The organism is Mycobacterium numidiamassiliense, from assembly GCF_900157365.1.
Taxonomy (GTDB): Bacteria; Actinomycetota; Actinomycetes; order Mycobacteriales; family Mycobacteriaceae; genus Mycobacterium; species Mycobacterium numidiamassiliense.
This window is the reverse complement of sequence record NZ_FUEZ01000004.1, coordinates 1,471,869-1,528,562: the sequence shown is the minus strand read 5'-3', so window position 1 is coordinate 1,528,562 and position 56,694 is coordinate 1,471,869. Positions and strand designations below refer to the sequence as shown.

The window sequence follows — 56,694 nt, the reverse complement described above, 5'->3', positions numbered from 1 at the left end:
TGACCGCGGCGGCCATGGTTACCAGGAGGCTCAAGCTGAGCATGTATGTGCTCAACGCCGCCTTTTACAAGCCGGCTCTGCTAAGCCGCGACCTCGGTGACCTGGACAAGCTCAGCGATGGCCGTCTCGAGATCGGCCTGGGCACCGGGTACGTCAAGGAGGAATTCGACGCGGCCGAGCTGCCCTATCCCAGCGCCGGCGCCCGGGTCGACTACCTCAAGCACATGACGACCTACCTCGAAGAGCATCACCCGAAGACGCCCATCCTCATCGCGGGCAACGGTGACCGGGTCCTCACCATCGCCGCCCAGCATGCCCACATCATCGGGCTGACCGGCTCGCGCGTGAAGGACGTCGACGACCCGCTGACCGAACGGGTGGAGTTCGTCCGCAAGGCCGCCGGCGATCGATTCGATTCGCTGGAGCTGAACCTGGCGATCACGGCCCTCCCGGCCGAAGGCGAGACCCTGCCCGACCTGAAGATGACTCGCAGCTACGCGCCGGGGCTCTCCGATGAGGAGCTGCTGGAGCAGACCTCGGTGCTGAGCGGAACGCCGCGCGAGATGGCCGACAGGTTGACCTTCTACCGCGAAAAGTACGGCGTCACCTCGGTCACCGTGCAGGACAACCACATCAAGAACTTCGCGAACGTCATCGCCGAGCTGAGCTGACCGCGGGCCGCCGGTGACCTGAGGCCGGGCGGTTTGCCGGTAAGCTCAGCGCGTCCGCCCTCGTAGCTCAGGGGATAGAGCACGGCTCTCCTAAAGCCGGTGTCGCAGGTTCGAATCCTGCCGGGGGCACCCATGTTTTAGCAGGTAGACGAGGTTCTCCGGGTGTTCGCTTACTAACCTTGACTTCTCCTGGTCGGTGCTCGGTCGGTGACTGTGTGGCATCAGATGACTCACGCTGGCCGGCGATGGTCAATTGCGCGGCGACGTTAAGTCGCGAAGCGATGTCGTCCAAATCTGTCGGAAACAGACCCGCGTAGTGGTTTAGCGTCGTCGCCGCTGATTCGTGACCGAGGAGGCGCGCGACAGCGACGACTGACGCACCTTCCTGGATGGCCAGCGACGCGGCGGTGTCGCGCAAGTTATGCGGAGTGATTTTTAGTCGCAGCGCCGCGACCGCGGAATCGAAAACGTCACGTCGCCAGTTGCGGTTGCGCAGAGGCGTGCCTGTAACGGAAGGAAAGACCAATCCATCGGGCTTGCACTGGGTTTTGTAGTCCGCGAGCTCTTCCGACACGATTGCGGGGATCGGAACGGTGCGCGCTTGATGGTTCTTGACCGGCGACAACTCGCCTCGGGGCGCCTCCTCGGAATACGCCCGCGAGACACGCAGCACCCTGCTTTGCAGGTCAACATCGGACCATCGCAGAGCCGCTAGCTCCCCCCACCGCAGCCCGCAGTAACCGGCGACCAGCACTAGCAGCCGATCTCTGGCTGCGTCGAAATGTCCTGCAAGCCGCCAGAGTTGGGTATGTGTCAGCGGTCGCGGCTCGTTGCCCTGCACCTTCGACAACCGGATGCCCGCGGCCGGATTGCGTTGTATCACGCCGTCTCGGACGGCGTAATCAAACACCCGCCGCAGAACGCCGAGTGAGTGACGGGCGGTCGCAACTGATTGCGTTCGTGACAATTCAGCAGCCCAGGCCTGCACCTCAGACGGCCTCACCGACATGAGTGGCCGACGTCCGAAGGTCTCGGCGATCTGCTTCGCGACCACACCACGGATCTTGCGCTCGGTGGCAGGTTGTCGAGCTGGCTGCGCATTTAGCCAGATCTCACACCACTCTCTGACTGACCTATCACCCGCTGCAGGGTCAGACCAGACGCCCGAACGCAGGCTATCCACCTGGCGCCGTTCCCACTCTTGCGCGTCACGTTTTCGCGGAAACGTCCGCGATGCCACATAGCGGCCCCGGTAATAGACACGCGCCCGATAGACCCACGTACCCCCGGGACCTTCACGTCGCTCAATCACCCTGCCCGCCAACGTGATTCGCGTCGAGAGTTGAGCCACTCATCGACCTCGCCAGGATCCCACCGCAGCGCGGTGCCAACGCGGATCGCGGGTGGACCATCGCCACGCAGGCGCCACGCACGTATACAACCCACGCTCACCGTCAGCCGCTCCGCCAACTCCTGGATCGTCAGGAGCTCGCCGGGCGAATGTTTACCATCTAGCAGCAGCTTCGAACGTCCCGAAACCCTGGCCACCTTTTCTGGTATCTGTGACGCAGCCATCGTGCTTCCTTTGCGGCGGTGGTGTCTACTTAGCTGGGATCATCGGACACCACCTGGGCGTTTCGCTACCACTAATGCCAAGTTTGCCGTAAATCGGCCTAGTTCGTCATGGTCGGACCATCGCGGTCAGCACCGGGAAGCTAAAGCTGCTGTTGGCGCCCGGCAGGGCGATAACGATGGCCAGTGCCTACTAACCTCCCTTGCCGGTGGGCCGCCGTCGCAACCTCCGGGCTTTGGGGCCACCGGCGTCAGAGTAATAGGTACCGGGCGCAACTGCCCCGCCGGGCGGTAGGTAGCCAGCGGCCGAGTTCCGCAGCTGCCATATCAGGGCAGGGCATAGCAAGTTGACCGCGTATGAGACAAGGTAATTAGCCGCGAACTCGTCGCTGGGGGTGACGTCACTCTTGACGTCACCCATGACTTGCCCGTAGGCCTCGCCCCGACCGACCTTGTCGCAGATCCCGTGGCCATAAGTAAGTGCATCGTTGTTTGGGAAGCCGTAATGGCGCCGCACCACCACGTCGTAGACATATTCGACCTCAGGCGCCGGGGCGGCATGCGCCCGCGGTGGCGGCGTCAGCACGAGCAAGCCGAAGGCAGCTGCGCCGACGATCAAAGTGACCGGCGAGGCACGGCCCTTCGTGGCTGGGGGCTCGAATGACCGAGCCACGTCGCCGCACTCCGACCGCCGAAAAGTATGAGTCGGTCGACCTGCTGATATGACCGTGCTTCGCACGGCTATCGGCATAGATCCAGACGTTAAACTATATAACGGATAAGGTCTCGGCCAGTCGCCAGAAGTCCAGCCAGATCACTGACCGGCCGGTCTGTCTGGGATTCTCACGACGAGATGGGCCAACGGATAGAGCGCCGACAGCTGTGCCTTCGTCAGATCCTCCGGAACGTCTCGCCCGGCATCCTGGGCCAGCGTGTGCAGATAATTTAAGTTGACTCACTGTGCTGGCGCTCCAGATGTGACGAACGAAGTGTGGCGCGAATGACCTTGCCTGCGCTGTTCAGTGGCAGCTCGGCGACCGCATACCAATAGTGCGGAATCTTGAAGCCGGCGAGCGTGACCCGAGCGAAGGAACCGAGCTCCTCGGGCCGTGGCGGATGAGCCGGGTCTGTCGGAACAACGAACGCGGCCAAGGTTTCTCCGAGTCGCGTATCCGGCACGCCCACAACGCCCACCGCAGCGACCGCGGGGTGGGCACTGAGCACATTCTCGACTTCCAACGGATAGACGTTCTCCCCGCCGCGAACCACCATATCGTGCCGACGACCGCAAAGACGGAGATAACCGTCGGCATCCAGCACACCCAGATCACCGGTGTGCAGCCACCCGTCGGCGGCCTGAGCGGACAGGTGCTCCGCGGCGGCGAGCACTTCGCCGATTCCCGCCCGGTCCGGCTTGTCGATCTGCAGACGAAGACCGCTCACCGGCCGACCGACGGTGCATAGAACGTCGGGGTTCTTGACCGCGGCCAATCGATGGTCGTTCGGACCTAAACTGGTGATCGGGCTGCCCTCGGTTTGTCCGTAGAGGCTGACCACCGCGACGTCGGGCAGGACGTCGAGAACGCGTTGCAACGTCTCGACGGTGCAGATGCAGATGCAGATGCAGATGCAGATAGACGTTAGATCCGGACGAACACATTCTTGGTTCGCAGGAACTCGAAGAGTCCTTCCCGGCCGCCTTCGCGGCCGTACCCACTCTGGTTGTAGCCGCCGAACGGCGCCCCCGGGGGGAGCCCGGATGTCCCGTTGACCGATATCGTTCCAGCCTGCAGTAGCGGTGCAATCCGGTGGACGCGGGCGACGTCGCGCGTCTGTACGAAAGCGCCCAGGCCATAAGGGGTTGCGTTGGCGATTTCGACGGCTTGGTCCTCGGTGTCAAACGGCGTGATGGCCAGCACCGGGCCGAACACTTCCTCTTGCGCGACAGAGCTATGGGGATCGACGTCTATGAGCAGGGTCGGTTCGATGTAGTAGCCACCGGCAATGTCGGGGGCAAGCTCATCCGACGGTGCGGCGTGTCCCCCGCTGATCAGCCGAGCGGCGGTGCCGGTTTGTGCGCGTTGAATTGCTGTGAGCACTCGCGCGAAGGCCGCCTCGTTCACCACGGGGCCCAGGGTCGTTTCGGATGCGAACGGGTCGCCCAGGCGCAGACCGGTTATCGCTTTCGCGGTTGCGGTGACCACCTCGTCGTAAACAGATCGGTGCACCAACATGCGGGTTGCCAGGACGCAGCCCTGCCCAGCCATCGTGAAACAGGAGTGCACGGACAGCGCAGCGGCCGCATCGAGGTCGGCGTCGGGGAAAACGAGGTTGGCCGACTTGCCGCCGAGTTCGAGGACGACGGGTTTCACGGTGTGCCTGGCGGCGTCGAGGATCTTCTTGGCGGTGGCGATTCCGCCGGTGAATGAGATCTTTCCAACGTCGGGATGCCGGACCAAGGCTTCGCCGGCCTCGGCACCTCCGGGCAACACGTGCAGCACCCCCGGTGGCACACCGGCTTCCAGGGCAAGTTCGGCGAACCGTGCCACGGTATAGGGCGCGATATCAGGTGTTTTCAACACCACGCAGTTGCCCGCCGCCAGGGCGGGGGCGACCTTCATGCCCACCGACACCATCGGCCCGTTCCAGGTCAGAATGATTCCGACGACACCGTAGGGTTCGGCGAGAGTGTAGTCGAAGCCGGCGTTGAACGCTGGGGTCAGTGGAATGGTGGCGCCCTCGATTTTGTCTGACCAGCCGGCGTAATACCCGAACCAGGCGGCGCACATGTAAGACAACGACGTCGAGGTGCTTAGCGGATGGCCCAATTCGGCGGTAGCGCGTCTGCCGAGCTCCGGCAGATCTGCCTCCACCAACTCCTCGATGCGCTGCAGGATGCGCCGGCGTTTGTCCGCAGACAATGCCCGCCACGCCGGATACGCTCCTTTGGCTGCGGCAACGGCGGCCTCGACTTCCTCGGGGCCGCACAACGCGATAGTGCCGTTGACCCGTCCGGTCGCGGGATCGATGTGATCGACCTCGCCGAGGGACGTCTGGTCAAGCCACGCCCCGTCGATGAGGGGCCGGGCGATGCCGAGTTGGCGCTGCTTGGCCCGCGGGTCATCGATGACCGTGCTCATGGCTGATCCTGCTTCGCCGTGAACCAACCGGTGACCGCCGCGCTCATCGCCACTGGGTCATGGAGGTTCCGCTGAGAAGATCGTGCCAGGTGGCGGTCTTGAGGCTGTTCGAGTTCGCTGAGAGCGATGGACACGGCGGGTCTCCTTTGATCCGTTGATAGGTTGGGTGCGGTCGAGGTCACACGCAAAGGTCGTGTCCCATCGCCGCCAGCATCCGGTGGGCGACGGTCAGCAAATGGTCACCGGCGTTGGCGTTTTCTGCGAGGTCTCGGGCGATGGCGACGTCTTTGCCGAGCAAGCCCGCGATGGTGCGCACGCGAGCCGACGGTGGCCGAAGGCCCCCGAGTAGCCCGGCGTACATCTGCACCGCGAAGCTGCGTCCGCTGGCGTGCTGCAGGATGCTCATCAGGGCGGTCGCATCCACGCCCAACTCGGCCGCGAGCTCGGCAGTCTCATGTGCTAGACCCAGCGTTGCCGTAAACAGTAGGTTGTTGAGGAGTTTGGCCAGCTGGCCAGAGCCTAGGGCTCCGACGTGCACGACAGGGTCGCCGAAAGCGGACAGCACAGGCGCGACCGCCGTGTAAATTTCGTGATCTCCGCCCACCATCACGAGCAGCCGCCGAGCACGGGCTGCTTCGCCGCCGCCGCTGACCGGCGCGTCCAGCACGTGGGCGCGGCGTTCGCTGAAGCGGTCGCCCAGTTGCCGGCAGGTGGTCGGGTGCACGGTGCTGTGGATCAGCACCGTCGTTCCCGGGGTGATCCCGGCCAACAATCCGTTCGGGCGCAGCGCCACCTCGACCACATCGTCGTCGTTGAGCACACAGATGCCGACCACATCGGCCAATTCAGCGAGTTCGGCGGGGTTGGATGCGACGCGCGCGGTGTCGGCGAACGGCTCAAGGGCCTCGGGCCGGCGGGCCCACAGCACGGTGTCATGACCAGCATCGATGAGCGCCTGGGCCATCGGCGCCCCCTGGCTCCCGAGGCCGATGAATCCGACGATCGGCTTGGCTGCGGTCATGGGGTGGCCAACGCGGCGATCTGGGCGCTCAGGAAGGCGTCGATGTCGTCGGCACGCTTGCGCACGATGTCGGGAACTTCGCGGCGGGTGGTGAGGAAAAAAGTGTCGTCCTTGATGGCGTCGACGACGAGACGCCCCACCTCGGTGGCCTCAATGAGCGCCAGGGCGGGCGCCTTGCTCGCCACGCAGGGAAGGCGGTCGTAGCCGAAGGGCCACAACGCCGACGTCGACGCGGTGTTGATGATGTGCGCTCGGCCCTGGGCCAGCAGTCCAAGCAGGAAAGTCCGCAGACTCCGAGCGATCGACAGCACACTAGTGTCAAACGCCTTCGCCCATGCCGACAGCGGCAGATCCTCGGGCACGCTGATAGCGATGACACCGGATGGATGTGTCATCGGATGGTGACGCCGGCGTCGACTTTGAACTGCAGGCCGGTGACGTATCGTGCTTCGTCGGACACCAGGTACAGCACCGCATTACTAACATCAATGGCCTCGATCAGCGGTACGGGGAGCGCATTCCCGAAAATAGGACCGAGGTCCGATCGGTCTTCGAGGATTAGCTTGTGCATGGTTGGTGGCGCCATCCCGGTCAACACCCCCGTCGGATGGACGGTGTTGACTCGGATGCTTTGAGCGGCAAGCTCGTTCGCTAGAGCGACGCTCATGCCGACGATGCCTTGCTTGGCCGCTGTGTAAGGGATGTGCAGCGGGCTGCCTTTGATTCCGGCCGCTGAGCTGATGTTGATCAAGCTGCCACCGCCTTGCTCAAGCAGGTGCGGTATTGCTGCCGCGCACGTATTCCATGCCCCAATGAGGTTGACGTCGGTCACTAATCGCCACTGCTCTGCCGTCGTGGTGTCCCACGTGCCAGCGGTCAGCACGCCGGCATTGGCCACGGCGGCATCCAACCCCCCCAGCTGGCCCGCGGCTGCATTGACGGCTGATGCCAAGGCCTCGGCGTCGCGAACGTCGACGACCGCGGTGATCGCCTTGCCGCCACGCTCGGCGACCAGGTCGGCGGTTTCTTGAAGCTCGTCCTCGGTAGCCAGTTCGTATTCCAGCCCGGGCGGCGTTGCGCAGATGTCGAAGAGGATGACGTCGGCGCCTTCTTCGGCCAACCGTAGGGCGTGGCTGCGGCCCATGCCGCGCGCAGCCCCGGTGATTAATACCCGCTTTCCGGCCACCCGGCCGGTTGACGTCTTTCTCATGGGTCAAAGCTTGTTGCAGAAGCCGGCATCGACTGGGAAGGTGACGCCGGTGACGTACTTGGCCTCATCGGACGCCAGAAAGGCGATGGCTGCACTGACGTCCTCGGGCTCTATCATGTCGATGGGCATTGGATTCTGCAGATGTACACCACCCTCTGGGTAGTGCTCTAGGAATTCGGTCATGGCTGGATTGACCGCCATCATGGTCCGCACGGCGGTCGGGTGCACGGTGTTGACCCGAATGCTGTGGGGCGCCAGCACATTTGCCAGTGTGCGCATCAGTCCGACGATTCCGTGCTTCGCCGCAGCGTATCCGAGTCCTCCGCCCTGCAGGCCGCCGAAGCCTTTTAATCCCGCGGTCGAGCTAGTGAACACGATCGACCCACCTCGTTGGCCAGCGATGAGATGCGGTATCGCCGCCGAAGCGGTGTGGTAAGAGCCGTCAAGGATTACCCCGGTCGCGGCGCGCCATTGGTCGAGTTCCTCCTCGAGGGTCAGCTCGCGGAAGGCGACCGGCGCAATGCCGGCGTTCGCGCACACGATGTCGAGCCGACCGAAGTGCGCTACGCCGGCGTCCACTGCAGCCTTGACCTGGTGGAAATCGCGGACATCGGCCACGCTGGCGACGATCTTGGCGCCCTCACGCTCGACAAGTTCGACGGTTTCGTCGAGTTCATCGCGGGATGCCATCGGATAGTGGTTGGCCGGGATGTCGGCGCAGATGTCGATCCCGATGATGTTGGCGCCGTCCCGGGCCAGACGCACCGCGTGACTGCGGCCCTGGCCGCGGGCCACCCCGGTGATGAATGCAACGCGCCCCTCGAATCGTGCTGACATTTGCATCTCCTTATGTCGGCTACCGCCGACTCTTCGATGTCTACTCTGCGATTCAGTGACGCGGGTGCTCGTCGATAACGATTCACCTCTCAAACCTTCGACTGGATGTTAAGTTATAGGACTTAATCCGTCTAGTATGAGATTCTGGTCAAATGTCCACGTCGGTGTCCACACCGGTAGGCGCGTCGGCCAAGCAGCGGTTGGTGCTCACCGCGGAGCGACTCTTCGCCCAGCACGGTCTCGACGGTGTTCCACTCCGGCTCATTGGCACCACGGCAGGAATGGCGAACAAGTCCGCCGTGCAGTACCACTTCGGATCGAAAGATGCACTTGTCGAAGCGATCCTGGCGAACCGACTCGAACACCTGACCCGCCGAAGACAGTTGCTCGGGGCGCGGATGTCCGCGGACGACCTGCGAAGCGTGGTGGAGGCGCATCAGCTCCCACTCATCGAACTAGCTGAAGACGAAACCTGCTACTACTTGCCCTTCCTCGAACAACTGTTGCGCTACGACTACCGAAGCAGCCCGCTATCCACCCTGCCAGCTCCCCACCGCGAATCACATCAGGCGTACATCGACCACGTCGGCGCCCTGATCGACCACGTGCCGCAGCCGCTGCGCGACGACCGCATTCATCGGGTGTCGGCGATGTGCGTGCACGCCTGCGCCGACCGCCACCGTGCGCGCGTGTTTGGGACGACCGTGTCGACTTACGCCGTCCATGTCAGCGCACTGCTGGACGGGATGGTTGCGTTTCTTACAGCGGTTCCCTCGGCCGAGACACTGACCGCGCTCCAAGGATCCACGTCCGACCGTCCGCGAATGCGGGCCCTGCCCTGAACGGATGATCATCGGTCCCGAGCGCGACATCGTGGCCGACTGTCCCAGCTGAGCGAACGGGGGAAAGGATGTTCATCGCGGCAACGGAGCGAGCGGCTACGGCGATCACCGATCTCGACTTTTACCGCTGGTGGGAGGGCAGCGATCAAGCCGGTCGCGGTGCGGACGACGCCCCCCAGTCCAGGCGAAGTGTTCGACGGGAGGATCAGTCAACGAGACCAACACTTCCGGAGTCGGACTCGGGCTAGCTGCCGGCCGGCCAGGCCAGGTCACCCGTAGGCGAGGAATTGCTCCGCGGCCGTGCGCATACGAAATGCAACGACGTCGTCGGCGACGCTGATAGGCAAGGCGGCGGGCACTCGAACCGCCTCAAGCACCAGCGTCTCCTTCGCCGAAGGCGTGGACCCGATCGGAGAACCTGGCATCACGCGAGCATCGCCGCCTCGTTAGCTGTCTGTGCCGGTATTCTTCGCCGCCGCCACCAGGAGGTGATCGAGGCGTCGCGCCACGATCCAACCGAGATATACCGCGATGTGCATGACGACCTCTTGCAGCTCGTCGAACGTGAGATCGCCGCTGCGCAAGGCGGACTCGAGCTGATCGGTCATCTCCGCATCGATCCCGAGGGCGGCGCTGCAGGAGATTGCGACTAGTCGTCGGTCGCGCGGGGTGAGGTACTCATCGCGGCTCCAGATCTCGCCGTAGAGGTAGTCGAGGTCGCCCACGGCTTGAAATGAGGTGCGTGGCGGTGCAGGCGCGGCTCCGTGCACGGCCGCGTATGCCGCCTCACCTCGGGCTCGGCGGACGCCGTCGGCAACCGGATCGGCCCACGGGACGAACCTCGCGAAGGTCAGCGTCTCGCCGTCCTCCTCGGCGATTTTGGCGAAGGCAGCCATGATGTAGGTGAGCATCGACGAGCCCTTGGGCCAACCCGCCTGGGTGCCGAAGAAGAGCAGGAACTCGTCGATCTCCTCCTTGGTCACCTCGTTGCTCTTGAGGGCGGCGTAACAGTGGGTCTCCATGGGCACGGGTGCGTCGGCCATGCCGACGCACGCAAGGGTGATCCAGCGACGATCGCGAGGCGTGAGTACGCCGCGGCGCCACATCTCGGCGAAGACGAACCCGATCACTCCGCCATCAATGTAGGCGCTGACCGGGGCAGGGGCCGGCGCGCACATGATGTGCTCGTACTCCGCACGGGCGACCCGTTGACGGTCGTCGCGATCGGTCCATTCGCTCAAGCCGACTCCGTCCGGGGATATGGAAGCTGTGCTTGCACGGCCGTCTGGGACGACAACCTAACGGGGTTGTGTGAGTAAGTCAAAAAGCTTACGAACCAGTCGCATACCTTAATACGAGCTGTGCGGAGTGAATCTCGACGCGGGGTTCTCACCTGCTGTTGTTGTGGGGGGCGGCCAATCGGGATCCGTCGCGTTTCGACGATCCCAATGAGTTCCGGCTAGACCGTCGCAATGGCAAGGGTCACATCACTTTTGGCAAGGGAACACACTTCTGCATCGGGGCGGCCCTCGCTCGGCTGGAGGCCCAAATCGTGCTCAGGCAGCTTCTTGAACGCACCTCGAAGATCGAGGCCGCTCATACTTGGCGGTGGCCGCCGAGCCTCCTGGTGCGGCGCCTCGAACGCCTAGAACTTGCCTACGAATGACACCTAATGCGCCGCGCGCCGGGTAAGACACTAGCGCCCGCAGCCCACCACGCGGTGCTGGGCAAGAGACATCGACTTCCAGCGCCTCGCCGAAGGCGACTAGAGCCGCCCTGCCAGCTGCAGGTCGGGGTGCACCCAGCTGGGCGAGCGCCGCTCCTTGAAAGCCCGATATCCTTCGGCAGCCTCGGGCGCCCGTAGGCTGGAACGCATTCCGATGCGGTCATTCAGACCCAGATAGTTGTCCAAGCTCGCCTTCACGACACCGCGGGCGGTGGGCGCCGTGCGGCAGCACTGCCCCAGCACGTCGCGCGCAGAGTCCATGAGTTCATCGTGTGGGACCACGCGGGCGACCAGGCCCCAATCAACGGCCTCCTCGGCGGACAGGACACGACCGGTCAGCATGAGGTCCCGCGTGCGGACCGGCCCGATGATGCGGGCCAGCATCTGGCTGTAATAGGTGTCTGCGATACCTCGGAACAGTTCGGGCACCCGGAATGTCGCGCGGTCGCTCACCATCGCCATGTCGTTACACATCGCGATCATCAGGCCACCGCCCTGGCACAGTCCGTTGACCGCTGAGACCACGGGCTTGGCCGAGGTTCGTAACGTGTCGAACGGCAGCACAGCGTCCATCGACAACGTTGATCCGAAGTCCATCCAGTGGTCCACTCCGCCGCCGCCGAGATCACCGCCCGGCGCGAAGACATCGCCAGTACCCGTGATGATCAGACCGGCCAGGTCGTTATCGGAGTTGACCCGGTTCACCGCGTATCCGATGCCGAAATACATCGCGGCCGTCATGGCATTTCGGGCTTGCGGGCGGTCCAAAGTGCAGATCGCAAGAGGTCCCTCGCGGGTGAACCTGAGAAACGGCGTGCCGAGCCAGTCGCCGTCCGGAGGGCGTGGACCGACCGTATTGGACTGGGTGGCTTCAGACATGAATTCTCCTTACCCGTCGCCAGAGGCTCAGGTACACCTCGGCTGGCCACCTGCCTGAGACGGTGAAATCGGCGATGTGGTGGTGAACATTAGCGACCCCAGCATCGATGCGAGCGAGTGCACCGGCAACGATTTCGTATACGTAATCTCCGCTGCCTGGCGCCGAGCGGCGCCCTGGTCGAAGATGATGATGTCGGGCAACGCTAGCAGCAGATTCTTCTGAAGAGAAGATCATGATCATAAAATGCAACTAATGTATCTTCGTGCGGACAGACATCATCTGCGACCATCAATGTCTTCGTGGGCGCTTCGCCGCCAGGCGAGATCGCCGTCACCGACACACTCCCGATCCTCGATCGCGCCATGTTCTGCCTGACGAGCGGATACAAGGTCCAACGCGGACTAACCGCGGATCAGCCTGCGCGTAGCCAGATTTACCGCCAGTGAAAGACGGGGGTACGCACCGGTTGCACGAACGAAAGGGCATCATGCAACAAGATGATCAACGGCCAACACACAACACCCGATTGTCTGCAAAAGACCTCAGCATGTTGAACATCGCCGCCGCCGCAGCACTACACCGAACTGCCGAGCTGCGCAGCGAAATCAAACAAGCCCTAGCCAACGGCCTCACCACCGACGAGGTCCGCGACATCCTCAACGAGGTAGCCATACACGCCGACTCAAGCGTCGCCGATTGCGTCCGCATCGCGGAACAAGCCCTCACCGATCCGCAACAGTAACCGCGCCGAAAGATGACCGCCTTGGCGGTGACGATTCAGGCAGAGGACCACTATGACGTCTCAGTGATGGCTGCTGACGGAGCACGGCCGGCATCGCACCGGCTACCCAAAGGCCATGCCGGCATTAGAGAACTCCACAAGGTGATCGCCGACTATGCAGCGCGGGGATGCTTGTATAGCGAAGCTGCATACGCACGCAATTTCGTGGTGTTGCCATCATCCATGTCGGTGCGAGGTGCTGCCGCTGCTGCACGACGGGTCCAAACCTTCGACGACATTCAGCAGACGACCCAAGCGCGAGGTGGCGACGCCACCGTCGAACGCGCCCTGCTCCGCAGTAAGGATATGCATCGCGGGGTACGCGGTCGACCGAGGGATGGAGCGCCTCATCGTCGTGGTCACCTCGGTGCAAGAGTCGTTGCTATGACGGTTTGGCAATTCGATGTCCGTCCAGCAGGCCGGTCAATCCGCTCGGTCGGTGGGGTCCGATGGCGACCTGCTCGACGACGCCGACGCCGCGGCGATCGCCCATCGTTGCGATTACCAGGTTTTGGAGGTGAATTGAGGCGAAGTCGGTGGGATCGAAGTCGTCCAGCTTGATTGACTCGCGCCCGGTCTCGAGCGGGCCGTGGATGGTTCCGTGACCCCAGTGTGGGTGCCAATAGCCGATTCCGCGCATCCGGAAAGTGAACTTCTTTTCGACTTCGATCAAGACTTCGCCCTCGTCGGGGTCATCGAACCACAGTCGCGCGCGTTTGATTTCTCGACGACCGGGCTCCCAGTCGAGTTCGTAACGGATGTCATGACATTCGCGCACGCCGGCGGTGCTCCACGGGGCTGCGCCGTCGGGGATGGGATCGATGACCAACGCGGTTTCGAGCCACCGTCTGCCGTCTTCGTGCTCGTGAACGGCCAGATGAGTGAAGCGGTCACCGAAATGTATTGGGGCCCAAAGCCAGAACACCTGGAGCGGCATGGGTTGTCGGATGACCTGCACCTGCTCGCCAATGGGGCGCACGCCCCACGAGCGATCGCGTGTGCCCGAGACCTCGACGGGGTCGATCTGCAGCTCGTGGCCGTCGACGGTGACTGTGCCTTGCCAGCTACCCCACTGGGTCAGACGAGTGTGGTCGGTGAGCAAGATTCCCTCGGGCGTGCGTCGCTGCTGGCGGGGTTCCTCGACGGCGACAGTCGTCGCGCGGAAAAGCAGGTCGCACGTGATGCCGTGCTCATTGGGTTCGACTACGTAGCGAATGGTGCGCATCGGGTCGACCACGTCGATGCGGATCGGACCGATGGTGGTGGATCGGTCGGTCGGCATCGCGCCGGAGGCGAAGATCGAGTGCTCCACTCCGTCGCGCACGATGCTGAATGCGGCGTCGATCACGCCGCGCACCGGGTAATGACCCATTGCCGCACCGAAGTAGAACGCTCCGTCGCGCTGATGGCCGTTGAACCAGTACCGGTCGTAGTGGTTGATATCGCCCGTGGCGGGGTGGGCGATTGGATCGGCCGAGGGGTGGATTGGGAAGTCGTCGAATGGGCTTAGCACGGTTCCTCCAGGTGGTTAGAGTTTGGCGGCTGCGCCGCCGTCGACGTCGAGGACTGCGGCGGTAATGAAAGCTGCTTCGTCGGAAGCCAAGAACGCCACGGCAGCTGCGACGTCCTCAGCGCGGCCATGACGTTTGAGTAACTGAATGTTCTGATAATGCGACCAGAAGAGGCCATCCTCGCCGAGGAAACCTTGCCACTTGTCGGTCAGGATGCGCCCTGGACGCACCACGTTGACTCGCAGCCCATGCTCGCCGCCACGGCCTGCGAGATGCTTTGCGAGTCCCTCGATCCCGGCCTTGCTCGCCTGGTAGGCGGCGGAGGGCTGAAAGCCGCCCATCCGTTCCATCTCGTGCGCGCCGACACCCATCCACGCCGAAAGCGACGAGATGACGACGATGTTTCCCTTTGTCGACACCAGATGCGGCCACGCTGCCCGACATGTGAGCATCGCGCCATGCAGGTTGATATCGATCAGCTCGCGCCATTGCTGGACGGGTTCGTCGGGCCAGGGTCCGATGTTGGCACCGCCCGCATTCGCCACGACCACGTCGAGCCGACCATAGCGGTCCACTGCCGCATCGATGACGCCGGATATCGACGCCTCGTCGGTGATATCCGCAGCAACAAACGTCGCTCCATGTGGCAATGGGGATTCCGGCGGATGACGTGCACAGGTGACGACCGAAGCCCCTTCGCTGACAAGGCGTTCGACGATACCTCGCCCGATTCCTGTGGTTCGCCCGGTCACGACCGCAACCCGGCCCCGGTAGCGCTCAATCACCAGAGGCCCACCAGAATCTCGCGTTCGCACCAGGACCTCATGCGCTCCCAATCCCGAATGCCGTCATACCAGAGACATCGCATCTAGGTCGCTGATCGCCGTCGATGACCGCTCGGCCATGACGGCGAACATCCGGTCGCCCCGCGCGGTGGGCTGAGCGACGAACGCGCCCAACACCGTGATGAGTGGGCCTTGAAACAGCCCGTACCGGTAGTCCTCCCAACATTGTTCGATGCTGTAGCCGTCGACTCCGAGCGCGACGAGGCGCCGATGGTAGGCCTGGACGATCCCCTTCTCGCCGGCGCGCCGGCGCGCGGTCGACAGACCAGTGGAAACAAGGAAGGCAACATCGCGCAGTGGCGACCCGACGGTGACGACCTGCCAATCGACGGCGATCACCGGTCGGGGGGCATCGGGTTCGGCGAAGAGCAGATTGTCCAGGCGGTAGTCGCTGTGCAGCATGGCGAACGGCTCGGGTCGCCCAGTTGCCCAGTCCACGAATCGATCAGCGAAGCGGCGCAGTGTCACGGCGGTGTCCGGGGTGACCTCGTAGCGGTCCAGAAACTGGGCGGTGGCGTCCACGAGGAATGCGGCAGCTACTTCCGGGTACGCTGCGAGATCTGGTATGAGCCAGTCGAGTTCACGAAGCGACGGGTCATTCCAGGTCGGCGCGTGCAATCCAGCGACGTTGACTGCGGCCGCACGAGCTTGATCGAGAGAGCAACCGGCGATTTGGTCGCCGGCCTCGGCGGGTGCAAGGTCCTCTAACACGAGGGTGAATCCGTCGCCGCACTCGTTCATCGCGGCGAAATAGCACCGTGGGATGTCGAGGTGCACCCGATCAGCGACCGTGCGGTAAAACGTAGTCTCGCATCGGTAGCCGAGTTGGCCGGCGGCGCGACTTGCCGCATCGGTGGCCGGCAGCTCCACGATCAGCCGGTCCGGTCCATCGCCGGTGCCGTAGCCAATGGATAGCCGATAACACGAACCCATTTGTCCGTTGCCGACCGGCACGGTGGATACGCGACACACGGTGGCGGCGATGCCGTTCTGCGCAAGGACAGCTGCCATCCACTCCGGAGTGACGTCGTCCACTGACTCCAGGGCGGTGGCGTCCATCAGCCGCGCAATCCGGCCGGTGCGGGCTGGCGCCCGCGGACAAGTCGGCCGGGCCTGGCGTCGGTGGGCACGTCGTGCTCGGCGATCACCTGGCCCGAAACAATGGTCGCAACGTAGCCGTTGGCGCTCTGGTCCAGTCTGCGTCCTCCCGCGGGTAGGTCGTGGGTGATCACTGGCTTGTGCAATCGCAGCGCGGCGTGGTCGATGACGTTGAGGTCGGCCTTGTAGCCAACCTCGATCCGACCACGGTCGAGCAGTCCGGCTACCTTGGCCGGTGTCGAGGTCAGTTCCCGGACTGCCTCGGCGACCGACAGTCGACCCGTGTCCCGGTCGCGCGCCCAATGCGTCAGCAGGTAGGTCGGATAGCTTGAGTCGCAAATCATTCCGTAATGGGCGCCACCGTCGCCCAAACCCAGCACCACGTCATCACGGCGTATCAGGTTGCCGACGGTGTCCAGGGAGTTGTCGGTGAAGTTAGCCATGGCGCCCAGCAGCATGGCGTGGCCATCATCATCGAGCAGACGGTCGTAGGCCTCCTCCAACGGTGAGACACCCCGGGTTCGCGCTCTGGCCAATATGCTCTCGGTGCGGTCGGGCTCGTAGATGGCGCGGTCATCGATCGGAAAGATCCACTCCCACGCCTGTCCCAGGTGAAACAACGGATTGGATGTGGCGTCGGTGGGTCGGTCGGCCAGGATCTTCGCGCGCACATCGGGTTTGCGCATCTGCGCGACGCGTTCGGTTAGCGGAAGATCAGCGATCTGGCCATAGGTGGGACACAACGTGAACGGATTTATCGTTAACTCCAGACCCAGCATCAACCCGATAGGCCGGGGGAAGACCTGCGCGGTGACGTCCCCTCCGGCATCATTGGCTTTCTCCACCATCGTAATTGCTTTCTCCCACAGGGGATCACCAGCATTGCCAACGAGAAGCGTGAACGTCACCGGCAGGCCGACGACATTGGCGGCATCGAACACCGTCTGCAGTACCGATTCGTAGCCGGCGGCAGGGATGTCCGGTACGAACTGAATCAATCCCCCACCGCCGTCGGCTATCCCCCGCGCGATCTCGAGAATCTCGTTGTCCCCGGCGTCGTAGCTCGGGATTTGCTGCCCGCCGTCGGTGCGGTGGGTAGCCAATCGCGACGAGGCGAAGCCCAACGCTCCGGCCCGCACCGCCTCGGCAGCCAGCTTGCGCATCTCGGCCAGGTCGTGAACCGTCGCCGGTTCGCGGTCGGCGCCGCGCTGCCCCATTACGTAGACCCGCAATGGCGAATGTGGCAGCAACGCCGCGACATCAATGTCACGCCGACCCGCCTCGATCCGGTCCAGGAATTGGGGAAACGTCTCCCAGTCCCACGCCAAACCCTCGACCATGACCACGCCAGGAATGTCTTCGACACCGGCCATGACGTCGACAAGCACGTCATGATCGGCCAGCCGGCAAGGCGCGAATCCCACACCGCAGTTACCGATTACCGCTGTGGTCACACCGTGCGACGACGACGGGTTGAGCCGATCCGACCAGATCGCCTGACCGTCGTAGTGGGTGTGTAGGTCGATGAATCCCGGTGTGACCAACAGGCCTGCCGCGTCGATCTCATGCCTGCCCGCACCATCGATCGACCCCACCGCCACGATGACGCCGCCACGTACCGCGACGTCGCCCCGATAGGGCGCTCCCCCCCAGCCGTCGACGATTGTGCCATCGCGGATCACGAGGTCATAGGTCATCGGTCAACCTCCCTATTGTTGTTGTCCAGCACCCGATTTCGAATCTGCAATGTCTATCGGGGCACCGATTCCATGGTGCGCAGGAGGCCGAGTAGTGCGGCGGCGGCGGCGCTGGTGGCCACCTCACGGCCAGCTGCGGCGGCCGCCTCGACGGCCTCGACCACCAGCTCGACATTGGTGGGGGTGCGGTCGCCGGCGTAGAACTCCAGCCCTACGTGCAGGTGGCCACCGGCGTCGAGTGCAGCGCGGCACAGTTCGCTGCGAACGAGGTCGTCACCGACTGCCGAAGCCGCCCAGGGCAGACCCGTGCCGTCGAGAAGCTCGACATACGCCGCGAGAGCCGTAGGGCTTGGCGGCAACCCGAATGCCGTTCCGCTGAGACCCCGCTCGGAGCTGAAGTACAGCTTGATGAACGAGCCGGGCGGAAGTTGTCCGCTGCGGTGGTATGCCAAGACCGTGCGCAGGAAGCCTGGTTCGTAGATGGCTAGGCTCGGGCCCAGCTGATGGGTGTGGCACAGCTCCAGCTGATGGGCGACATCGTCGAAACTGTTGCTGTACACGAACGAACCGACGGGCAGGCCGTCCACCGGGACTCCCATGTTGACCGACCCCGGGTCGCTGACTCCCATCCGCAGTAGTCCGGACTCCGCCAAGGGCGGAATATGGTCGTACCAGTGAGCTGGTGGCCCGAGGTTAATTGTCGGGTACCACAACGCATCTGGCCGCTCGGCCAGCACCCGTCGCCAGATACTGAGATACACCTCGGCCGCCTCGTCGCCGGAGAGGTTGTGGTTCGATATGTGCTGGTGAACGATCGCGGCCCCAGCCTCGAAGCAGGCCAGCGCATCCGAAACGATCTCGTCTTCGGTCACCGGCACGTTCGGATTCACAGTTTTCGACGTCGCGCCGTTGATCGCGGCCTCGATGATGACTGGTTCGCTCACTGCTGCTCCTGTGCCGGAGTGTGAAAGTTGCTGGGACGGTGCGAAAGTGGTTGCCTGTCAAGGCTCGCCTATTTCATGGTCGGGATGCTGAACTCGGCGCCGTCCTTAATACCCGACGGCCACCGCTGGGTGACAGTCTTGACCTTCGTGTAGAACTGGATCGACGCGGGCCCGTGTTGATTGAGATCGCCGAAGCCGGACCGCTTCCAACCGCCAAAGGTGTGGTAGGCCACCGGAACCGGGATCGGCACGTTGACACCGACCATGCCGACTTGGACCCGGGAGGTGAAGTCGCGTGCGGTGTCGCCGTCCCGGGTGAAGATCGCCACGCCGTTGCCGTACTCGTGCTCGGAGGGCAGCGCGAGCGCCTCTTCGTAGTCGTTTGCCCGGACGATGCAGAGGACAGGACCGAAGATTTCGTCACGGTAGATCGACATGTCGGTGGTGACGTGGTCGAACAGCGTGGGTCCGATGAAGTAGCCGCCCTCCAGGCCGACTTCACCGAAAGTCAAGTCGTCACTGGCGCGTTCGCGTCCATCGACGACGGCCTCGGCGCCTGCCTCGATACCCTGGGCGATGTAGTCCTTTACCCGCGCTAGTGCCGCCGACGTGATCAGTGGCCCGTAATCGGCCTTCGGATCGAGGCTGTGGCCAACGCGCAGATTGTTGATCCGTTCAACGAGCCTGGCGCGCAACCGATCCGCGGTCTGCTCGCCGACCGGGACTGCGACACTAATGGCCATGCACCGCTCGCCCGCGCTGCCGTAACCGGCGCCGATGAGCGCATCGACAGCCTGGTCCAGGTCGGCGTCAGGCATCACGATCATGTGATTCTTGGCTCCGCCGAAGCACTGTGCGCGTTTACCGTTGGCGGCAGCGGTCGAGTAGATGTACTTTGCGATGTCGGAACTGCCGACGAATCCGACGGCTTGAATGCGCGGGTGGTTCACGATGGCGTCGACGGCCTCCTTGTCGCCATGCACCACCTGGAAGACGCCCTTGGGCAGTCCCGCTTCGAGGAACAGCTCTGCCAGCCTGACCGGAACAGACGGGTCCCGTTCGCTGGGCTTGAGGACGAATGCGTTGCCACACGCCAGCGCTGGGCCCACCTTCCACAGTGGGATCATCGCCGGAAAGTTGAAGGGCGTGATGCCCGCGACGACGCCTAGTGGCTGGCGCAGTGAATAGACGTCGATGCCGGTCCCCGCGCCTTCGGTGTGCTCGCCCTTAAGCAAGTGCGGGATACCGATGGCGAACTCGATGACCTCGATGCCGCGTTGGATGTCACCGCGCGAATCGGCGACCGTCTTGCCGTGTTCCAACGAGAGCAGTTCGGCGAGGCCGTCCGTTTCCTTGTTGACCAGGTCGACAAATCGCATCATCACGCGCGCCCGACGCTGCGGATTGAAGGCGGCCCATTCCCTCTGCGCTTCGATCGCTATGACCACGGCCTCATCGACCTCTGCGGCCGAAGCCATGGGTACCTGCGCCTGCACCTGACCGGTGCTTGGATTCAGCACGTCGGCCGTGCGAGCGGACCGGCCTGTCGTGCGCCGGCCATCGATGAAGTGCGGGATCAGCGTCGTCTGCGCAGTCATTCAGTCTGTCCTGGCCTCTTGTTTTCGAGCTTGCGGCGTCGTGACGATCTTCGGCGTGTGCGAAAGCTAGATCACAACAGAAGTAGAATATCTAATGCTCTCCACGCTAGTCGTCGGATGCGCTGTACGAAAGTGATGGTCTACTAATGGAAGCATCTGATGAGCCACGGTTGCCGCGCCGGACTTCTAGGCGTAAAACAGCAATTCGTCTTGGAGCCAGCTATGCGGCTGGGCTGACCTCCGCGCACATCCTCGCCGCTGGCGCCGTCTCGTTGATGATCGTCTCGCTAACCCGAAACACCGGAGGGGACCCAGGCATCCTGTCCAATAAAAGGAACCTGATCGCTTTGTGCGGCCTGGTCGCAATCTCGGCAACCGTCGGTGGTGCGGCCGGTGTCTGGTACATGGTTCCGTCCTTCCGTTGGTTCGCCGATGGAGCCGAACCAACGCCCGCTCAACAGCACGCGGCGATGCGCATAGCTGCCCGCCAGACCGTTGTCCAGTTCGGTATCTGGGCCGCCAGCGGGGCAGTATTTGTTCTGGTCAACTTCCGCGCGGGCGGCGCCGTCGCCTCGGTAATCGGCGCCGCCATTCTGTTCGGGGGCGCCGCCACCGCCTGCATGGGCTACCTGATAACTCAACGCGTCCTGCGGCCCATCCTTGCGGCATCGATGAAGACCGCAACCCCGTCCGGCGAGATGCCCGGCGTGCTTGCACGAGTGATGATTACGTGGGGCCTCTTCAGCGCGTTGCCCATCGCGGGAATCGCCCTGATCGTGCTTTCACGCTCCAACGGCTGGTTCGTGCAGAAGTCAGCGCCAATCGAAACACCGATTCTGGTGCTCGCTGCGGCGTCGCTCGCCTTGGGATCCCGGGCGATGATCTTGGTGGCTCGGTCGATCTCGGACCCGGTTCGGGAAGTTGTCATCGCGATGACCGAGGTGGAACACGGCCAGAACGGGGTGCTCGTCGAGGTGTATGAGCCCTCAGAGATCGGGCGACTGCAGGTCGGATTCAACCGGATGGTGGCAGGTCTGGAGGAGCGGGAACAACTGCGGGACCTCTTCGGCCGCCACGTGGGCGCCGACGTGGCTCGCCAGGCACTTCAACAGGACGGGTCCTTGTCGGGTGACGTTCGAGACGTCGCCGTACTCTTCGTCGATCTGGTGGGGTCGACAGCGATTGCCGCCGCCCGTCCGCCTGAGGAAGTCGCGGAGATTCTGAACGACTTCTTCCGCATCGTGGTCGCGGCCGTGCACGACCGGCACGGCCTGATCAATAAGTTCGAAGGCGACGCGGTTCTGGCCGTGTTCGGAGCTCCCATCGAGATTGATGAACCGGCTTCGGCGGCACTCGCGACGGCACGCGGGCTCGGGACAGAACTGAGGCAGCTACCCCTGGTGGACTTCGGTATCGGAGTAACCGCCGGTGTGGTGTTCGCAGGCAATATCGGCGCAGAGAACCGCTACGAATACACGGTAATTGGAGATGCCGTCAACGAGGCTGCGCGTTTGGCTGATCGCGCCAAGCAATGGGATTCCAGAGTTTTGGCGTCCGGCAGTGCACTCGCTCGCGCCCAGGCGGTGGAACGGGAGCACTGGGCGACGCGGGGATCGGCGTCGCTTCGAGGCCGATCGGCAATGACCGAAGTGGCCGAGCCGCTGTTCGACTGTTGATGGGTGAATCTCACCGCGGTGTGGCGCAGACATGGAGCTGTGCGTGCCGGCGGACCAACAGGCTGTCCACCCATTGCGGGGCGCGATCCGGCTCGAGTGCGAATTCGCGGGTCTGCTCGAGGATTGCGCCGAGCACCGCACGGGCTTCGATGCGTGCGAGAGCGGCCCCGACGCAGAAGTGAATGCCGTGCCCGAAAGCAAGATGGCGTTTAGGCGAATCGCGCGTCAGGTCGATTCGGTCCGGGTCGTCGAACTGTGCGCGATCTCGGTTCCCAGCCGCGAAGAGCAGCAAGACCGTGGAACCCGACGCGATGTCCGCGCCTCCCAGCGTGGTGTCGTGCGGGACACTGCGCATCATTTGCCGAAACGGCGACTCGAGCCGCAGCGCCTCCTCCACGAAAACATCGAGTTCCTGCGGCTTTTCGCGCAGCCGCTGTTGTAATCGGGGATCTTCGGCGAGCATCCGGACCGCATTGCCCAGCAGGCTGGTCGTGGACTCCCCGCCGGCGCTTAGCAGGGTGTGCAGGATGATGGTGGCCTCGCCAATTTGCAGGGTGCCGGCATCCAGCGCCCGCCGAACGGCCAGCAGGATTCCTTCTTCTTCGCCCTCTGTGGTGCCCGCGATCTGGTCGGCGATCCAGGCTTCGATGGTCTCGGTGCGGGCCACGAGAGTATTGAGCTCATCCATCGACATCGTGCCGCCCACCATCGTGGTGGAGTCGAACGCCGCTTCCAGAAGCTGCATCGGGTCGATGTCGCGAAAGCCGATCAGCCTGGCCACCACCGTGATCGGCACCACGTTGCCGATCGTCGCCATGAAGTCGAAGCTGCCGTTATCCAGGGCCTGCTTGACTGCGGCCGCTGACAACGCGCGAATGTCGTCCTCCAGGGTGCGCATCCGCCGTGCGACCAATTCCGGGAAGACTGCGCGCCGATGCGTGGTGTGCACGGGCGGGTCCGCGGTGGCCAGCGTCGGCATGGCCGCCTGACCGAAATCGAGGCGGGCCGGCAGCCCATCCTGGTCGCGGTAGAGCAGACAACGCATGGTCGAGGAGAAGTCCTCGGGCCGCGCCACCGCCTCCGACAACAGTGCGAAGGTACTGATTGCGACGACGTCCGTGCCGGGCACCACCCAAACCGGCGCCTGCTCCCGCAGCGTCCCATAGAAGTCGTAGGGGTTCTGCAGGACCGCTGGGTCCAGCAGCATCGAGGCCGTCAACATCGTCGTCTGTTCGCGTTCAACGGCAATTTCCTTGGGGCACTAGGACACCCACGCTAGTTCGACCCGTTGCCATCCGTTGAGCAGTGCCGTCGGATTGCGTTGCAGCGGAGCATCGGTCAGCTTGAGGCGGTCCAGGTGAGGCAGTAGCCCGCCGATCGCGGCCCGCACTTCCTGACCGGCCAGGTGAGCACCCAAGCAAAAGTGGATGCCATGTCCGAAGGCCAGGTTTTTGCCGGGGGCCCGGTTGATCAGGAATCGGTCGGGCTCATCGAAGCGGCGCGGATCGCGGTTTGCGGCGGCCATGTGCAGCGCGACGATGGCTCCCTTCGGGATCGTCGTATCGGCAACCACGGTGTCTTCGGTCGCCTCACGAAACGCGAACTGGATCGGCGTTGTCAGTCGGTTCGCCTCATCGACCGCGTTGGGCAACAGCGACGGATCGTCGAGCAATAATGTGAGCTGGTCGGGGTTAGCCAGCAGTTCGACCACGGCGTTGCCGATGAGGTTCGTCGTCGTCTCGTTGCCGGCGACCATGATGGTGATCGCCACCATCAATGTTTCGACAGTGGTCAGTGATTCGTTGTCGATCGCCGCGACCATCGCACTGACCAAATCATTCCTCGGTTCAACACGCCGTGCCTCGATCAACGGAACGAAGTAGGTACTGAACTCCTTGATGTTGCGCAGCATCACCTCGCTGCGTTCGGCGGGATTGCTTAACTCTCCGTTGGCATGCGCGGCGAAAACGTCCGACCAGCGTTTGGCGTGGCCGTACTCGCTTCGGTCGATACCGAGGATGTGACAGATCATCTCAACGGGCAGCGGAACAGCCAGCCGCTCGACAAGATCGAAGCTGGGAAGCTCGCTAATACCGCTCAGGCAGCGGTCGACGATCTCAGTGATCGCGTCGGCCATCTCCTTGATTCGCGGGGGTGTGAAACCCCTGCTCACAATTCTGCGCATCCGGGTGTGTTGTGGCGGGTCAGCGGCGGCGATGGTTTTGGCGGACGCCATCTCGTTCATATCGACGGGGATTCCGGCGGTCAGGGCGATAAGCCGCTCGATGACCTCGGGTTTCATCTCGGCATCCGCCGGAGTATCTCCCTCGTAGGGGTTCGGACGCGACGAGAACACCGCAGGATTCGACTGCACGGCCTTCACGTCATCAAATCGCGATATCACCCAGATGTTCGAAGCGCTCCGGTAGACGGGAAACCGCTCTCGCAGCTCCGCGTACACCGCTGGCAACTGCTCAGTGGGACCGGGCTTGAACGGCTCGAACTCCAACACACTTCCGTCGGCCGACAATGTCTCTCCTGTTCATTTGGCGACTGCCCGTGGGCCATCTCGCACGTCGGATGGCAGCTCACGCCGATACAGACATGTTCGTTATAGTAGGACGGTATTTGCGTATGAAGCAATGGTCGCTAGAGTTCGACAGCACCTAACGTCATCAACTGGCCGGCCAGCTGGGAGTGCCGACGTATCGATGAGGAGATGAGATGGTGTTCGCTGCACGCGTTGCAGAGGTGGTGATCGCCTCTCCCGACGATACCGATCGATTCCGCCCCGCCATTGGTCAGGCTCTGAATTGGTGGAACGCTGCGAGTGGGCAGCGACACGAGATCGTGCTCATGCCCTCAGGTGGACAACACCGCACCGCTGGGGCTGAGCGGCTCAATCCTTCCGCGGAATCTGCCCAGATCGTGGACCGGAGCGACGTGTTCATCGCCGTCTTCGACCCGGCGCGGCGCGATGTCGTTCAAGTGATGGGCGACGTCGATCGCGCACAACGCGCCGGAAAGTTGGTACTCGCCTGGCTCCTCGCCGAGTCGCCTCCCTCCCCTGACCTCAGTGCAGACGACCAAGCCTGGGTTGGCGACGTGACGCAGCGGCTGAGCAAGGCGGGGGTCATTCCCCGCTACCTTGGTCAGGGCGATGCTCACTTCGAAAGCCGGCTACAGACAGCCATTACCGCCGATCTGACACACCGCAACCTCGGCAAGCTGGCCACCGAGTTCGAAAGGGCCTCCCCTGCGCGCCGATTGAGGATTTACCGAACGCCCGTCGCATTGCTCGGGCCGCAGATCTGGGCCGTGACAGTGGTGAATCACAGCGCCTCCTTGGTCGTCGGATTGCAGGTCTCGGTAGGCGCGGTCGATTCCGAAGGACGCGCTCGACCCGGCGGTGCCAAACGCTCGCGGCAAGCGATCGCCGAGGTCGTCGCCAAGCTCGGGGTTGGTCGGTGGCCGGACGAGCATCATCCGCTGAGCGACCCACGTGGGGCGGTACCCGCTCGGCAGCCGATCTTCCTAGGCAGCCGGATGGACCTGCTCGCAGCCCACAACATCCTGGACTTCCCGCGCTGGCTACGGCCGGACCAACACGCGTCCGCGCTGTATTCGTTGGAACCTGACGCGTCTCCCAACGTGCGGATCAGATTCGAAGACGAGGCGGGCGACGTGTGGTCCAGAGTGAACGACACTGAACCCGAGAGGGTTTCGTCAAAGCCGTCGAGTTCCGCCGAGCCGCGCCACGCCGGCGTCACCGGCGAATAGAGCGACGGGAAGGCCACGTCGTGTCCTCAGATGCCTTTCTGCCCAACAACATCCCGCCCTACGAGGTGGTCGGTGATTGGGCAGATCTGTCCGCCGTACCAGGTGCCACGTCCTGTTGGGTGCACAACGCTGTCGTCGCCACCGACGGGGGGGAGATCATCGGTTTCCACGCTGGGCAACTCGTCGCATTCGACACCGCGGGCCGCCTGCTGCGCGTGGTCGATACAGGCCTCACCGAAGGTCACGGCATCACTCTCGTGCGCGAAGGCGACGACGAATTCATCTGGGTCAGCGATCCGGGGTTCGTATTCAGCTGCGGCGCCGACGACGGCGACCCCGACTGGGCCGCGATGTTCGGCAGGGGGGTCCACTGCCGGACCCGGGCACCCCGAGTGGTGAAGATGAGCCTGGACGGAACGATCCACTCGGAGTTGCCTGTCCCGCAACAGGATCCGGCCATCCGGGCCGGCCCCATGGGACCATACTGTCCGTGCGGCTGCGCCGTGGACGAGGAGCGGTTCGGGGGATCGGGCGACGTCTGGGTGGCGGACGGTTACGGGTCGGGAGTCGTGCACCGGTTCGACAAGCAGGGAAACCATCGGTCGACACTGACCGGCGAGGAGGTCGGTCAACGACTCGCGTGCCCACACGCAATTTTCGTCGATCGCCGCAAAACGGTTCCGGAGCTTTACATTGCCGACCGGGTCAATACCCGCGTTCTCGTCTACGACCTCGATGGCCGCTATCTGCGGACCTTCGGTCAGCAGATCCTCAACAGCCCCAGCGATTTTGCTCAGTGGGGCGACCTGCTGGCCGTCGCCGAGCTCTATGGGCGAGTGGCCGTACTCGATCCCGGGGACAATCTGCTCGGGTACATCGGCGACGACCCTACCGCGGAGCCTGGGTGGCCGACCCGGCCCGGATGGCCCAATGCGCTCGCCGGCGATGGGCGTACGGAGGTACCCCACCTGCCTCGTAGCGATCGCTTCAATTCCCCGCACTCTGTCACAACCGACACCGTCGGAAACCTCTATGTGTCCGAATGGTTGCTGGGCGGGCGATACACGAAGCTCAGCGTCGAGCGCCGAGTGTTCGGCTCGAGCTAAATCCGTTCGACGACCAACGCCGACCCCATCCCTCCCCCGGCGCACATCGCCACCACCCCGATGCGCGAACCACGCCGAGCGAGTTCATGAACGCTCGAGACCACCATCCGGGCGCCCGTCGCTGCGATGGGGTGACCAAGACTGATACCGCTACCGTTCACGTTCACGATTGACTCGTCCAGTCCGAGATCACGCGTGCACGCCACGGCCATCGTTGCGAACGCTTCGTTGATCTCGAAGAGGTCGACGTCGTCCAGCGTGAGACCACTGCGCTTGAGCGCCAACGGGATTGCGGACACCGGCGCCATTCCGGTGTGCTCGATCTCCACACCGACAGATGCCCAACCCAGGATCCGTGCCAGCGGTGTCAGGCCGCGACTGGTTGCGAAGTCTGAGCTGCCGATGACCAGCGCGGCGGCGGCGTCGTTGATGCCCGCAGAATTGCCAGCGGTGACAACGGCATCGGGTATTTCAGGGTGCAGGACCTTCAGCCCGGCGAGCGTTTCGGGGGTGGTGTCGCGCGGGTGCTCATCGGTGTCGAACACCACTTTGCCTTGGTTGACGGGGACGGCGACGATCTCGTCGTCGAAGTACCCCTTGGCAATGGCGTTGAGCGCTCGCTGTTGTGAGCGCTCGGACCAGGCGTCGGCCTGTTCACGGGTGACATGGTGTAGCCGGGCTGTATTTTCGCCGATGGTGACAGACATGTCGAAGGCCGGAATGCCGGGGGCGTCCGGATGGCTCTGCGGCGACCATCGGGTGGGTTCCTCTGCACCGGGTGCCACCTTGGCCAGCCGTGGCATGGTGCTTGCACTTTCCGTTCCGCCAGCGACAATCACGTCTGCCATGCCGGCCATGATGGTGGCGGCCGCCAACTGCACGGCGGTCGCGCCGGAGGCGCAGTGCCGGTTGATCGCCACCCCGGGCACGTTGGTCATCCCGAGACGGACTGCGATGTTGCGGCCGATAACCCCGCCGCCCTGCAGGGACTCCGCGAGAAACAGGTCGTCGAGGTCAGCGACGGGGATCTGCGACCGTTCGACTGCGGCCCCGACGGCGATCTCGGCGAGTTGGTAGGCATCAACCGACGTCAGAGATCCCTTGCGGGCCCTACCAATTGGCGTTCTAGCGGCGGAAAGAATGAGGGCATCGGGCATTGGTTTCGCTTCCGTTGAGAGTTTGGTGTGGTAGGTCGGCGAGGAGCTCGCGCGTAAGACTTGTCTGGTGGAGGTTTGCGTCCCTCAGTCCGATGCCGGTAGTGCATTGGGTGCCTTGAGGGTGAGCTGCCGTCCGTTTGCGCTGAGCACACCCGGTCCTGCCTTGGTGCACAACACTTCTAGCCCGGTCTCTTTGTCGACATAGCGCTTACCGAGCACTGTGTCGTTCTCGGTGGTTGACGCGCCCGCAGCCCCCGCCGCCAGGTCCGCCGTCATCGGTTGACCACCGCACGACAGCTCGACCGGGGCGGCGGGAGGTCGTACGACGATGATCTCGGTGCTACTTACCTTGCCGCGCAGTCGCTTTCCCGGTGAGAGGTCGGTCATCGATACCTTTCGTGGCGCGCGCGGATCTTCAGGCCCAGAAGTTGTACAGGGCGCGGGCGTTCAGCTCGACGATCTTGCGTGCTTCGTCGTCGGGCACGTCGACCAGGTGCTCGGCGAGCAGCTTGCGGGTGTGCGGCCAGTTGGAATCCGAATGCGGGTAGTCGCTTTCGAACATGATGTTGTCCACGCCGATGCGGTGGCGCTGTTCGATGCCCGACTGATCGGAGATGAAGCACCCGTAGATGTGCTCCCGGAATAGCTCGGAGGGAAGTTTGTCGGCGTTGATGTTGCACCAGTACTTGTGTCGGCCCCAGGAGTAGTCGATGCGCTCGAGCAGATACGGCATCCATCCGATGCCGCCCTCAGAAAGGGCAACCTTCAGGTTAGGGAACTTGTAGAAGACATCCGACATCAGCAGATCAACCGTGGCCATCATCGAATTCAGGCCGAACAGCGCGATCCCGATGAACAGGTCGCCGTCGCTGGCCAGTCCCTGCGGCATGCCGCCGGAGCCGAAGTGCATCGACAGCGGAAGGCTGGCCTCCTCGCAGATGCGGAAGATCGGATCCCAGTGGTCGGTGTGATAGGAAGGCAGACCGATCCTGTGAGGCGCCTCGACGAAAGAGATGGACTTGGCGCCCTTGGCGGCAGTCCGCTCTATCTCGGCCACAGATGCCTCAACGTCCCAGAACGGCACCATCATCAGCGGGATCTGACGCTCGGGTGCGTAGCCACACCACTCCTCGAGGATGAAATCGTTGTAGGCGCTGATGCATAGCTTGGCGAACTCTTTGTCGCTGGCCGTATGGAAAGTGCTCCCAGCGAAGCCACCGAAGTTGGGGAAGCACAGCTGGGCCCATACGCCCTCGATGTCCATGTCCTTGATGCGGTCGGCGATCTCATGACAGCCCGGCAGCATGTCGTCATAGCTGCGGGGGTCCATCCCGAAGTCGCGGGGGTGTTTGCCCGCCACGGCGTTGAGCGCGAAGTTGCCGGCCCGCTTGCCCTCGTAGAGCCACGTGTCGTTGCCGTCGGGCAGCTTGACGATGCGCGGAGCCACGTCGGCGTACTTGGCGGGAACGCGGTCCAGCCACACTCGGGGGTGCTCGATGACGTGGTCGTCGACGGAGATGATCTTGGCATCGTCGGGCAGCATAGGGACTCCTCATGGCACAGCCGGGCAAACCGCTCTCACGTCAGCCGTAGACTGACTTCCCTCAGAGTAGAACGATAAGTTCAAATTCTGCAATGTTCGTGTGCACTAGCGTGCCGCAGCGAGCACTGCGATCACTCCGCAAGTAGCCGCAATGCCTGCTTAGTGCAAGCGATCACTGCTTCAGCAACGGCCGACTCCATCTCCGGGGGCGGTTCTGGAAGCAGGATGTCGACGACGTCGTCATCGATCAGCTCGAACACATCGGGGGCGGCTGCCACGCATAACCCGTTGGCTTCACAGAGGTCGGGGTCGACGGTCACCTTCATGCATCGAGTAGACCATCACATTCTTTTGGTGACAACATAGGTCTCTCTTATTGAATAGCTTAAGTTGCTTCTGTGGCACACTTCCGTCTGTTAAGGGATTCGTTGGGCGGCTGGGCCGGTAGTGATCCACCGATGAGAGGACCCGGATAACTGTGGACAACGTTCTGGTGATCACCGGGGGTGCGGGCGGGATGGGGCTGGCCTGCGCCCGCGCGCTGGCAGATCGTGGGCGTCTGCTGCTCGTGGACGTGCGCGAGGATCTACTCGATCAGGCACGCAAGGCCCTGAGCGGACATGGGGCAGACGTCGAGACGCTGCGCTGCGACGTGGCCTCACCCGCTGATGTCGCGGCGGTCGCCGATCGGGTGCGCGCGCTTGGCCGTCTGCGCTGCCTCGTGCACACCGCGGGTGTCTCACCGGAAATGACCGACGCGGAAACAGTGCTCGACGTGGACTTGGCCGGATCGGTGCGCATCACCGATGCCATGCTCCCTTTGGTTAACCCGGGCAGCTCCGCGATCCTGATCGGATCGATCGCCGGCTACAGCGAAGTCCCCGCCAACGTCGAACCGTTGCTGGACGATCCGCTGGCCGACGGGTTCCTCGCTGCCATCGAACAGGCCCTGGGCAAAGCGCTCGACAGTGCCACGGCGTACGTCCTGGCCAAACGCGGTGTGACCCGGCTAGCCGAACGCCTGGCCACGCCGTGGGGCAAGAGGGGCGGACGTACCGTCGCGATCTCGCCCGGCCTGATCGATACGCCGATGGGCCGGCTGGAACTGGATCGTCAGGAGATCATCCCGGTGATGATCGAGGTGACCCCAGTCAAGCGCCCGGACCGCCCGCTGCCGGGGCGCCCCGAGAACATCGCGGCCGCGGTGGCCTTCCTGGAGTCCGATGACGCGGCATTTATCTCCGGCTGTGACATTCGCGTCGACGGCGGACTCGTCGGCGCGGGCAAGCACCTCATGGGTGTCCGTTGATGGCCGAGACCGGTCCCGCATGGATCGACCCGGAGATCGGCGAAAGTCTCCGTGGATTCCCCAATTTCGACTTCTCGCTCGACAAACTTCCGGCCATGCGCAGCGGATCAATGTTCGAGCCGCAGACCGCACCCGACGTCAAGCGCATCGAACTGAGCACCGAAGGAAGCGGTGTCGCGCTGTCCGTGCTGCGACCCGTCGAATCGGCCGACGATTCGCCCGTCCTGTTCTGGATGCACGGCGGCGGGATGGTGATCGGCAACCGGCACATGGACGATGCGCGTTTAATCGAATGGTGCCGCGGGTTGGGCTGCGTCTGCGTCAGCGTCGAATACCGGCTGGCGCCCGAATCGCCCTATCCCGCGCCGCTGGACGACTGCGAGGCCGGTCTGCGCTTCGTCATCGAGCACGCCCATGATCTGCACATCGACCCACAGCGGATTGGGATCGGTGGACGGAGTGCCGGTGGGGCACTGGCTGCGGGCTTGGCCCTACGGTGGCGCGATAATGCGCACGCCCCCTTGGCATTCCAATATCTGGAGTATCCGATGCTCGATGACCGCGGCCTCACCGCGTCGAGCCAGCTCGAAGGATTGCCGATATGGAGCCGTGAATCCAACGCGTTCGGCTGGCGCAGTTATCTTGGCGACCGGTATCGCACCGAAGACGTGCCAGGGGATGCGGCGCCCGGACGGGCGACCGAATTAAGCGGTCTGCCAGCGACGTTCATCGGTGTCGGCACGGCTGACTGCTTGCGCGATGAGTCGATCGATTTCGCCGCGCGACTGTGCAGGGCGGCGGTCCCCACCGAACTGCATGTCTACTCAGGCGCTGTGCATGGCTTCGACATGTTCGCCGACGCCGCCGTGGCTCGAACCGCGGCACGCGACAGCGCGGACTGGCTGGCCCGCCAGTTCGGCCGGCGCACGGTTGCCTAGGCGGTAGCCGTTTCCAGCGCCGTCGCGAGCCGCTCGTGGTGCAGATAGGGATCACCGAACAGGACCTGGTTCGCCTTGGCCCGGCGATGGTAGAGATGCAGATCGTGTTCCCAGGTGAAGCCGATACCACCGTGCACCTGAAGGGCCTCACTGGTCAGAGCGGCGATCGCCGAAGAGGTGTAAGCCTTTGCGACGCTGGCGGCTTCCTCGGCATCGTCTGCATCGGCAGCCACGGCCATCGCGGCGTAATAGGTCGCGGCCTTCGAGGCTTGCAGCCACATCCGCATCGTCGCGCACTTGTGTTTGACGGCCTGGAAGCTACCAATGGGGCGTCCGAACTGCACCCGCAGCTTTGCGTACTGGACGGTCATCTCCAGCACGGCCTCACCGACACCGATGTTGTCCGCGCTGATAAGCACTGCACCACAACGGTTCTGGTGTGCGAGCGCCGCTTCCGCAGCTTCGCCGTCGTGCAGCAGCGCCGATGGCGCCACCACCACATCGTCGAAGGCAACCTCGTCGACGCGCCTGGTGATGTCGAGGGTCCGAAGGCGGCGCACCGCCAGTCCGGCGACCCGCCGGTCGACGAGGAACTGCACGAGGCGGCCCCCCAGGTGCGCGGCGACGAGGATCCAGCCGGCGCGATCGGCGTCTTGCACGGCGGTCTTGATGCCCTGCAGTCGGAATCCGTCGGCGTGCTCGGTGGCCACGGTACACACGCCGTCGACGTCCCACGGCTGGCGCGACTCCGCGAAGGCCCACGCCGCGACGGCTTGCCCGCCGGCCAGCAGCGGCAGAATCTCCGAGCACAGTTCGTCTCGTCCAGATTGTGCGATCGCCACTGCCGCAAGGGTATTGCCGATAAGCGGGCCCGGCTGCACTGTCCGGCCGTGTTCTTCGGCGATCAGGGCGACGTCCACCAGATCACGCCCCAAACCGTCGTATTCCTCGGCGATGAGCAATCCGGCCCACCCCAGTTCCGCGCCCCGCTGCCACACGCGCTCGTCGTAGCCTTGCTCATCGGAATCGGCGAGCTCGCGCACGCGACTGATGGGCGATTCGCGTGCCAGCAACTTGCGGGTGCTTTCGACGAGCATCCGTTGTTCGTCACTGACGGTGAAATCCACTACGTACCTCCGAAGACGTCAAGAACCGCGCGGTTCCTTGGGCAATCCAAGCGAGCGCTCGGCGATCATGTTGCGCAATACCTCGTTTGCGCCACCGGCGATGGTCAGAGCCCGCGAATACAGGAATGCGTCCTGCCACCAACCGCCCGCGATCGCCTCGGGGTCGTCTTCGGTGAGCAGCGCATCGGTGCCTTGGAGTCCGAGTCCGAACTCGGTGAGCGCGAGATTGCTCTCGCTGTAGAGCACCTTGGCCAACGGAGCGTCGCCGGGATCGGCCTCGCCATTCAACGCGCGCGACAGGTTGTATTGGCCCAGCCGAACGTTGACCCGCGCGGCCGCGTAGAGCCGGCCGATGTCTTGGCGGACCGCATCGTTATCCAGCGCAGGGCCGCATCCGCGCCGCAGTGACCGCGCCATCGTTACCGCGTCGCGCAGCGCGCGCAGCATGACGATGCCCGCGGTGCCCACACTGGAGCGCTCCTCGACGAGGCTGGTGGTGGCGACCTTCCAGCCTTCGTCGACTTCGCCGAGCACGTTGTCTTTCGGTATCCGGACGCCGTCGAAGAAGACTTCGTTGAAGTCACTGGTGCCGGTGATCTCGCGGAGCGGCCGCACGTCGACGCCCGGGCTGCTCATGTCCAGGATGAACGCGGTGATGCCGGCATGCTTGGGTACGTCGGGGTTGGTTCTGGCCAACAGGTAGCCAAGTTGGGCGTGTTGGCCGTTGGTGGTCCACACCTTTTGGCCGTCGACGATGAAGTCATCGCCGTCGCGACGCGCGCGGGTGGACAGGCTCGCCAGGTCGCTGCCCGCGCTGGGCTCGCTGAACAGCTGGCACCAGATGTCCTCGCCGGTCCGGATCCGGGGCAGGTAGCGGTTCTGCTGGTCGTGGCGCCCGCAGTGGATGAGGGCCGCGGCGGCCAGTAGGCCGGCGCCGATTGGCGTGGGCACCCGCGCCCGCGCCATCTCCTCACCGACGACGGTCGCGCGAAGCGCGTCTTTGGTGCCGGCACCGCCCCATTCGGAGGGCCAGTCAGCACCCACGTATCCCGCTTCGAACAGCCGGGCGGTCCATGCCCGGAGGGCGGGGATGTCCTCGGCTTCGGGTGCGCGGGTCCCGGCTCTGCCCTTGGTGCGCACCGCTGGACGGTGTTTTTCGAGGAAACTTCTGACCTCGGTGCGGAACTGATCGATCTCGGGATCCTGTTCCAGCTTCATACGTCCGTCCTCCGCATCAGTTGCCCCGTCGCAGCAACAGTGCTCCCCCGGGGGTACCGCCACCTGTGGTGACGACCGCGACCCGGGCGTCGGCCACCTGGCGTTCGGCCGCCTCGCCGCGCAGCTGCGCGATGGCCTCGGCCAAGAAGCCGAATCCGTGGGTACGTCCCGCCGACAGCTGACCGCCGTGGGTATTCAGCGGCAACTTCCCGTCCAGCGCGATCGTCGTTCCGCCGTCGAGGAAATCCGCGGCCTCGCCGAGGCCGCAGAATCCCAGTGCCTCCAGCCACGACACGGCGTTGAAGGTGAATCCGTCGTAGAGTTCCGCGACGTCGACATCGTCGGGCCGGAGGCTGGTCCTGGTCCACAGGTGCGCGGCGGGTCCAAAAACCTGCGGTTCGTGCGTCAGAGTGTCCTGGTCCCAAGAGATCCGGTCGAGTACCTGGGTGCCGACCGCCTCAACCAGCACCGGAGGTTTCGGCCGGTCGACCGCCGTATCGATCGATGACACGATCACCGCGATGGCCCCATCGCATGGCACGTCGCAGTCGTAGAGGCCGAATGGCGAGCTGATCGTCCGCGCCGACAGATAGTCGTCCAGGGTGAGAGGATCGCGGTAAATGGCGGCCGGATTGCGCGACGCGTTCGCTCGGGCCGTCAGGGCGATAGGCGCCAGCGTCGAGGCGCGGTCACCGCCGTAGCGCCAGAAGTAATGCGAGGCGTTGACCCCGATCCAGTTGGCGGCCGACATGGCACCGAACGGGGCACGCCACTCGAACATGCCCGACGCCCGACCCGCTCCGCCCGCGGACTTCGTCCGCCTGGCCAGGGCGGTATGCGTCGACTCCCACACGGTCCGAAAGCACAACACGTGCCGGCACAGCCCGGCCGCGACGGCGAGCATGGCGGACACGACGCTGCCGCTGGGTCCGGGAACTTCGGCCCCACCGCTGATCCAGGTGGGTCGAATGCGCAACGCCTCCTCGACTGCGGTGACCCCGCCTTCCGACATCCCCCCGATAAGTCCGCCCGGATAGGTGGCCAGGCCGTCGATGTCGTCCAGCGTCAGGCCCGCGTCCGCCACGGCGCGCAGGCACGCCGTGACGGTCAGTGACAGCGGATCGACCATGAGGCGACGCCCGATCGTCGAGCTGCCGACCCCGGTGAGCGCCACCGTGTCTTCGAACTTGCGAGAGGACAACATAGGCCGCACATCGCGAACCAGATCACGCGGCCCCGGAACCGGCCCGGCCCCGGCGGCCTCGGAATCCGGTTCGAATAGTGGAATCCATATATCGTCGTGCTCCTCGAACACCACCTTGACCTGCAGACCAATCGCGACGTGCCCGGATTCGCAGCCGACGATGTTCGTGGTGAGCCGGGCCGAGGGGTCTTCGGCGATGGCGACAACCGCGACCGCGTAAGGCGGCGGGAAGCGTGGCAGCCACTGCTGATGATTCACTGTGAAAGCGGCGACCGTCGCACGTCCCGATACCGGCGTCATCGCCACCTCGCAGGAACGGCAATGCGGACAGATCGGCTGCGGCGGGTGGTGGTAGCGGCTGCACGCCTGGCATTGAGCGATCCGCAGACGCCCGTCGGCTCCGCTCGTCCAGAACGCTTCGCTGCCGATGCTCACTTGGGGCAAGGGCCGCACAACCGGCTCGGCGGGGCCGGGCACTGTCATCACACCTCCGGTCACGCCGACGAATAACCAACACGAACCGTAGCAGATTGCGAATACGGCGTGGGCCGTATTAGTAGAGGGGGACTCTACTTACGTGTACTGTGATGACCTCGTAGGAGGACAATCAGTCGTCGCAGCAGACAGGGGTTCGGGTGAAGGTCAAGGACAGCGCCGCGGTGGTCGTCGGGGGCGCCTCGGGCATGGGGCGGGCGACCGCGGAACGGCTGGTAGAGCAGGGTGCACGAGTCGCCGTGCTGGACCTGCCGACGTCGGACGGAGCCACCGTGGCCAAGGAACTGGGCGCGTCGTTTCACCCTTGCAACGTGACTGACAGCGACGGCGTGGAGACCACGCTGGCGACTGCCATCGAAGACCTGGGAGCCTTGCATATCGCGGTCAACACGGCCGGGGGCGGGGTATCGGCGCGCACGCTGTCTAAGAGCGGGCCTCACTCCTTGGACGCCTTCCGGTCCGTGATCGAGCTCAACCTGATCGCCACCTTCAACCTGAACCGGTTACAGGCTTGGCACATGAGCCGCAACGAACCCGACGACGAGGAACGCGGCGTCATCGTCAACACTTCCTCGATTGCGGCGTTCGAAGGGCAGATCGGCCAGGTCGCTTATAGCGCCGCGAAGGCTGCGATCGCCGGCATGACGTTGACCATGGCGCGTGATCTCGGCAGCCTCGGCATCCGAGTCACCGCCGTCGCGCCGAGCCTGTTCGCGACCGGGATTACGTCGCGAATTCCGGAGAAAATGGCTGGCGAGCTGACCCGCGACGCGGCTTTCCCCCGTCGGATGGGCCGGCCCGATGAGTACGCCGCCCTGGCGCTGTCCATCGTCGAGAACCAGATGCTCAACGGATCGACCATCCGACTCGACGCCGGCCAACGGTTCGCGCCGAAGTAGCAGGCGACGATCGTGGATCTTGGGTTCGCCGATGCCACCGCGGTGATCGCGGGGGGCACTCGTGGCATCGGGCTGGCGACCGCAGTGTGCCTGGCCGAACAGGGCGCGCGGATCGGCGTCATCGGCAGAGACGACGCCCGGATGAAGGAGACCGCCATGACATTGGCGGACGCCGGCAGTCCGGACGTGCTGACGTTGACCGCGGATCTGAGTTCGGCCTCCGACGTCGACACCGTCTTTGCCACGGTTGGCGTGCGCTGGGGTGCGCTCAACGTGCTGGTCAATGCCGCCGGTCCGACGGGCGCCGGTCGCTTTGAGGACCTGGGCGACGCGCAGTGGACAGCGGCATTCGACCAGGGGGTGTTGTCCGCGGTGCGGTGTGTGCGTGCGGCCTTGCCGCTGCTGCGAGCCGCGGAATGGGCCCGGGTGGTGAACGTGACGGCGATGTCGGTGCAGCACCAGTCGGCGGGGTTGGTGAGCTACACCGCGGCCAAGAGCGCGCTACTCAGCGTGACCAAGAATCTCGCCCGCAGTCTCGCCGGCGATGCCATCTTGGTCAACGCCGTCGCCCCCGGTCCGATCCTCACCGATTGGGCGCGACCGGTGCTCGCCTCCGCCGGGATCGCGACGAATGACCCCGTGGGTGCCTTCGGACTGCTGGGGCGCGGTCACGGCATGTCAGTGGACCTCGGTCGGCTCGGGCTGCCTCACGAGGTTGCCGCGGTCATCGCGTTCTGCGCCTCACCAGACAACACCTTTATGACCGGCGCCCACCTCAACGTCGACGGTGGCAGCGACTTCCTCTGAGCCCCTTGCCTTCTCGTCACCGCCGTGGGCGGCTACGCGGAAACCCCAGGCGGTTCTCCACGATGAGGCTGCGCAGCACCTCGCTGGACCCGCCGTAGATCGTCGACGCAACGGCACTCCGATAGTGCGCGTCCAGGGCGCCGTCCACCGCGCTCTGCGGATCGGTCCAGTCGATCATGCCCGCGGCCCCCGCGATGTCGATTGCCGCGGCCGATGCGCGCACATAACTTTCCGGCCCGAACAACGCCGAGACCGGACCCGGCTTGTCGCCCTCCGCGTCGAGGAAGGCCACCCGCAGGTCCAGCAGCTCAGCCACCTCGGCTTCCATCGCCATCCGGGCCAGGCGTTCGCGGACCAAGATGTCGTCGATCAGCTCGGCGCCGTCGGGTCCGCGGTGCGTGCGGGCGAACTCCAGTGCATCGTCGGCGACCCACCCCGTCCGCGACCCAGGGGCAACATTCTGTTCGGCCTCGAGCGCAGCCCGCATCACCGCGAAGCCCTCGTGTGCCTCACCGACTCGGTTCGCATCGGCCACCCGCACATCGTTGTAGAACACGATATTGGTCCGCTCGTGCCCCATGGTGTGCACCGCCTGGATCTCGATACCGGGCGTATCCAGCGGCACAAGCAGCATCGTCAGGCCGCGCGGTCCCACCGATCCGGGCTGGGAACGGGTGAGCAGGAAGCAATAGTCGGCAAGATGGGCGAACGTCGTGAAGATCTTCTGCCCGTTGACAATCCACTCGTCGCCCTCGAGCTGAGAACGGGTCGCGCAGGCGAACACATCTGAGCCACCCGCGGGCTCCGTGTACCCCAGACAAATCAGGACCTCACCGGCGGCGACTCCTGGCAGGACCCGGGCTTTGAGTTCCGCCGAGCCGGCGGCACGGATCGCGTTGGCCGGCAGCATCGTCGTACCGGGGCCGGCGGTCGGCACCCCCCCTTTGCGCAATGCGTTCCACAGTGCGGCCGCCTCGAACGGATCCAGTCCGGCGCCGCCCTCGTCGACCGGCCACCCCGACGCGATCCAGCCACGCTCCCCCAACTTCCGGGTCAGCGCGCGATCGGCGCCGTCACCGGTCCGGCGCTCGTGCTCGATCACGTCACGGGTGACATGTTCGGCGGTGAATTCCTCTGCCTCGCGGCGGATCCGGGCCCAGTTCTCAGGTTCGCTGAAGTCCATCGAGTCACCGACCTTCGGTCGTCACGAGGCCGAACCGTCGGTCGGCGACAGTGAGCAGTTCGCGTCGCGGGTCGGCGAACGCCGCCGCCCAGGCTTTGGCCCTGCGGTAATACAGCTGGATGTCGTACTCCTCCATGAACCCGTATCCGCCGTGCACGTGCAGGCTGTGCGTCGTCGCGTGATAGGCCGTTTCGGCGGCGAACACGAACGCCATCGCCGCCAAGGCGCCAGCGTCGTCCTGCGCGGAATCCATTGCCCAACAGGCCTTACGGACCAGCAGCTGGGCACCATCCAATGCAGTGATCGCGTCGGCGAACGGATGCGCGACCGCTTGGTACATTCCGATCGGCTGGCCGAACGCCTCGCGCACGACCGCGTACCGGGAACCGATCCCCACCGCCTCGGAAGCCAACCCGACCAGCGCCGCCGCGCGCAGCACACGTACCTCGTCGAGCGCGGTGTCGAAGATCGCGCGCGCCTCGCTGCCTTCGGCGAGAACCGTGGCCGCACCCGGGACATCCCACCGGGCCAGCGATAGCCCGCCGAGGTTGCGGTGCGCGGTCCTGGACAGGCCGTCCGGCCGGTTCACATAGACCAGGGAGTCTCGGTCGAGAGCCAGCACGGCGTCAGCGATTGCCCCGTCGACTAACCACTGCTGCGTGGCCGAGCCGGGCCGGGTGGCCAGTGACACGATGACCGATCCGCTCAGCACCGGCCCCAGCAATTCCTTCTCACGCAGGCGACCCAGCACTCGCGCCGCGGCCGCGGTCTCGGCGACCGGGATGGGGGCTAGGCGTCGGCCGGCTTCCTCGGCCACCAATGCCAGTTCGAGGAGGCCGCCGTCCCCGCCCCCACAGTCCGAGGGCACTCCGATACCGAGCGCACCGACATCGGCATAGTGCCGCCAGAGCAACAGGTCGAAACCTGAGGGCTCTGCGCTACGCACCCGCTGTGGGGTGGCCTGTTTCCCGAACAAGGCCGCGAACGCATCGCGGACAGCCCGATGCTCCCGCGTCAGCGATAGATCCACCTATTCCTCCTCGCAATCGCAATGCCCTCGACATCGGCAACACGCGAGCGCCGCCACAGAAGGCACGTTACCCGCAAACGGATGGATGCACGACGAAAAAGTAAACGCATATCCTCTTTTAACGCACTCAATGCTAGAGTCAGTCGCACATCTGATTGTCCGCACTGTTGAGCAGCCGCCATTCCGCGATGCAGGTATGGCGAGGCACGAGGAGGATTTCAATGACGTCGCGATTGGGCTATCCGATCTTCGATGGTGATAACCACATGTACGAGACACGCGATGCGCTCACCAAGTTCCTGCCGCCGGAGTACCACGGCGCGATCAGGTACGTCGAAGTCGACGGACGCACCAAGATCGCGACCCTAGGACAGATCAGCGAGTACATCCCCAACCCGACTTTCGACAAGGTCGCCGCACCGGGAGCCCAGGAGGACTACTTCCACAACGGCAACCCCGAAGGCAAATCGCACCGCGAGATTCTGGGCAAAGCGATCGAGGCAACCCCCGCGATGCGTGAACCGGCGCCCCGGCTGGAGCTGCTCGACGAACAGGGCATCGACAAGTCGATGATGTACCCGACGCTGGCAAGCCTGGTGGAAGAACGTTTCCGTGAGCACCCCGAGGCGACGCACACGATCATTCACGCTCTGAACCAGTGGTTGCACGAGACCTGGCAATTCGACTACAAGGGCCGCATCTTCACCACGCCGATCATTACCTTGCCGATCGTGGAGAAGGCCATCGACGAACTGAACTGGGTGGTCGAGCGCGGTGCACGCGCCATCCTCATCCGGCCGGCGCCGGTACCCGGGTTGCACGGCCCGCGGTCATTCGCCCTCCCCGAATTCGACCCCTTCTGGAAGCGGGTCGTCGAGACCGGCGTGCTGGTCATCATGCACGCCTCCGACAGCGGGTATTCCCGATACGCCAACGACTGGGAGGGCTCCGGCGAGTTCCGGCCGTTCCAGCCGTCGCCGTTCCGCTCCTACTACAGCCTGGCCCGCAACCCGGCCGAGGATGCGGTCGCGGCGCTGGCCTGCCACGGACTGCTGACACGGTTTCCCGAGCTTCGGATCGGCATGGTGGAGAACGGGACTACCTGGCTGCCCCGGCTGCTGGAGAACCTCAGGGACACCCGCAAGAAGATGCCGCAGCTCTACAGCGAAGATCCCGTGGAGGCCATCCATCGCTGCATCTACTTCAATCCCTTCTGGGAGGAGAACGTGGCCGAACTCGCGAAGCTGGTGCCGATCGATCACCTGTTCTTCGGCTCGGACTACCCGCATCCAGAGGGCTTGGCCGATCCGCTCAGCTACCCCGACCGTCACCCGGAGCTGAGCGACGCCGAGGTCGCCATGGTGATGGGCGGCACCCTGTCGAACATGATGCGGGTAGACGCCTGAGATGTCGACTGACCACGGTGCGGGATCGGCCACCAAGCCACGCGAGGACGGCTCCGCTATGGAGTTCAATCCGTACTCCGACAGCTTCTTCGACGACCCCTATGAGACCTACCGTTGGATGCGCGACGAGGCGCCGGTGTACTACAGCGAGCGCTGGGATTTCTACGCGCTGACCCGTCACGAGGATGTCGTTGCCGCCCACCGCGATTGGGAGACGTTCAGCAGCTCCTACGGTGTCACTCTGGACGCACTGTCGATGCGACACCAGTTCGACACCAACATGCTGATCATCATGGATCCGCCCGAACATGAACGGCTGCGCAAGCTGGTACGCCAGGTGTTCACCAAGGCGGCTATCGCCAACCTGGAGCCACTGGTGACCGACGTCGTCACCTCCTACGTCCACGCCCTAAGTGGCAGAGATGATTTCGACATTGTGGCCGACTTCGCGGCGCTGTTCCCGGTCGAAATCATCTCCTCGATGCTCGGCGTCCCCCCTGGAGAGCGCCAGCAGATCCGGCTGTGGACCGACGGATTCCTGCACCGCGAGGAGAACAACCCCTTCGCCACTGAGAGCGGCGTGGCGGACTCGTTTGCGATGAACGATTACTTCCTGGCCCTGTCCAAGGAGAAGCGGCGCCAGCCCGACGACCTGATCATCAGCAGGTTGGTGACCGCGACCTACGAGGACGAGACCGGGGTGACGCACCGGCTCACCGACGAGGACATCGCCACGTTCGCGGTGCTGATAGCGGCGGCGGGCAGTGAAACGGTTACCAAGCTAATTGGCAACGGCACCATGGCTTTTCACCACAATCCCGATCAATGGGAATTGGTGCTCGCCGATCCCGGACTGATCCCCGGCGCGATCGAGGAGATGCTGCGCCTCAACCCGCCTTCGCAGTATCAGGGCCGGTTCGCCACCCGAGAGGTCGTGCTAGAAGGGGGCACCATCCCGGCTGGATCGCCCACCCTGCTGGTCACCGGCGCCGCGACGCGTGACCCGCGGGCCTACGATCGGCCCGACGCGTTCGACATCAAACGGGGAGGCTCTACCACCCTCGCTTTCGGATACGGCGCCCACAGCTGCCTGGGCTCCTGGCTGGCGCGACTCGAGACACGAGTCGCCTTGCACGCGATCCGCGAGCAGTGGCCGCGGTTCACGGTGGACACCGACGGTTTGCGGCGAGTGACGATGTCCAATGTGGCCGGCTATTCGCACATCCCGGTGCACGTCGGCTGATGGCCGCGGCGCAGACCGCGGCGGATGCATTCCCCGGGCTGCCGGGCAGCGTCCCCGAGCTGCTGGCACTGCGGCGCACCGAGCCTGACGGCGAGTTCCTGGTCACCGACTCCGAGCGGCTGAGTTTCGCCGAGGCCGACGCGCAGTCCAGGACACTGGCGGATGCGCTGTTGGCGTCGGGCGTGGGCAAGGGGACCCGCGTCGGCATCTTGTTCCCCAACTGCGCCCAGTGGCTCATCGCGTGGCTGGCCGCCGCACGCATCGGCGCGCTTACCGTCCCGTTGTCGACCTTCGCCCCGGGCGTCGAACTCGCCAGACTGCTGCGCCACACCGACACCCAGGTGCTCTTGATGGGCCCCTCGATTGCAGGCCACGATCTGGTCGCCCGAGTCGCCGATGCGCTACCGGGCTTGGCCGACGGCAACGCGGAGATCGCCCTCGAGGCTGTCCCCTACCTGCGGCGGGTGCATGTCTGGCCCGACTGCGACCGGGAGTGGACAACGCCGTGGCCGGGCAGCACTGGCCCCGTCGCGCCGCTGACCGGTCCGGCCGAACAGGAGGTCGGACCTGCCGACGAGCTCGTGCTGGTCACGACGTCGGGGACGACGGCGCTACCGAAATCTGTGGCACACACCCATGGCAGCCTGGTGCGCCACGCGGCCATCCTGGCCCGCCACCGCGGCGTCACCTCCGTCGATCGCATCTACTCCCCCATGCCATTTTTCTGGGTTGGCGGACTGACCATGGTTGTCCTGCAGGCACTCTCGACGGGAGCCGCGATCCTGGCCCAAGATGTTTTTGAACCCGGTGCCACACTGGCGCTGCTCGAAAGGGAGCGGGCCACCTTCATCTCGTGCTGGGCGCAGGCCAGTCAGGCCATGGCCGATCACCCCGACTTCGCCAAGCGCGACCTGTCCAGCGTCCGGGGCGGCACCATGCTGCAGGCGCTGCCGCCCGAACAGCGGCCCAGCGAACCCGAGCTGACCCCTAACCTGCTCGGCATGACCGAGACCGGCGGCCCGCACACCATGGTCGAGGTGCCCGACACCCCGCTGCCGCAGACACGGCGCGGCTCCTTCGGGATCCCGTTGCCCGGGCTGGTGCAGCACCGGATCGTGGACACCGCAGGCGTTCAGCTGCCGCCCGGGCAGGAGGGGCAGATCCAGGTCCGCGGCCAGATCCTGATGAGCGGGATCTACAAGCAGGAACGCCACGAGGTGTTCACCGACGACGGTTGGTATGACAGCGGGGACCGTGGATGGTTCGACGACGCCGGGCATCTGCACTTCACCGGTCGCGCCAGTACCCTGATCAAAACCGCGGGGTCCAATGTCTCACCGGCAGAGGTCGAATCGGTCCTGGACGCCATGCCCGGCGTGCTGCACAGCTTCGTCGTCGCCCTGCCCCATCCAGTTCGCGGCGAGGTCGTCGGAGCCGCCGTCGTGCCCACGCACAGCGCCCAGTTATCCACCGACGCCGTCGCCGCGCATGCCCGCGCCAACCTCTCGGGGTTCAAGGTGCCGACGGTGATCGCGATCCTCGCCGAGAGCGAGCTACCGATGTTGCCCACCGGCAAACTCGACCGCCAGGGCCTTGTCGGGCTGTTGGGTGGTGGGTCAGTTTGAAAGTCAGTTTCGCGCGCGAACACCCGCGGTGGCTCCGGCGGATTCTGCCAACCGGCCAGCAAACGACTGGAGGGCAGTTACCCATCGATAGCTGGGTCTGTATGGGCATACGTTCCATCTATGTCGCTGCGGCGGTCGGCGTGGCCATCGCCGTCTTGCTCGTCGCCCTGGTCGTGCTGACGGCGGCGTCGTCTGCTCACGCTGACACTGGCATCAATGGTTACGTTCAATGCCTAGGGGGCGACGCGAAGCCCCCGCCGCCGGGGGTAAGTGCTGAAGATTGGTTTCCCAGCATTCATGTCATCGCAACGGATCTCAATTCTGGCGTGCCCCCGGACCAAGTAGCTCTGAGGTTAGTGAATATGGGAGTCAAGCCGAACGATGCCGTTGCCCGAGTCCAGTGTTTTATAGCCAACCAACCGCAAGGAGAAGGGCATTGACGCGGTCAAGAAAGCCGCTATCGACGCCAAGATCGACGACCTGACAGACCGCCCTTCAAACCGCCCTTGCGGCCTATGGCCACAGCTGCCGGACTTTACCGTTTGCGGGCAGGCATGTGCGCACCGTGGCGCAGTGCGCTTTCGCCCTCACTAGCCTGTCGGCATGGGCGTCGCCGACATGCCCGGCTGGCATCGATCGACCGAGCCCGTCAGCCTGCCAACGACAGCTGGCGGGCACTCACCACCCGCAACGCCACCCGGCTAGTGAGTCCTCGCCGCTAGGTCCGGCGGCGTCGACCCTGGCTGGGCCCCAACGGATTCGGGTCAGCCGCGGCGCCGTCTTGCCGCGTTAAATCTTGCGGTTCTCGGACTTGATCATCCAAGCGAGCTTCTCCAGCGAGTCGACGATCTCGTGGAGCAGATCGCTCGTGCTGAGGTCGTCGGCGTCGACGGCGTCATGCACGTTATGGATGGTGTCGACCGTGTGGTCTCCCGGGTAAATCGGGAAGGCGCGAGCGCGGCACGCCGGCCATCCCTACGCAGGCATCAGCCGGCGGCCAGTCCCGGCAGCAGAATGGCAACCAATCCGTCGGCGTGAGCCCGAATCCAGTTGGGGCTGTTGGGATCCCGCCCGGTGAGAAGGCGGACTTCGGGCGCATTGACGTAGGGCAACGATGCCGCGCCAATGAGCACGTAGTACAGGATTTCGTTGTCGATAGGTGCAGCAATGCCAGCCTTGCGAAGTACCTGCCAGGCCGGTCGGATCCCGTCGAAGAAAGGCTTTACGTGCGTTTCGGTCATCCACTTCAACCGGTCGGTCTCCGCGGTGCCCTCATGCACCATGATCTGGTTGAGCTCCGGGTGCTCGGCGGCAAATGCCACGAATCGACGTATCCCTTCGGCGAACGCCGCAGCCAGCGCCGACACGTCGACGCCGGTGAGCGCCGCGGGTAGGACGCCGTCGAATGCCTCCCGCAGCAGCCCGAAGAGGTGATCCACCGCGGCCATCCACAGCGCGGTTTTCGACTCGAAGTGGTAGTTGATCTGCGGCTGATGCGCCTGCACGCGCAGCGCGATGGCACGTGTCGACGCTCCGTCGAAGCCCTTGGCTCCGAACTCGACCAGTGCCGACTCCAGCAAGTCCCGCCGGATGTCGGTCCTGGCCCGACGCAGGCGCACCTTGGTCGGCATTGGGGTCTTGCGTTCCATGGTTCGAAGTGTATACCGTTATTATCAATCGATAATAACGGTATGGAAGGTTAATTCGATGAGCACTGCCCCTGAGACCACGAACCAGTACCGAGTTGGCACATCGGCACGTCTGTTGCCGCTATCGAAAGATCCGTTCCAGGCGCCGACGGATCGCGACATGTTGCCCTCGGAGCGGCGGCTATTCGTTCAGACCCACCGGACCTGTGTATTCGGTTACGGCCGGCGATCGGACGGCCCGGCGATGTCGATCGTCTACTACGTACCAGACGACAACGGCGACCTGCTGGTGGCGACCATGGCCGAGCGAGCCAAGGCCAAAGCAGTGGCCCGAAACGGCAAAGTCAGCCTCTGTGTACTCGACGAGACCTGGCCGTTCGCCTACCTCCAGGTCTACTGCGAGGCCGTGATCGACGACGACGAGGAAACCCTCGTCGACGTGATGATGGCAGTGGCTGAACGCATGTCGGGTGACCCAGTGCCAGCGGAGATGCGCCCCGCGGTCAAAGCTGTCGCAGAGCAGGAAGGCCGGGTGCTGGTGCGCTGCCGGCCCTACGCGACGTTCGTGACGCCGCCGCGACACTTGCACAGCAACAACCAGCAGGAACTGACCCACTGGGTCTCGGCGTCAATGCCCTGGGACGCTCCCGACCCGGTGACCAATTCCTAACCCGATGACCATTCAAGACGACCAGGCCGGCCAAGACTGCACACGCCCGGAGTTCAGCGGGCCAACGACGCTGAGCGCGGCGGGGCATCGACTGATTGCCACGTATCGGCGAACAGGAGCGGACGTACCGTTCGGCGACCCTGTGCCTTGGCACGGTGGCGAGATGGAGGGCTGGTTTTGGCGGCTCACCGATTCTGCGTCCGGTCGCGTCGTTGTGGCGCTGTGCAGCGTGAACCAGCATCCAGACGGAGACTGGGCCACCGTCGCGGTCGGCTTGCACCCGGGTGGAATCCTGCGGACCGCCGTTCTGGACGGGGCGCGTGCCGCGCAGTCACGATTCGCGTTGAGCGCCGGGACTACCCCACTTAACGCGGTTACTGCAGACGTCGATCGGCTCCGTATCGACCTTGATGACACCCGCCTCGAGCTGAGATTCGCCAATTCGTACGCGTGGCCGAAGGCCTTCGCTGGCGGTGGGCTCATCTCATCGATCCCGTGGCTCAACCAGTACTGGCATCCCTACCGCCTCGGCGGCACAGCTACCGGGACCGTCGAATGCGGCGGCGAACACTGGTCGTTTGACGCCGCCACACTCTATGCGGAGAAGAACTGGGGCCCGGGCTTCCCTGAACGCTGGTGGTGGGGCCAGGCACACGATTTCGGTGGCGCCGACGTGTCGGTGGCGTTCACCGGGGGCCTTGTGCAACTCGGGCCGATCCGCCGAGATGCCGGATTGGTGGTCGTGCGGCTCGGTGACCGCGTGATCCGCATCGCGCCACCGGCCCAGGTGCGCGCGCAAGTCGGCTCCGGCCGCTGGACCGTACGAGCCAAGTCGCTGCGGTACCAGATCGATCTCGACGGCGACGGCACAGGGCTCGAACCGCACGACCTTCCCGTGCCACTCCCCGCCGAGCGACGCAACGTCGGCGCCGCCGTCGAACACCTGGCTGGCCGCCTTCATTGTGTCGTGCGCGAGTTCGGCCGAGTGGTGTTCGAGGGCACCTCCGGACTGGCAGGGCTGGAAGTGGGGAGCTTGCCAGCTCATTCGTGAGTGAGTCCTGGCTGGGAGCGGCGCCGCTACGAGTGTGCTGAGTTGGTCCCACCCAGTCCGGGCATCGACAGCATCGCCGGCACGCAGGCTCACTGTCCGCGCCCCGCGGCCTTCATCCGTTCGAGGTTGGCCATCACGACGGTTTTCCCGTCGGTCGCGGCCAGCGCCCGGGTGTGGCCGAGATGATGCATGTCGAAGCATGACGCGATCGCGGTCGAGAAGCCCATGGTGTCCAGGGTGTGGTTGACCGCCCGCTTGGCCATGCGCAGCGCCCAGGGATCGGTTTGCGCGACGCGGTGGGCGAGATCCATTGTGGCCGAATGCAAGTCGTCCAGCGGTACGACGTGGTTGACCATCCCGGCGCGCAGTGCCTCCTCGGCGCTCACCGAACTGGCGGTGAACAGCATCTCCTTGGCCTTGCGGGGCCCGAGTTCCCAAGTGTGAGCGTGGTATTCGACGCCCATGATGCCCATCAGTCCGACCGGGTCGGAGAACTGCGCGTTGTCCGCGGCGACGATGAGGTCGCACGGCCAGCACAGCATCAACCCGGCCGCAATGCACTTGCCCTGCACCGCGGCGACGGACGGCTTGGGGATGTCGCGCCAGCGTTTCGCGTACTCGAGGTAGCCGCGGGTCTCCCAGTCGTAGTAGGTGTCCGCGAGCAGCTTGCCGTCGGAGCGTTGCGGACTAAGGCTGCGCCCGTCGGCCGACGGATCGGTGCCCGACATGTCGTGCCCGGCGGAGAAGTGCTTACCGGTGGTCTGCAGAACGATGACCCGGACCTCGGAGTCTTCGTCGGCGCGCCGCCAGGCGTCATCGAGATCTTTGAGGATGCCCGGGGTTTGGGCGTTGGCGGCGTCGGGGCGGTCCAGGGTGATGACCGCGACCCGATCGTCGACGTCGTAACGGACGAAGTGTTGAGCTGTCATGGCTGCATTCCTTTCGGTGGGGTCCTTATGACGCTTTCCTGCGCGAAGGACGCCACGTGTGATCCGGTCTGGGTGTACACGTCTCCGGTGGCGAAGCCGCGGCCGCCGACCAATCGCACGCCGTGGATCTGCACCCGCAGCCACTGCGCGACGTCGAACGGCTGGTGAAACCACACCGAATGCGTCACGACGCCGGTCTGGACGCTGACGTGGGCGTCGCGCTGGCTGACCCCGGGCACCGCTTTGAGCAGGGTGCCGATCAGTGGCCAGTCCGAGATGTAGGCGATGACCGGTTGGGCCAGCGCGGTATCGGTGAAGTCCGGGCAGCGCATCCAGAACCCCAGGCTCGCGGGCGCGGCATCCTCGACATCCAGACCGTCGCCGATCAAGCGGGCTTCGCCCGGGATCACTGCGAAGTCAATGGGTTTGGCGTCCATCGGATCACCGGCAGCGGCGGCGCTGTACTGATAGTCGTATCCGTCGTCGGCGCGGTCGACGAGGATTGACGCGGTCGCGATCACCCGGCGGGCGGACTCCTGGCCCTGCCACGCCACAGCGCGCCGATACCCCAGCGAGCGCCCGGCGTGGGTTTGCTCCAGGTCCAGGTACAGCGGGTCAGTGGCGCGTCCGGCGCGAGGGAACGCGATTTGCAGTGACTTCACCGCTTTGGCCGATCCCGGCGGTGCGGCGGCTGCGATGAGCTGAGCCATGATTTGTCCGCCGAAGATCCGCTCGACGCTCGGGTCCGGGACGGGCAGCACCGTGCGGCCCTCGGTGTCGTCACTCAGGGTGAGCATGGCGCGAAATTGATCGAGGTTCATCCCAGCCTCTCTGCCGTGTTCGCCGTTGCGACCAGCTCGAACTTCTTGACCTTTCCCGACGGTGTCATCGGCAAAGCGTCCACGAAATGCCATGCGACGGGGGTCTTTTGGCGTGCCAGTCCGGTGGCGTGCAGGTGACGGGACAGGTCGTCGACGGATGCCTGGCCCGGCTGGTCGAACACGATGAACGCCACCGGCACCTCACCGAATCTGGCGTCGGGTCCGGGTACTACGGCCGCGTGACGCACTGCGGGGTGCGTGAGGAGCAGGTCTTCGATGTCGCGGGCAGAGAACTTCTCGCCGCCGCGGTTGATCACGTCCTTGACCCGCCCGGTGATGGTGACGTAGCCGGCACCATCGACGAGGCCGACATCCCCAGTGGAGAACCAGCCCGCGTCGTCGAGGGCAGCCCGGTTGGCCGCAGGGTCGAGGTAGCCCAGCATCTGCTCGGGTCCGCGCACCAACAGCTCGCCTGCGCAGCCCGCGGCCAGCGGCTCGCCATCCGTCCCGACGACCCGGACCTGCACCCCAGGGGCGATGGCGCCATCGGTCTCCGCGCGCAGGTCGAATGGATAAGCGCGGTTCATCACCGTCACCGTCGGAAGCTCGGTCATCCCGTAGACCCGCGCGGCCGGAATTCCCTGCTCTTCGCTGCGTTCCATGACCGCGCGCGGCACCGCCGCCCCGCCGCAGGCGAACATCCGCAACGGCAGGTGCACGCGGGCGGCGCGGGCGGCGTCTGTCAATTCCTGCAGGAGTACCGTCGCCCCGGCCGAATAGGTCACCCGGTGACGCATGATGTCGGCGACTGCCACATCGGCTTCCCATCGGTCGGCCAGCACCGCGGAGGCGCCGACCTGCAGCGGGATGGTCATCGCGTTGAGCACGCCGGTGATGTGCTGCAACGGGGCGGCCATGTAGGCGACGTCCTCCCAGGACAGGCCCCACGCATCGGCCAGCTGGCGGGTTTCGGCGAGCAAGGTGCGCGACGAGTGCACTGCGGCCTTGGCACCCGACGTGGTCCCGGAAGTGAAGAGGATCAGGCAAGGATCATCGGCCCCGACGGCGGCGGATTCTTGGCGCCGACCGTGCGAGACGACCACGTCGAACGGCGACCAGCCCGGCCGGGTTCCGCGCAGCAGGACGCGGGCAGCGTCGCCGAGACCGGCCCCGGCGAGCAGGTCGTCGAACGCCTCGGCGTGGGCGAAGCCGCGAAACGTCTCGGCGGTTACCACCGCGGCCGGCCGTACCTGCTCGATGACCTGGCGCAGCTCGTGTTCCCGGTAGAACGGGGCGATCGGGCAGCTCACCGCGCCGGCATGCCAGACCGCCAGGCCCAGCACGTGGGCTTCCCACCAGTTCGGGGTCTGCCAGCAGACCACGTCACCGGGGCCGATACCGGCTCCGGCCAGCCACGCGGCGGCGCGTTCGACTACCTCGAGCAGCTCCTGATAGGTCAGCTGATGGCCGCCTTCGATGACGGCCGGCTGCGAGCCCCACTGACGGGCAGCGCGGACGACCGACGCCGACATCGTCTGGTCGCTGATGTAGCCGAAGCGTCGGTATTCCGCGAGGCGGTCCGGGGCAACCGGCGGCGCGACGATATCGGTCGCCGTCAGTCGAGTTCGGTTCATCCTCATCCGCCCATGCTCATCCCGCCGTCGACGGTCAGGACCGCCCCGGTGACATAGGAGGCGAGGTCGTCGAGCAGGAACGCGACAGCGTGCGCCAGCTCCTCGGGACGACCCCAGCGCCCGACCGGGATCATCGACGTCACCGCATCCCGGTCGGTGTACACCAGCTCGGCCGACATGTCGGTGTCGAAGCTGCCGGGGATCACGCAGTTCACGGTGATGCCCTTGCGCGCGACGGCGCGAGCGCAGGATCTGGTGAGGCCGACGATGCCGCCCTTGGCGGCGCCGTACGCGACCTGCACCGGACTGCCCAGCAGCGCCGTGACCGAGCCGATGTTGACCACCCGCCCGAAATGCTGCTGGGTCATGTGCGCCAGAGCAGCCTGGCTGAGGAAGAACACCGACGACAGGTTCACCGCGACCTGTCGGTTCCAGTCCTCGGGGCTGACCTCGCTGAGCCGTTGCTCGTTGACCATCCCGGCGTTGTTGACCAGATAATCCAGCCGCCCATGCCGCTCGAGAACCTCGGCGACCAGGCTCTGACAGGAAGCCGGCTCGCCGACATCCGCCTGATGCAGGGTGACGGTGGCCCCACACCGCGCAGCGTCGTCGTGCACCGCGTGCGCGGCGGCGGCATCGCGGGCGTACGCGGCGGCCACCGTGACACCGGAGTGCGCTAGCCGGTCGGTGATGGCACGACCTATACCCCGGGTTCCGCCCGTCACCAATGCGACACGGCCCATTACGGGGTCCTCGCGTTCTTGGCTACCACTCGTGCGCTCAGCCGCTCCAGCAGGACGCGATGCTCCTCGGCGTCAAAACACTCGCTTTCCGCGCGGGCACAGTGCGGCAGGATCGCGGCGACCCGATCTATATGCGAGTTCAGCAGCTGGCGCGCCTGCCGGACGGCCTGCGGCGGGAGCGCGCTGAGGCGCTCAGCCAGCTGCAGCGCCTCCTCCAACACGTCGGATGCGGGAACTGCGCGGTTCGCCAGCCCCAGGCGGTGGGCTTCGATGCCGCTGACCCGGTCTCCCAGGAGTAGATGTTCCTTGGCGGCGGACAGGCTGGTCAGCAGCGGCCAGAGCACCAACCCGCCGGCGCCGTCGAGCAGTCCCAGCGAGACCCGCGGGTCGCTGAGGAAGGTGTCTTCGGCCATCACGACCAGGTCGCACAGCAGCGCTACCGTGACGCCGGCCCCGACCGCGGCGCCATTGACGGCGGCGACGGTCGGAAACGGCAAGCGCGTCATGACCCAGAACAGCTCCTGATGGGCGGCGAGCACGGTCTCGCGCATACGGCGGTCCTCGCGCATCGCGCGGATGGTCTCGAAGTCCCCGCCGGCGCTGAACGCGGCGCCCTGGCCGGTCAGCACCATCGCGTGCACATCAGGGTCGTCACGCAGCGCAACGACCGCCGCAAGCAGGGCATCGGTGATCTCGCCGTCCATGGCGTTGGCCTTCTCGGGCCGGGCCAAGGTCACCCGCGCCACCGACTCGAGACGGTCGACGACGACGGCCGGATGCGCATCCGTGCAGGACGGATCGCCGCCGCTCACAGATCTACCAGCCGGGGGATCATCCCCGCCGAAATCAAATGGGCACCGATCACCGTGGGCAGTTCGCGGGCCGAACCCAGCACCGAATCCAGCACCAGCACGCGGGCCAAGAAGCGGTGGAAGGGATGCTCGGCGGTGAAGCCGATGCCGGCCAGCACCTGCTGACACTGGGTGGCGGCGATTCGCGCCGCACGTCCCGCCAACGATTTCGCCAGCAGGCCCGCCAACACGGCATCATCGGCGTCCCAGGCCAGTGCGAGGGCGGCGACGGCGCCCTCGCGGGCGACGTGTGCGTCGGCCAGCCGAGTGCGAACCGCTTGAAAGGAGCCGATGGGCCGGCCGAATTGCACTCGGCTGCAGGCATGGTCGACGGCAAGGTCGATCATCTGCCCGACGGCTCCGATGATCTGGTATCCGAGTGCGAGCCGGCCTGCCGTCGCCACCGCATCCCAGGCCGCAACGGCCTGCTTGCCGGCCAGGATCACGTCGGGCAGCACGTCGAGGCCGGTGACTTCCATCATCGCCAATGCCGGATCAAGACCATCGATCCGCCGCGTCGAGATACCCGAGGACTCCTGCAGGTCAATCCAGACCAGCTCACCGCGGATCGCGACCGGTGCCAGATACCTTGGGGCCGGGCGCGCCCCGATGACCAGGCCGCGCACCGCCAGCGGCTCGCCGTCGGTCGCGCCGACCAGGTCGGCATCGATGCCGGGCAGCACGACATTGCAATCTGTTGTCGACATCGGCAGGTATTCGCCCAGTGGCTGCAGCAGCACATCCTGCAGCGACGTCGACATCGATCCGGCTCGCCCGAGCGCGGTGAACAGCGCCGACACCGCATCGCGGGGCGCCTCGGCGAGCAGGTCGGCGAACCCAAACGCATCGAGCGCCTGTGCAAGCTCGGTCCCGTCGAGCTCCTCGGCCAGTCCGCGCAGCGTCGTCGCCATCAGCGTCCGCTCCGCGGCGTCGATGGTGTGGGCTTCAGTCACGCGCTTCTCGGCAATCCAAGCAGCCGCGACGCCACGATGTCTTTCTGAATTTCACTGGTGCCCCCGTAGATGGTGGCCGCACGCGAGTACGCCCACTCGCGGCGCCACGCCCGGCTGCGCGCGGTGTCACTGGTTTCTATTTCGCCTCCCAGCAGATCGCGCGCCACGTCGAACACGGCCTGGTCGGCGGCGGCAATCATGATCTTGTCCACCGAGGCCTCAGCACCGGGCAGATCACCGGCAGCGATGCGGTCCTGGGTGCTCTTCGAGGTGGCGCGGAAGGCCCACAGCAGTTGATAGGCCTCGCCGAGTGCCGACGCGGACGCGCCGTCGTGTGCGGTGTCAAGGAGCAGACCGAGATGGTAGGCGAGCCAGGCGCCGCGCTGCCAGAAGATCGGGCCGCGTTCGCACGACAAGATGAACTGTGCGACCCGCCAGCCGGCGTCGAGCTCTCCGAGCAGGCGCTCCGCGGGAACCTCGACGCCGATGAACGACGTCGAGCAGAATTCGTCGACGCCGGCCATCGTTTCCAGTGGGCTCGCGGTCACCCCCGGTGTGTCCATGTCCACCAGAAAGGCGCTGATGCCGCGCGACCCGGCGTCGCCGGTGCGGGCCAGCACGATAGACCGGGTGGCATGGTGAGCCCAGCTGGTCCACAATTTCTCGCCGTTGATCACCCAGCCGTCACTGCGGGGGCGCGCGGTAGTCCGCATCGATCCCAGGTCGCTGCCCGCCTCGGGCTCGGAGAAGCCCTGGCACCAGAATTCCTCGCCGCGCAATAGCAGCGGAAAGATCTCCTCGACCAGTTCGGGTCGACCGAACTCGGCCACCGCGGGCCCGAGCACCTCATGCATCGACCAGGACGTGGTGTGCACCAGCGCTCGGCTAGTGAGCTCCTCGCCGAGGACGGCGCGCAGGATAGGCGAGCCGCCTAGGCCACCGATCCGCGTCGGCCATCCCCAGCGCATCCAGCCGGCGTCGAACAGCAGCCGCTGAACTCGTCGTTGGTGGTTCAGCTGGGCCTCGACACTTTGGTCCTCGACCCCAGGGACCAACGACTCGCCAACCTGGTGGATCCAGCCCCGAACTCCGGCGCGAAAATCGCGCACCTCCACAACAACCCCCCGTTCTCAGGACTCGATGAACCCAGAGGCGACATAGGCCTGACGGATCGGCGGCTTGAGGTCGTCGGGGAACGCAGTCTGCGGCGGCCGGGCGGGATGGTCGCCGATGGGGAGGCCGAGCAACGAGGCGCCGAATTTGAACCCGGCTCCCCAGTGCGTGAACATTCCGGGACGGGCGGGATGGGACTGATAGCGGCGGCTCGCCTCGCGCATCGCGGTCAAACCGGTGTCGGCCGCGAATGTGTCGGCGCGCTCAAAATCGCCTTGCACCAGCAGCGCTCGCCATTCGCTGAACAGCAGCGCGCCCGTCTTCTCGTAGAGATAGAGCGCCGAACCGAGCGCTCCCGGGTGGGGTATCCCTAGCCGTATCCCGGCCTCGTCGGCCGCTTCCCACAGCACCATTTCCGGGGCCAGCTGATGGATCGCGAGGCTGTGCTGCGCGTCGAGCAGCCCGTTTTTCAGCCCGCACAATGCGGGAATCTCACGGTAGAGCTCGACGCATTCCTCGGGAGTCAATATCAGCCCGGTCGAGTGAGAGTTGAAGAAGCCCAGCGGCATGTCGGTGCGATCGGCGACATAGCGCAGGTATTCCAGCACTCCGGGCTTGCCCGAGCACTCGAAATAGGGCGTCAGGATGTAGCAGATGTCGGCGCCCAGCTCTTGGGCGTTCAGCGTGAGCTCGACGGCCTGCTTGGCGGTGTCGGTGCTCGACATCACCTGCACCAGCGCGCCGGGTTTGACTCGTCGAGCCTCCTCGATCGCGACCCGGACTACTTCTTTGAGTTCGTCGGTGGTCAGTGACCAGAATTCGGCGATACCCCCGGTCAGCCAGATACCGTCCTGGTCCAGGTCGACCAGGCAGTGCCGCACCAACGCGCGCAGTGCCCCGTAGTCGATTTCGTCGCCGTCGAGACCGCAGAATGGCGTGTAGAGCGAACTGCAATTGCCCCACAGGTGTTCCGACGCCCAGTCCTTCGCCTCTTTGCCGGTGACACCTGTGACCACAACCGACTCCTTCTGCACTTTTGCCCGACGCGAGTTTCTCGGGCCAGGTGATGACTACCACGTACGCGTCATGGTAGAACCATATGTGCATTGCGTGCAAGGAACAAGTGCACAGTAGATGCACCATGATCCGCGTATTTCGATACGGCCGCAGACGGCAAGCATGAGGAGTTTGATGTCGCAGAGCATGGAGGGCCGGGTCGCCGTGATCGCCGGCTCATCGAGGGGCGTCGGCCGAGCCACTGCGATCCGCCTCGCGCAGGAGGGCGCGAAGGTAGTGCTGTTGGCCCGCCGCAAACTACTGCTCGACGAGGTCGTGGAGGTCGCCGGGCCAAACGCCATCCCGATCGTCACCGATGTCACGAGCAGCCACGATGTTCACGCCGCCTTCGATCAGATCGCGGCGCAGTTCGGCCGCATCGACGTCCTGATCAACTCCGCAGGTGCCAGCCGGATTCGGCTGATCGAAGAAGCCAGCGACGAGGACATCGCCGTCACGGTCAACACCAACCTGATAGCTCCCATCTACACCACGCGCGCAGCCATCCCGCTGCTGCGCGCGGCCGGCGGCGGCGACGTCATGAACATCTCGTCGGAGATCACCCTCGACGACATGCCGATGATGACCCTTTATGCCGCCACCAAGCGTGGCCTCAACGCTTTTACCGGAGCAATGAGCAAGGAGCTGCGACGAGAGGGCATCCGGGTGACCCTGGTCATCCTCGGCGCGGTTGGAGATACCGGCATCGACGAGAACTTCGGCCCGGGCGACATCGAAAGGGCCTGGCCGTTGTGGGAAGCCGACGGCTACCTGACCCGAATGAGTGGCACCCACTTTCTCACCTCGGCCGCCGTCGCTGACGTGCTGCACGACGTCATCACCCGGCCCCGTGAAGTGATGATGGACGTGATCCACGTCCGCCCGGCGAGCAGCTGACCACCGCCACCGCGACGGGCCAATCCCGGACCGGAAACTGAAGCAGCACAAGGAGACAAAGTGATTCGACCGATGGACGGCGTCCGAGTGCTGGAGGTGGCACAGTTCACCTTCGTCCCGTCCGCGGGTGCGGTCCTAGCCGACTGGGGCGCGGACGTCATCAAGGTCGAACACGCCGAAACCGGCGACGCCCAGCGCGGCCTGAGCT

At 65.0% G+C, this 56,694-nt stretch carries 54 protein-coding genes, 1 tRNA gene and 4 pseudogenes (2 of these 59 running past the window's edge); 20 read left to right on the top strand and 39 right to left on the bottom strand.

Translation table 11 applies throughout. The features are described from left to right. Together MNAB215_RS15965 and MNAB215_RS15960 are read left to right on the top strand one after the other, a co-directional pair. Positions 1-671, top strand: the 3' portion of a protein-coding gene (locus tag MNAB215_RS15965) for an LLM class F420-dependent oxidoreductase (protein ID WP_083746132.1). The gene continues 154 nt to the left of window position 1, outside the view; only the last 671 of its 825 coding nucleotides appear in the window; its start codon lies beyond the left edge, outside the window; it ends in the stop codon at positions 669-671. Between the two features lie 56 nt (positions 672-727). After that, positions 728-800, top strand: a tRNA-Arg gene (locus MNAB215_RS15960). Positions 801-993: 193 nt separating this feature from the next. Here MNAB215_RS15960 and MNAB215_RS30255 read toward each other — a convergent pair. From MNAB215_RS30255 to MNAB215_RS15910, 9 genes and pseudogenes are all read right to left on the bottom strand, one after another. Beyond that, a pseudogene (locus MNAB215_RS30255) lies at positions 994-1,854 on the bottom strand (tyrosine-type recombinase/integrase); the annotation flags it as partial. 125 nt (positions 1,855-1,979) lie between these two features. After that, a complete protein-coding gene (locus MNAB215_RS30800; RefSeq protein ID WP_083743425.1) occupies positions 1,980-2,246 on the bottom strand; it encodes a helix-turn-helix transcriptional regulator in 267 nt (88 codons plus the stop codon). Between the two features lie 301 nt (positions 2,247-2,547). Next, positions 2,548-2,862, bottom strand: a pseudogene (locus MNAB215_RS15945) (DUF732 domain-containing protein); the annotation flags it as partial. Positions 2,863-3,188: 326 nt separating this feature from the next. Continuing rightward, positions 3,189-3,836 (bottom strand): class I adenylate-forming enzyme family protein, encoded by a 648-nt coding sequence (locus MNAB215_RS15935; RefSeq protein ID WP_245830333.1) that lies wholly within the window; start codon positions 3,834-3,836, stop codon positions 3,189-3,191. 47 nt (positions 3,837-3,883) lie between these two features. Next, entirely contained in the window at positions 3,884-5,383 is a 1,500-nt protein-coding gene (locus MNAB215_RS15930) for an aldehyde dehydrogenase family protein (protein WP_083743424.1), read from the bottom strand. Positions 5,384-5,561: 178 nt separating this feature from the next. Continuing rightward, on the bottom strand, positions 5,562-6,404 hold the full coding sequence (locus tag MNAB215_RS15925; protein ID WP_077079694.1) for an NAD(P)-dependent oxidoreductase: 843 nt from the start codon (positions 6,402-6,404) through the stop codon (positions 5,562-5,564). After that, positions 6,401-6,799: an SDR family oxidoreductase gene (locus MNAB215_RS15920; protein ID WP_077079693.1), complete on the bottom strand. Its 399-nt coding sequence runs from the start codon at positions 6,797-6,799 to the stop codon at positions 6,401-6,403. The genes MNAB215_RS15925 and MNAB215_RS15920 overlap by 4 nt, the downstream gene beginning before the upstream one ends. Then, a complete protein-coding gene (locus MNAB215_RS15915) occupies positions 6,796-7,614 on the bottom strand; it encodes a mycofactocin-coupled SDR family oxidoreductase (protein WP_077079692.1) in 819 nt (272 codons plus the stop codon). Before MNAB215_RS15915 ends, MNAB215_RS15920 begins: the two co-directional genes overlap by 4 nt. A 3-nt stretch (positions 7,615-7,617) precedes the next feature. Next, positions 7,618-8,451, bottom strand: a complete 834-nt coding sequence (locus MNAB215_RS15910) for a mycofactocin-coupled SDR family oxidoreductase (protein ID WP_077082062.1) — start codon at positions 8,449-8,451, stop codon at positions 7,618-7,620. A gap of 152 nt (positions 8,452-8,603) precedes the next feature. Here MNAB215_RS15910 and MNAB215_RS15905 point away from each other — a divergent pair, with 152 nt between their 5' ends. Beyond that, positions 8,604-9,293, top strand: a complete 690-nt coding sequence (locus MNAB215_RS15905; RefSeq protein ID WP_077079691.1) for a TetR/AcrR family transcriptional regulator — start codon at positions 8,604-8,606, stop codon at positions 9,291-9,293. Positions 9,294-9,562: 269 nt separating this feature from the next. On the opposite strand, the gene MNAB215_RS29770 is transcribed toward MNAB215_RS15905, so the two are convergent. Continuing rightward, positions 9,563-9,718: a hypothetical protein gene (locus MNAB215_RS29770; RefSeq protein WP_157900614.1), complete on the bottom strand. Its 156-nt coding sequence runs from the start codon at positions 9,716-9,718 to the stop codon at positions 9,563-9,565. 21 nt (positions 9,719-9,739) lie between these two features. Continuing rightward, positions 9,740-10,534 (bottom strand): carboxymuconolactone decarboxylase family protein, encoded by a 795-nt coding sequence (locus MNAB215_RS15900; RefSeq protein ID WP_077079690.1) that lies wholly within the window; start codon positions 10,532-10,534, stop codon positions 9,740-9,742. A gap of 143 nt (positions 10,535-10,677) precedes the next feature. Here MNAB215_RS15900 and MNAB215_RS15895 point away from each other — a divergent pair. Then, a pseudogene (locus tag MNAB215_RS15895) lies at positions 10,678-10,959 on the top strand (cytochrome P450); the annotation flags it as partial. Positions 10,960-11,058: 99 nt separating this feature from the next. Here MNAB215_RS15895 and MNAB215_RS15890 read toward each other — a convergent pair. Continuing rightward, positions 11,059-11,898, bottom strand: coding sequence for an enoyl-CoA hydratase/isomerase family protein (locus MNAB215_RS15890; protein WP_077079689.1), 840 nt, complete (start codon positions 11,896-11,898; stop codon positions 11,059-11,061). 467 nt (positions 11,899-12,365) lie between these two features. On the opposite strand from MNAB215_RS15890, the gene MNAB215_RS15885 reads away from it, so the two are divergent. After that, positions 12,366-12,641 (top strand): carboxymuconolactone decarboxylase family protein, encoded by a 276-nt coding sequence (locus MNAB215_RS15885; protein ID WP_217348932.1) that lies wholly within the window; start codon positions 12,366-12,368, stop codon positions 12,639-12,641. A 421-nt stretch (positions 12,642-13,062) separates the two neighbouring features. Here MNAB215_RS15885 and MNAB215_RS15880 read toward each other — a convergent pair whose 3' ends face one another. The 6 genes from MNAB215_RS15880 to MNAB215_RS15855 form a co-directional block, all read right to left on the bottom strand. Further along, positions 13,063-14,193 carry an Rv3169 family protein gene (locus MNAB215_RS15880; RefSeq protein ID WP_077079687.1) on the bottom strand — a complete coding sequence of 377 codons (1,131 nt, stop codon included), beginning with the start codon at positions 14,191-14,193 and terminating at the stop codon, positions 13,063-13,065. Between the two features lie 15 nt (positions 14,194-14,208). Further along, a complete protein-coding gene (locus tag MNAB215_RS15875; protein WP_157900613.1) occupies positions 14,209-14,976 on the bottom strand; it encodes an SDR family NAD(P)-dependent oxidoreductase in 768 nt (255 codons plus the stop codon). A gap of 63 nt (positions 14,977-15,039) precedes the next feature. Next, positions 15,040-16,095 (bottom strand): phosphotransferase, encoded by a 1,056-nt coding sequence (locus tag MNAB215_RS15870; RefSeq protein ID WP_077079686.1) that lies wholly within the window; start codon positions 16,093-16,095, stop codon positions 15,040-15,042. After that, positions 16,095-17,831, bottom strand: coding sequence for an N-acyl-D-amino-acid deacylase family protein (locus MNAB215_RS15865; protein WP_077079685.1), 1,737 nt, complete (start codon positions 17,829-17,831; stop codon positions 16,095-16,097). Before MNAB215_RS15865 ends, MNAB215_RS15870 begins: the two co-directional genes overlap by 1 nt. Positions 17,832-17,884: 53 nt before the next feature. Next, complete coding sequence (locus tag MNAB215_RS15860; protein ID WP_077079684.1) at positions 17,885-18,775, bottom strand: beta-keto acid cleavage family enzyme; 891 nt, start codon at positions 18,773-18,775, stop codon at positions 17,885-17,887. A gap of 68 nt (positions 18,776-18,843) precedes the next feature. Next, positions 18,844-20,373, bottom strand: coding sequence for a CoA-acylating methylmalonate-semialdehyde dehydrogenase (locus MNAB215_RS15855; RefSeq protein WP_077079683.1), 1,530 nt, complete (start codon positions 20,371-20,373; stop codon positions 18,844-18,846). A 275-nt stretch (positions 20,374-20,648) separates the two neighbouring features. Here MNAB215_RS15855 and MNAB215_RS15850 point away from each other — a divergent pair, with 275 nt between their 5' ends. Beyond that, the gene (locus MNAB215_RS15850; protein ID WP_216823771.1) at positions 20,649-22,049 is read left to right on the top strand and encodes an adenylate/guanylate cyclase domain-containing protein; all 1,401 of its coding nucleotides are present in this window, start codon (positions 20,649-20,651) and stop codon (positions 22,047-22,049) included. Positions 22,050-22,059: 10 nt separating this feature from the next. Here the strand turns inward: MNAB215_RS15850 and MNAB215_RS15845 are convergent, their stop codons facing one another. Next, on the bottom strand, positions 22,060-23,271 hold the full coding sequence (locus MNAB215_RS15845; protein WP_077079682.1) for a cytochrome P450: 1,212 nt from the start codon (positions 23,269-23,271) through the stop codon (positions 22,060-22,062). Between the two features lie 39 nt (positions 23,272-23,310). After that, entirely contained in the window at positions 23,311-24,579 is a 1,269-nt protein-coding gene (locus tag MNAB215_RS15840; protein WP_245830332.1) for a cytochrome P450, read from the bottom strand. Positions 24,580-24,773: 194 nt separating this feature from the next. On the opposite strand from MNAB215_RS15840, the gene MNAB215_RS15835 reads away from it, so the two are divergent. Next, positions 24,774-25,829: a hypothetical protein gene (locus tag MNAB215_RS15835; RefSeq protein ID WP_245830331.1), complete on the top strand. Its 1,056-nt coding sequence runs from the start codon at positions 24,774-24,776 to the stop codon at positions 25,827-25,829. Positions 25,830-25,849: 20 nt separating this feature from the next. Beyond that, the gene (locus MNAB215_RS15830) at positions 25,850-26,935 is read left to right on the top strand and encodes an NHL repeat-containing protein (RefSeq protein ID WP_245830330.1); all 1,086 of its coding nucleotides are present in this window, start codon (positions 25,850-25,852) and stop codon (positions 26,933-26,935) included. On the opposite strand, the gene MNAB215_RS15825 is transcribed toward MNAB215_RS15830, so the two are convergent. The 4 genes from MNAB215_RS15825 to MNAB215_RS15810 all read right to left on the bottom strand — a co-directional run bounded on the left by MNAB215_RS15825 (position 26,932) and on the right by MNAB215_RS15810 (position 29,961). Beyond that, positions 26,932-28,092 (bottom strand): thiolase family protein, encoded by a 1,161-nt coding sequence (locus MNAB215_RS15825; RefSeq protein WP_077079680.1) that lies wholly within the window; start codon positions 28,090-28,092, stop codon positions 26,932-26,934. The two genes, MNAB215_RS15830 and MNAB215_RS15825, sit on opposite strands and share 4 nt — an antisense overlap. An 84-nt stretch (positions 28,093-28,176) precedes the next feature. After that, entirely contained in the window at positions 28,177-28,479 is a 303-nt protein-coding gene (locus MNAB215_RS15820; protein ID WP_077079679.1) for a hypothetical protein, read from the bottom strand. A 28-nt stretch (positions 28,480-28,507) separates the two neighbouring features. After that, a complete protein-coding gene (locus MNAB215_RS15815; RefSeq protein WP_077079678.1) occupies positions 28,508-29,635 on the bottom strand; it encodes an amidohydrolase family protein in 1,128 nt (375 codons plus the stop codon). Positions 29,636-29,766: 131 nt separating this feature from the next. Further along, the gene (locus MNAB215_RS15810) at positions 29,767-29,961 is read right to left on the bottom strand and encodes a ferredoxin (RefSeq protein WP_077079677.1); all 195 of its coding nucleotides are present in this window, start codon (positions 29,959-29,961) and stop codon (positions 29,767-29,769) included. Positions 29,962-30,113: 152 nt separating this feature from the next. Between MNAB215_RS15810 and MNAB215_RS15805 the strand changes: the two genes are divergently transcribed. Beyond that, the gene (locus tag MNAB215_RS15805; protein WP_077079676.1) at positions 30,114-30,944 is read left to right on the top strand and encodes an SDR family oxidoreductase; all 831 of its coding nucleotides are present in this window, start codon (positions 30,114-30,116) and stop codon (positions 30,942-30,944) included. Continuing rightward, a complete protein-coding gene (locus tag MNAB215_RS15800) occupies positions 30,944-31,882 on the top strand; it encodes an alpha/beta hydrolase (RefSeq protein WP_077079675.1) in 939 nt (312 codons plus the stop codon). Before MNAB215_RS15805 ends, MNAB215_RS15800 begins: the two co-directional genes overlap by 1 nt. On the opposite strand, the gene MNAB215_RS15795 is transcribed toward MNAB215_RS15800, so the two are convergent. The 3 genes from MNAB215_RS15795 to MNAB215_RS15785 are packed head-to-tail and all read right to left on the bottom strand — an operon-like array spanning position 31,879 to position 35,914. Next, a complete protein-coding gene (locus tag MNAB215_RS15795) occupies positions 31,879-33,009 on the bottom strand; it encodes an acyl-CoA dehydrogenase family protein (protein WP_077079674.1) in 1,131 nt (376 codons plus the stop codon). The genes MNAB215_RS15800 and MNAB215_RS15795 overlap by 4 nt on opposite strands. 18 nt (positions 33,010-33,027) lie before the next feature. Next, positions 33,028-34,227: an acyl-CoA dehydrogenase family protein gene (locus MNAB215_RS15790; RefSeq protein WP_077079673.1), complete on the bottom strand. Its 1,200-nt coding sequence runs from the start codon at positions 34,225-34,227 to the stop codon at positions 33,028-33,030. A gap of 16 nt (positions 34,228-34,243) precedes the next feature. Then, positions 34,244-35,914 (bottom strand): thiolase C-terminal domain-containing protein, encoded by a 1,671-nt coding sequence (locus MNAB215_RS15785; protein WP_108637637.1) that lies wholly within the window; start codon positions 35,912-35,914, stop codon positions 34,244-34,246. Between the two features lie 152 nt (positions 35,915-36,066). Here MNAB215_RS15785 and MNAB215_RS15780 point away from each other — a divergent pair, with 152 nt between their 5' ends. Both MNAB215_RS15780 and MNAB215_RS15775 read left to right on the top strand, forming a co-directional pair. Beyond that, entirely contained in the window at positions 36,067-36,825 is a 759-nt protein-coding gene (locus MNAB215_RS15780; protein WP_077079672.1) for an SDR family NAD(P)-dependent oxidoreductase, read from the top strand. A gap of 12 nt (positions 36,826-36,837) precedes the next feature. Further along, positions 36,838-37,632: an SDR family NAD(P)-dependent oxidoreductase gene (locus MNAB215_RS15775; protein ID WP_077079671.1), complete on the top strand. Its 795-nt coding sequence runs from the start codon at positions 36,838-36,840 to the stop codon at positions 37,630-37,632. Between the two features lie 16 nt (positions 37,633-37,648). On the opposite strand, the gene MNAB215_RS15770 is transcribed toward MNAB215_RS15775, so the two are convergent. Together MNAB215_RS15770 and MNAB215_RS15765 are read right to left on the bottom strand one after the other, a co-directional pair. Then, complete coding sequence (locus MNAB215_RS15770; RefSeq protein WP_077079670.1) at positions 37,649-38,815, bottom strand: acyl-CoA dehydrogenase family protein; 1,167 nt, start codon at positions 38,813-38,815, stop codon at positions 37,649-37,651. Between the two features lie 4 nt (positions 38,816-38,819). After that, the gene (locus MNAB215_RS15765; RefSeq protein ID WP_077079669.1) at positions 38,820-39,845 is read right to left on the bottom strand and encodes an acyl-CoA dehydrogenase family protein; all 1,026 of its coding nucleotides are present in this window, start codon (positions 39,843-39,845) and stop codon (positions 38,820-38,822) included. Positions 39,846-40,066: 221 nt separating this feature from the next. On the opposite strand from MNAB215_RS15765, the gene MNAB215_RS15760 reads away from it, so the two are divergent. The 4 genes from MNAB215_RS15760 (at position 40,067) to MNAB215_RS30700 (ending at position 44,559) form a co-directional block, all read left to right on the top strand. Next, positions 40,067-41,251 (top strand): amidohydrolase family protein, encoded by a 1,185-nt coding sequence (locus MNAB215_RS15760; RefSeq protein WP_077079668.1) that lies wholly within the window; start codon positions 40,067-40,069, stop codon positions 41,249-41,251. A 1-nt stretch (position 41,252) separates the two neighbouring features. After that, positions 41,253-42,494, top strand: coding sequence for a cytochrome P450 (locus tag MNAB215_RS15755; RefSeq protein WP_077079667.1), 1,242 nt, complete (start codon positions 41,253-41,255; stop codon positions 42,492-42,494). Further along, entirely contained in the window at positions 42,494-44,119 is a 1,626-nt protein-coding gene (locus tag MNAB215_RS15750) for a class I adenylate-forming enzyme family protein (RefSeq protein ID WP_077079666.1), read from the top strand. Before MNAB215_RS15755 ends, MNAB215_RS15750 begins: the two co-directional genes overlap by 1 nt. 107 nt (positions 44,120-44,226) lie before the next feature. Then, positions 44,227-44,559: a hypothetical protein gene (locus tag MNAB215_RS30700; RefSeq protein ID WP_077082056.1), complete on the top strand. Its 333-nt coding sequence runs from the start codon at positions 44,227-44,229 to the stop codon at positions 44,557-44,559. Positions 44,560-44,908: 349 nt separating this feature from the next. On the opposite strand, the pseudogene MNAB215_RS15740 reads toward MNAB215_RS30700, so the two are convergent. Together MNAB215_RS15740 and MNAB215_RS15735 are read right to left on the bottom strand one after the other, a co-directional pair. Continuing rightward, positions 44,909-45,043, bottom strand: a pseudogene (locus MNAB215_RS15740) (DNA starvation/stationary phase protection protein); the annotation flags it as partial. Between the two features lie 62 nt (positions 45,044-45,105). Then, the gene (locus tag MNAB215_RS15735; protein ID WP_077079665.1) at positions 45,106-45,768 is read right to left on the bottom strand and encodes a TetR/AcrR family transcriptional regulator; all 663 of its coding nucleotides are present in this window, start codon (positions 45,766-45,768) and stop codon (positions 45,106-45,108) included. A gap of 58 nt (positions 45,769-45,826) precedes the next feature. Between MNAB215_RS15735 and MNAB215_RS15730 the strand changes: the two genes are divergently transcribed. After that, positions 45,827-46,438 carry a pyridoxamine 5'-phosphate oxidase family protein gene (locus MNAB215_RS15730; protein ID WP_083743421.1) on the top strand — a complete coding sequence of 204 codons (612 nt, stop codon included), beginning with the start codon at positions 45,827-45,829 and terminating at the stop codon, positions 46,436-46,438. A 4-nt stretch (positions 46,439-46,442) separates the two neighbouring features. After that, positions 46,443-47,489 carry a tocopherol cyclase family protein gene (locus tag MNAB215_RS15725; RefSeq protein ID WP_083746131.1) on the top strand — a complete coding sequence of 349 codons (1,047 nt, stop codon included), beginning with the start codon at positions 46,443-46,445 and terminating at the stop codon, positions 47,487-47,489. Between the two features lie 89 nt (positions 47,490-47,578). Here MNAB215_RS15725 and MNAB215_RS15720 read toward each other — a convergent pair whose 3' ends face one another. From MNAB215_RS15720 to MNAB215_RS15685, 8 genes are read right to left on the bottom strand one after another with little or no spacing between them, the layout of a single operon-like run. Beyond that, on the bottom strand, positions 47,579-48,418 hold the full coding sequence (locus MNAB215_RS15720; RefSeq protein WP_077079664.1) for an enoyl-CoA hydratase: 840 nt from the start codon (positions 48,416-48,418) through the stop codon (positions 47,579-47,581). Beyond that, positions 48,415-49,215: an acyl-CoA thioesterase gene (locus MNAB215_RS15715; protein WP_165691578.1), complete on the bottom strand. Its 801-nt coding sequence runs from the start codon at positions 49,213-49,215 to the stop codon at positions 48,415-48,417. The genes MNAB215_RS15720 and MNAB215_RS15715 overlap by 4 nt, the downstream gene beginning before the upstream one ends. A gap of 20 nt (positions 49,216-49,235) precedes the next feature. Then, positions 49,236-50,879 carry an AMP-binding protein gene (locus tag MNAB215_RS15710; RefSeq protein WP_245830329.1) on the bottom strand — a complete coding sequence of 548 codons (1,644 nt, stop codon included), beginning with the start codon at positions 50,877-50,879 and terminating at the stop codon, positions 49,236-49,238. Beyond that, positions 50,876-51,616 (bottom strand): SDR family NAD(P)-dependent oxidoreductase, encoded by a 741-nt coding sequence (locus tag MNAB215_RS15705; protein ID WP_077079661.1) that lies wholly within the window; start codon positions 51,614-51,616, stop codon positions 50,876-50,878. Before MNAB215_RS15705 ends, MNAB215_RS15710 begins: the two co-directional genes overlap by 4 nt. Further along, the gene (locus MNAB215_RS15700) at positions 51,616-52,428 is read right to left on the bottom strand and encodes an enoyl-CoA hydratase/isomerase family protein (RefSeq protein ID WP_077079660.1); all 813 of its coding nucleotides are present in this window, start codon (positions 52,426-52,428) and stop codon (positions 51,616-51,618) included. The genes MNAB215_RS15705 and MNAB215_RS15700 overlap by 1 nt, the downstream gene beginning before the upstream one ends. After that, a complete protein-coding gene (locus MNAB215_RS15695) occupies positions 52,425-53,420 on the bottom strand; it encodes an acyl-CoA dehydrogenase family protein (protein WP_245830328.1) in 996 nt (331 codons plus the stop codon). The genes MNAB215_RS15700 and MNAB215_RS15695 overlap by 4 nt, the downstream gene beginning before the upstream one ends. Continuing rightward, the gene (locus tag MNAB215_RS15690; RefSeq protein ID WP_077079659.1) at positions 53,417-54,535 is read right to left on the bottom strand and encodes an acyl-CoA dehydrogenase family protein; all 1,119 of its coding nucleotides are present in this window, start codon (positions 54,533-54,535) and stop codon (positions 53,417-53,419) included. Before MNAB215_RS15690 ends, MNAB215_RS15695 begins: the two co-directional genes overlap by 4 nt. Before the next feature lie 15 nt (positions 54,536-54,550). Next, entirely contained in the window at positions 54,551-55,549 is a 999-nt protein-coding gene (locus MNAB215_RS15685) for a dihydrodipicolinate synthase family protein (RefSeq protein ID WP_245830327.1), read from the bottom strand. Between the two features lie 175 nt (positions 55,550-55,724). Here MNAB215_RS15685 and MNAB215_RS15680 point away from each other — a divergent pair, with 175 nt between their 5' ends. Both MNAB215_RS15680 and MNAB215_RS15675 read left to right on the top strand, forming a co-directional pair. After that, the gene (locus tag MNAB215_RS15680; protein WP_077079657.1) at positions 55,725-56,486 is read left to right on the top strand and encodes an SDR family oxidoreductase; all 762 of its coding nucleotides are present in this window, start codon (positions 55,725-55,727) and stop codon (positions 56,484-56,486) included. Between the two features lie 72 nt (positions 56,487-56,558). Then, on the top strand, positions 56,559-56,694 hold the 5' end (the start) of the coding sequence (locus MNAB215_RS15675) for a CaiB/BaiF CoA transferase family protein (protein ID WP_083746130.1). The gene runs 1,076 nt beyond the window's last position; the window shows 136 of its 1,212 coding nt (coding positions 1-136); the start codon lies at positions 56,559-56,561; the stop codon falls past the right edge of the window.

Coding starts and splice junctions, on each gene's coding strand:
- MNAB215_RS15850 (WP_216823771.1), top strand. CDS start 20,649: ATGATCGTCTCGCTAACCCGAAACACCGGAGGGGACCCAGGCATCCTG.
- MNAB215_RS15800 (WP_077079675.1), top strand. CDS start 30,944: ATGGCCGAGACCGGTCCCGCATGGATCGACCCGGAGATCGGCGAAAGT.
- MNAB215_RS15720 (WP_077079664.1), bottom strand. CDS start 48,418: ATGACAGCTCAACACTTCGTCCGTTACGACGTCGACGATCGGGTCGCG.
- MNAB215_RS15865 (WP_077079685.1), bottom strand. CDS start 17,831: ATGACCTATGACCTCGTGATCCGCGATGGCACAATCGTCGACGGCTGG.
- MNAB215_RS15905 (WP_077079691.1), top strand. CDS start 8,604: ATGTCCACGTCGGTGTCCACACCGGTAGGCGCGTCGGCCAAGCAGCGG.
- MNAB215_RS15810 (WP_077079677.1), bottom strand. CDS start 29,961: ATGAAGGTGACCGTCGACCCCGACCTCTGTGAAGCCAACGGGTTATGC.
- MNAB215_RS15680 (WP_077079657.1), top strand. CDS start 55,725: ATGTCGCAGAGCATGGAGGGCCGGGTCGCCGTGATCGCCGGCTCATCG.
- MNAB215_RS15760 (WP_077079668.1), top strand. CDS start 40,067: ATGACGTCGCGATTGGGCTATCCGATCTTCGATGGTGATAACCACATG.
- MNAB215_RS15755 (WP_077079667.1), top strand. CDS start 41,253: ATGTCGACTGACCACGGTGCGGGATCGGCCACCAAGCCACGCGAGGAC.
- MNAB215_RS30800 (WP_083743425.1), bottom strand. CDS start 2,246: ATGGCTGCGTCACAGATACCAGAAAAGGTGGCCAGGGTTTCGGGACGT.
- MNAB215_RS15750 (WP_077079666.1), top strand. CDS start 42,494: ATGGCCGCGGCGCAGACCGCGGCGGATGCATTCCCCGGGCTGCCGGGC.
- MNAB215_RS15715 (WP_165691578.1), bottom strand. CDS start 49,215: ATGCTCACCCTGAGTGACGACACCGAGGGCCGCACGGTGCTGCCCGTC.
- MNAB215_RS15825 (WP_077079680.1), bottom strand. CDS start 28,092: ATGCCCGATGCCCTCATTCTTTCCGCCGCTAGAACGCCAATTGGTAGG.
- MNAB215_RS15855 (WP_077079683.1), bottom strand. CDS start 20,373: ATGACTGCGCAGACGACGCTGATCCCGCACTTCATCGATGGCCGGCGC.
- MNAB215_RS15920 (WP_077079693.1), bottom strand. CDS start 6,799: ATGACACATCCATCCGGTGTCATCGCTATCAGCGTGCCCGAGGATCTG.
- MNAB215_RS15785 (WP_108637637.1), bottom strand. CDS start 35,914: ATGACAGTGCCCGGCCCCGCCGAGCCGGTTGTGCGGCCCTTGCCCCAA.
- MNAB215_RS15730 (WP_083743421.1), top strand. CDS start 45,827: ATGAGCACTGCCCCTGAGACCACGAACCAGTACCGAGTTGGCACATCG.
- MNAB215_RS15820 (WP_077079679.1), bottom strand. CDS start 28,479: ATGACCGACCTCTCACCGGGAAAGCGACTGCGCGGCAAGGTAAGTAGC.
- MNAB215_RS15930 (WP_083743424.1), bottom strand. CDS start 5,383: ATGAGCACGGTCATCGATGACCCGCGGGCCAAGCAGCGCCAACTCGGC.
- MNAB215_RS15925 (WP_077079694.1), bottom strand. CDS start 6,404: ATGACCGCAGCCAAGCCGATCGTCGGATTCATCGGCCTCGGGAGCCAG.
- MNAB215_RS15890 (WP_077079689.1), bottom strand. CDS start 11,898: ATGTCTGAAGCCACCCAGTCCAATACGGTCGGTCCACGCCCTCCGGAC.
- MNAB215_RS29770 (WP_157900614.1), bottom strand. CDS start 9,718: ATGCCAGGTTCTCCGATCGGGTCCACGCCTTCGGCGAAGGAGACGCTG.
- MNAB215_RS15835 (WP_245830331.1), top strand. CDS start 24,774: ATGGTGTTCGCTGCACGCGTTGCAGAGGTGGTGATCGCCTCTCCCGAC.
- MNAB215_RS15735 (WP_077079665.1), bottom strand. CDS start 45,768: ATGGAACGCAAGACCCCAATGCCGACCAAGGTGCGCCTGCGTCGGGCC.
- MNAB215_RS15710 (WP_245830329.1), bottom strand. CDS start 50,879: ATGAGGATGAACCGAACTCGACTGACGGCGACCGATATCGTCGCGCCG.
- MNAB215_RS15770 (WP_077079670.1), bottom strand. CDS start 38,815: ATGGACTTCAGCGAACCTGAGAACTGGGCCCGGATCCGCCGCGAGGCA.
- MNAB215_RS15915 (WP_077079692.1), bottom strand. CDS start 7,614: ATGAGAAAGACGTCAACCGGCCGGGTGGCCGGAAAGCGGGTATTAATC.
- MNAB215_RS15790 (WP_077079673.1), bottom strand. CDS start 34,227: ATGAAGCTGGAACAGGATCCCGAGATCGATCAGTTCCGCACCGAGGTC.
- MNAB215_RS15910 (WP_077082062.1), bottom strand. CDS start 8,451: ATGTCAGCACGATTCGAGGGGCGCGTTGCATTCATCACCGGGGTGGCC.
- MNAB215_RS15815 (WP_077079678.1), bottom strand. CDS start 29,635: ATGCTGCCCGACGATGCCAAGATCATCTCCGTCGACGACCACGTCATC.
- MNAB215_RS15705 (WP_077079661.1), bottom strand. CDS start 51,616: ATGGGCCGTGTCGCATTGGTGACGGGCGGAACCCGGGGTATAGGTCGT.
- MNAB215_RS15845 (WP_077079682.1), bottom strand. CDS start 23,271: ATGTTGACGGCCTCGATGCTGCTGGACCCAGCGGTCCTGCAGAACCCC.
- MNAB215_RS15870 (WP_077079686.1), bottom strand. CDS start 16,095: ATGGACGCCACCGCCCTGGAGTCAGTGGACGACGTCACTCCGGAGTGG.
- MNAB215_RS15725 (WP_083746131.1), top strand. CDS start 46,443: ATGACCATTCAAGACGACCAGGCCGGCCAAGACTGCACACGCCCGGAG.